42 protein-coding genes (2 of these 42 cut by a window edge) are annotated in these 57,671 nt (G+C 42.1%); 25 read left to right on the top strand and 17 right to left on the bottom strand.

The genetic code is table 11. The features are described from left to right. The 3 genes from AB3G73_RS07015 to AB3G73_RS07005 form a co-directional block, all read right to left on the bottom strand. A protein-coding gene (locus tag AB3G73_RS07015; protein ID WP_367744019.1) for an ATP-binding protein crosses the window boundary here: on the bottom strand, positions 1–1,629 show its 5' portion. Its footprint begins 1,527 nt before the window's first position; 1,629 of the gene's 3,156 nt are visible here — the first part of the coding sequence; it begins with the start codon at positions 1,627–1,629; its stop codon lies off the left edge, out of view. A 135-nt stretch (positions 1,630–1,764) separates the two neighbouring features. Continuing rightward, positions 1,765–3,363 carry a HAMP domain-containing sensor histidine kinase gene (locus AB3G73_RS07010; protein ID WP_195650480.1) on the bottom strand — a complete coding sequence of 533 codons (1,599 nt, stop codon included), beginning with the start codon at positions 3,361–3,363 and terminating at the stop codon, positions 1,765–1,767. 496 nt (positions 3,364–3,859) lie between these two features. Then, positions 3,860–4,387 (bottom strand): DJ-1/PfpI family protein, encoded by a 528-nt coding sequence (locus tag AB3G73_RS07005; protein ID WP_195649945.1) that lies wholly within the window; start codon positions 4,385–4,387, stop codon positions 3,860–3,862. A gap of 166 nt (positions 4,388–4,553) precedes the next feature. Here AB3G73_RS07005 and AB3G73_RS07000 point away from each other — a divergent pair, with 166 nt between their 5' ends. Together AB3G73_RS07000 and AB3G73_RS06995 are read left to right on the top strand one after the other, a co-directional pair. Further along, positions 4,554–4,910, top strand: a complete 357-nt coding sequence (locus AB3G73_RS07000) for a helix-turn-helix domain-containing protein (protein WP_148367606.1) — start codon at positions 4,554–4,556, stop codon at positions 4,908–4,910. A gap of 49 nt (positions 4,911–4,959) precedes the next feature. Further along, the gene (locus AB3G73_RS06995) at positions 4,960–5,403 is read left to right on the top strand and encodes a GNAT family N-acetyltransferase (protein WP_148367607.1); all 444 of its coding nucleotides are present in this window, start codon (positions 4,960–4,962) and stop codon (positions 5,401–5,403) included. 453 nt (positions 5,404–5,856) lie between these two features. Here AB3G73_RS06995 and creD read toward each other — a convergent pair whose 3' ends face one another. From creD to AB3G73_RS06980, 3 genes are read right to left on the bottom strand one after another with little or no spacing between them, the layout of a single operon-like run. After that, entirely contained in the window at positions 5,857–7,209 is a 1,353-nt protein-coding gene (gene creD, locus AB3G73_RS06990; protein ID WP_367744002.1) for a cell envelope integrity protein CreD, read from the bottom strand. Positions 7,210–7,235: 26 nt separating this feature from the next. After that, positions 7,236–7,532, bottom strand: coding sequence for a transcriptional regulator (locus AB3G73_RS06985; RefSeq protein WP_148367609.1), 297 nt, complete (start codon positions 7,530–7,532; stop codon positions 7,236–7,238). Beyond that, a complete protein-coding gene (locus AB3G73_RS06980; protein WP_367743999.1) occupies positions 7,533–8,132 on the bottom strand; it encodes a hypothetical protein in 600 nt (199 codons plus the stop codon). Positions 8,133–8,385: 253 nt separating this feature from the next. Between AB3G73_RS06980 and AB3G73_RS06975 the strand changes: the two genes are divergently transcribed. Genes AB3G73_RS06975 through AB3G73_RS06960 form a run of 4 tightly spaced genes read left to right on the top strand, consistent with a single transcriptional unit; the run spans position 8,386 to position 12,812 of the window. Next, on the top strand, positions 8,386–8,826 hold the full coding sequence (locus AB3G73_RS06975; RefSeq protein WP_148367610.1) for a MarR family winged helix-turn-helix transcriptional regulator: 441 nt from the start codon (positions 8,386–8,388) through the stop codon (positions 8,824–8,826). Then, on the top strand, positions 8,807–10,126 hold the full coding sequence (locus AB3G73_RS06970; RefSeq protein ID WP_367743996.1) for a TolC family protein: 1,320 nt from the start codon (positions 8,807–8,809) through the stop codon (positions 10,124–10,126). The genes AB3G73_RS06975 and AB3G73_RS06970 overlap by 20 nt, the downstream gene beginning before the upstream one ends. A gap of 14 nt (positions 10,127–10,140) precedes the next feature. After that, the gene (locus AB3G73_RS06965; RefSeq protein WP_367743993.1) at positions 10,141–11,211 is read left to right on the top strand and encodes an HlyD family secretion protein; all 1,071 of its coding nucleotides are present in this window, start codon (positions 10,141–10,143) and stop codon (positions 11,209–11,211) included. After that, the gene (locus AB3G73_RS06960; protein ID WP_367743988.1) at positions 11,208–12,812 is read left to right on the top strand and encodes an MFS transporter; all 1,605 of its coding nucleotides are present in this window, start codon (positions 11,208–11,210) and stop codon (positions 12,810–12,812) included. Before AB3G73_RS06965 ends, AB3G73_RS06960 begins: the two co-directional genes overlap by 4 nt. A gap of 116 nt (positions 12,813–12,928) precedes the next feature. On the opposite strand, the gene AB3G73_RS06955 is transcribed toward AB3G73_RS06960, so the two are convergent. Continuing rightward, complete coding sequence (locus AB3G73_RS06955; protein ID WP_367743986.1) at positions 12,929–14,419, bottom strand: UxaA family hydrolase; 1,491 nt, start codon at positions 14,417–14,419, stop codon at positions 12,929–12,931. A gap of 30 nt (positions 14,420–14,449) precedes the next feature. Further along, a complete protein-coding gene (locus AB3G73_RS06950) occupies positions 14,450–15,514 on the bottom strand; it encodes a LacI family DNA-binding transcriptional regulator (RefSeq protein WP_008999680.1) in 1,065 nt (354 codons plus the stop codon). A gap of 253 nt (positions 15,515–15,767) precedes the next feature. Between AB3G73_RS06950 and AB3G73_RS06945 the strand changes: the two genes are divergently transcribed. Genes AB3G73_RS06945 through AB3G73_RS06935 form a run of 3 tightly spaced genes read left to right on the top strand, consistent with a single transcriptional unit; the run spans position 15,768 to position 17,925 of the window. Next, a complete protein-coding gene (locus tag AB3G73_RS06945) occupies positions 15,768–16,793 on the top strand; it encodes a sugar kinase (protein WP_004313177.1) in 1,026 nt (341 codons plus the stop codon). Between the two features lie 51 nt (positions 16,794–16,844). Continuing rightward, entirely contained in the window at positions 16,845–17,207 is a 363-nt protein-coding gene (locus AB3G73_RS06940) for a four helix bundle protein (RefSeq protein WP_148367614.1), read from the top strand. A gap of 49 nt (positions 17,208–17,256) precedes the next feature. Continuing rightward, positions 17,257–17,925: a bifunctional 4-hydroxy-2-oxoglutarate aldolase/2-dehydro-3-deoxy-phosphogluconate aldolase gene (locus tag AB3G73_RS06935; RefSeq protein WP_004300153.1), complete on the top strand. Its 669-nt coding sequence runs from the start codon at positions 17,257–17,259 to the stop codon at positions 17,923–17,925. A gap of 584 nt (positions 17,926–18,509) precedes the next feature. On the opposite strand, the gene AB3G73_RS06930 is transcribed toward AB3G73_RS06935, so the two are convergent. From AB3G73_RS06930 to AB3G73_RS06900, 7 genes are read right to left on the bottom strand one after another with little or no spacing between them, the layout of a single operon-like run. Then, positions 18,510–18,848 carry a DUF2149 domain-containing protein gene (locus AB3G73_RS06930; protein WP_004300151.1) on the bottom strand — a complete coding sequence of 113 codons (339 nt, stop codon included), beginning with the start codon at positions 18,846–18,848 and terminating at the stop codon, positions 18,510–18,512. Then, positions 18,835–19,443, bottom strand: coding sequence for a MotA/TolQ/ExbB proton channel family protein (locus tag AB3G73_RS06925; protein WP_148367616.1), 609 nt, complete (start codon positions 19,441–19,443; stop codon positions 18,835–18,837). Before AB3G73_RS06925 ends, AB3G73_RS06930 begins: the two co-directional genes overlap by 14 nt. A 9-nt stretch (positions 19,444–19,452) precedes the next feature. Then, a complete protein-coding gene (locus AB3G73_RS06920; RefSeq protein WP_148367617.1) occupies positions 19,453–20,166 on the bottom strand; it encodes a hypothetical protein in 714 nt (237 codons plus the stop codon). Between the two features lie 6 nt (positions 20,167–20,172). Beyond that, on the bottom strand, positions 20,173–24,519 hold the full coding sequence (locus AB3G73_RS06915) for a cobaltochelatase subunit CobN (RefSeq protein ID WP_367743979.1): 4,347 nt from the start codon (positions 24,517–24,519) through the stop codon (positions 20,173–20,175). 38 nt (positions 24,520–24,557) lie between these two features. Next, positions 24,558–26,705, bottom strand: coding sequence for a TonB-dependent receptor (locus tag AB3G73_RS06910; protein WP_367743977.1), 2,148 nt, complete (start codon positions 26,703–26,705; stop codon positions 24,558–24,560). After that, positions 26,702–27,385, bottom strand: coding sequence for an HmuY family protein (locus tag AB3G73_RS06905; protein WP_148367620.1), 684 nt, complete (start codon positions 27,383–27,385; stop codon positions 26,702–26,704). Before AB3G73_RS06905 ends, AB3G73_RS06910 begins: the two co-directional genes overlap by 4 nt. A gap of 15 nt (positions 27,386–27,400) precedes the next feature. Continuing rightward, a complete protein-coding gene (locus AB3G73_RS06900; RefSeq protein WP_367745420.1) occupies positions 27,401–28,276 on the bottom strand; it encodes a calycin-like domain-containing protein in 876 nt (291 codons plus the stop codon). Positions 28,277–28,494: 218 nt separating this feature from the next. On the opposite strand from AB3G73_RS06900, the gene AB3G73_RS06895 reads away from it, so the two are divergent. The 12 genes from AB3G73_RS06895 (at position 28,495) to AB3G73_RS06840 (ending at position 47,505) form a co-directional block, all read left to right on the top strand. Further along, positions 28,495–29,376 carry a hypothetical protein gene (locus AB3G73_RS06895; protein WP_367743975.1) on the top strand — a complete coding sequence of 294 codons (882 nt, stop codon included), beginning with the start codon at positions 28,495–28,497 and terminating at the stop codon, positions 29,374–29,376. 189 nt (positions 29,377–29,565) lie between these two features. Beyond that, positions 29,566–30,465 carry a cation diffusion facilitator family transporter gene (locus tag AB3G73_RS06890; protein WP_148367623.1) on the top strand — a complete coding sequence of 300 codons (900 nt, stop codon included), beginning with the start codon at positions 29,566–29,568 and terminating at the stop codon, positions 30,463–30,465. 100 nt (positions 30,466–30,565) lie between these two features. Next, positions 30,566–33,631: a SusC/RagA family TonB-linked outer membrane protein gene (locus AB3G73_RS06885; RefSeq protein WP_234133657.1), complete on the top strand. Its 3,066-nt coding sequence runs from the start codon at positions 30,566–30,568 to the stop codon at positions 33,629–33,631. Positions 33,632–33,643: 12 nt separating this feature from the next. Beyond that, complete coding sequence (locus AB3G73_RS06880; protein ID WP_195649951.1) at positions 33,644–35,089, top strand: RagB/SusD family nutrient uptake outer membrane protein; 1,446 nt, start codon at positions 33,644–33,646, stop codon at positions 35,087–35,089. A gap of 28 nt (positions 35,090–35,117) precedes the next feature. After that, entirely contained in the window at positions 35,118–36,314 is a 1,197-nt protein-coding gene (locus tag AB3G73_RS06875; protein ID WP_148367626.1) for a DUF4929 family protein, read from the top strand. Continuing rightward, positions 36,301–39,165: a M16 family metallopeptidase gene (locus AB3G73_RS06870; RefSeq protein WP_367743965.1), complete on the top strand. Its 2,865-nt coding sequence runs from the start codon at positions 36,301–36,303 to the stop codon at positions 39,163–39,165. The genes AB3G73_RS06875 and AB3G73_RS06870 overlap by 14 nt, the downstream gene beginning before the upstream one ends. Before the next feature lie 40 nt (positions 39,166–39,205). Next, positions 39,206–40,045 carry a ChaN family lipoprotein gene (locus tag AB3G73_RS06865; RefSeq protein ID WP_367745419.1) on the top strand — a complete coding sequence of 280 codons (840 nt, stop codon included), beginning with the start codon at positions 39,206–39,208 and terminating at the stop codon, positions 40,043–40,045. A 108-nt stretch (positions 40,046–40,153) separates the two neighbouring features. After that, a complete protein-coding gene (locus AB3G73_RS06860) occupies positions 40,154–41,752 on the top strand; it encodes an aspartate:alanine exchanger family transporter (protein WP_148367629.1) in 1,599 nt (532 codons plus the stop codon). 46 nt (positions 41,753–41,798) lie between these two features. Further along, positions 41,799–42,179 (top strand): hypothetical protein, encoded by a 381-nt coding sequence (locus AB3G73_RS06855; RefSeq protein WP_148367630.1) that lies wholly within the window; start codon positions 41,799–41,801, stop codon positions 42,177–42,179. 84 nt (positions 42,180–42,263) lie between these two features. Next, complete coding sequence (locus AB3G73_RS06850) at positions 42,264–44,585, top strand: TonB-dependent receptor (RefSeq protein WP_148367631.1); 2,322 nt, start codon at positions 42,264–42,266, stop codon at positions 44,583–44,585. 124 nt (positions 44,586–44,709) lie between these two features. Further along, a complete protein-coding gene (locus AB3G73_RS06845) occupies positions 44,710–45,051 on the top strand; it encodes a hypothetical protein (RefSeq protein ID WP_148367632.1) in 342 nt (113 codons plus the stop codon). Positions 45,052–45,165: 114 nt separating this feature from the next. Further along, positions 45,166–47,505, top strand: coding sequence for a TonB-dependent receptor (locus tag AB3G73_RS06840; RefSeq protein ID WP_367743953.1), 2,340 nt, complete (start codon positions 45,166–45,168; stop codon positions 47,503–47,505). A 379-nt stretch (positions 47,506–47,884) separates the two neighbouring features. Here AB3G73_RS06840 and AB3G73_RS06835 read toward each other — a convergent pair whose 3' ends face one another. After that, complete coding sequence (locus AB3G73_RS06835; RefSeq protein WP_148367634.1) at positions 47,885–48,799, bottom strand: cation diffusion facilitator family transporter; 915 nt, start codon at positions 48,797–48,799, stop codon at positions 47,885–47,887. 186 nt (positions 48,800–48,985) lie between these two features. Here AB3G73_RS06835 and AB3G73_RS06830 point away from each other — a divergent pair, with 186 nt between their 5' ends. The 4 genes from AB3G73_RS06830 to AB3G73_RS06815 all read left to right on the top strand — a co-directional run bounded on the left by AB3G73_RS06830 (position 48,986) and on the right by AB3G73_RS06815 (position 55,732). Beyond that, positions 48,986–51,292: a family 20 glycosylhydrolase gene (locus AB3G73_RS06830; RefSeq protein WP_320974785.1), complete on the top strand. Its 2,307-nt coding sequence runs from the start codon at positions 48,986–48,988 to the stop codon at positions 51,290–51,292. A 312-nt stretch (positions 51,293–51,604) separates the two neighbouring features. Continuing rightward, a complete protein-coding gene (locus AB3G73_RS06825; protein ID WP_367743942.1) occupies positions 51,605–53,377 on the top strand; it encodes an ABC transporter ATP-binding protein in 1,773 nt (590 codons plus the stop codon). After that, on the top strand, positions 53,370–55,106 hold the full coding sequence (locus AB3G73_RS06820) for an ABC transporter ATP-binding protein (protein WP_004300132.1): 1,737 nt from the start codon (positions 53,370–53,372) through the stop codon (positions 55,104–55,106). Before AB3G73_RS06825 ends, AB3G73_RS06820 begins: the two co-directional genes overlap by 8 nt. Before the next feature lie 17 nt (positions 55,107–55,123). Next, positions 55,124–55,732 (top strand): TetR/AcrR family transcriptional regulator, encoded by a 609-nt coding sequence (locus AB3G73_RS06815; RefSeq protein ID WP_004300131.1) that lies wholly within the window; start codon positions 55,124–55,126, stop codon positions 55,730–55,732. A gap of 318 nt (positions 55,733–56,050) precedes the next feature. Here the strand turns inward: AB3G73_RS06815 and ccsA are convergent, their stop codons facing one another. Then, positions 56,051–57,671 carry the 3' portion of a cytochrome c biogenesis protein CcsA gene (ccsA, locus tag AB3G73_RS06810; protein ID WP_367743928.1) on the bottom strand. The gene runs 479 nt beyond the window's last position, so 1,621 of the gene's 2,100 nt are visible here — the last part of the coding sequence; its start codon lies beyond the right edge, outside the window; the stop codon is at positions 56,051–56,053.

Here is a 57,671-nt window from a genome sequence, read left to right as displayed (position 1 = left end):
GTTGTTGGTAGCACTCAATTTTTGTTGGGCTTTGTATAGTTCTGTACTGTCCAGACAGAAAATATCGACAATGTTATTGTGGTGAGTACCTTTCAGGACTATATCATAGAATGCATCTATCTGTTTAAAGTAATATGGGAAAGTGATGGCTTTGTTTTCAGTAAGTGATATTTTGGTGAAATGCAGAAACTCTGGCATGGATTCAGGGAATAACTCACTGGCCTTTTTGCCTATTACGTCTTCTTTGCGGAAGAAGTTTTTTTCAAAGTGAGAGTTTACATTCCGATATATTAATTCTATTGGCGTGCCTTCTTCGTTCATAATTAACTCTTCTTGCATATAAAGTATAGGCATATTGTTAATCAGATTCTTGTAGGAAGTCATCGTGTCAATCTCTTTCTGTTGTAACTTCTTTAATTTATTCAGATGATTGATACGGTATTGAAAGAGTAGAGCAAGCAGTATGAAACAAACGACTGATCCTAAAATGAAATATCCGTATTGTTCCCAAAAAGTAGGTGGCTTGTTAAAGAAAATTGTGTTGGAAGGACATAGATTCGGTGATAATCCTTTACGGAGCAATACACTGTAATTGATTGTAGGGGCGGCATTCGAAGGTTCGTAAAAAGGAATTTCGGCTGCTTGTTTCCCATCTAATATTGCTTGGATTGTTTCTACTATTTTTTTGTTGTATGTATCTTGGTCGTAGACGTATCCTCCTATCGTTCCTCCTGTATTGTCTTTGATTGTCAACATGCCAAGACTGAATAAAGGAGCGGATGTTGTGGGGATTAGCCGGTGAGAATTTATAACCAACGAAGTGTTACCGGCAAATGTGTGTTTGTAGAACCAGGAAGAAAAGAGTATTCCTGTTATTTGGGGGTCAATAGAATAAAGAGTGTCTAACAAATGGTTAATCCGCATCCTTCGAGGAGATATGAATTGATAATTGATATCCGGATGATCCTTTGCTAATTCTTGCTCAATAACTGTGTTGTAAGTCTGGTTGTTTTGCCGTTCATCACCGATAAATATGAAATTCTTTATATGGGGAGTCATTCGGCAAATTAGTTCTATATTCTCTTTAATATAGAAATTAGAATGTAAGAAAGTTAGATTATAAGGTTTGGCTAGGTCCGCTATTGGGATTCTTGCAGTTACGTCAATCGGTTTCTTTTGGAGATAAAACTCTTTCGGTCCGATATAATCTTCTTCGGCGCATAGTATAATCGGAACATTCCCCCACATCTTCCTGAAGTCATCCCGTAATATCATACTGGAATTTCCTATCAATATCAGCATTCGTGGAGAATGTTGTCTGTATTTTTCCAGGATCGTTTGTTTGAACTCTTTTAAAGTAGAGTCTGCATCCATCATTAGCATATTCATATGTTCGGTATAGAGTGCTAGTTGAGGAAGAGTTTGAGTGTATTCGGTTATCGCGGAAATCATTCTAAAACTCCAGGGAGCTGCTTCTGTATATGAATTAATAATTAGAAGATAATTGGAAGAGTTTACTGAATCTTTTTGAGCTAGACTCGGAGTGGTGAAAGAAAACAATAAACAGAACGACAAAAAAAGTTTTATAAGATAAGAGGTATTTGCTTTTATTTGATTGTGTGTTGTCATTAAATTTTAATGTTTTTTGATGGTTTATTAAGTTTATGTGATTACAAAGGTATTAATAATAAATGGATTAAACTAAACTTTGGTCATGAAAAGTAAATAAAAGAGAGAAATTTATACGCTTTTTAGACGGGCTTCTTATTTGACTTTATAAGGGTGCGTGAACCAGAAACGGGAACCGGTCCCTAACTTGGATTCAACACCGATAGTCCCCCCGAGGTGCTCGATAATACTTCTGCAAATAGACAGGCCTAACCCTGTGCCTTTTGAAAAAGAATTGAGTTTTACAAAACGTTCGAAGACCCGACTTGCTTTATCCGGAGCAATCCCCATACCCGTATCTGTGACGGAGAACTCTATTTCATCTGTTTCTTTTTTATGATGATATTCAAGGAGAATTTGGCCTTCTTTGGTAAATTTGAGAGCGTTATTTATGAAATTGGTGATTACCTGCATTAAACGCTTTTTATCTGTATAAATATAATATTGAGGTAAGTCCGGAGTCAGCAAAACGGGGACGGGCTTATCTTCTTTTATATCATAATTGCGCATTATATCTTCACAGAAGCTCTTGATGTCCAGATGATCCATGGTGAAGTCGAGTGTTCCGGCCTCTATTTTGGATAAATCGAGAATATCGGATATCAGTTGTAAGAGAAGTTCTGTGTTTTCCTGCATGATATCGACATAATCCTGGCGGTCCTTTTTGTCATCCGATTCGACCAGTAAACTGGCAAAGCCGACAATCGCATTTAACGGAGTGCGGATTTCATGACTCATATTGGCAAGAAAGGCCGATTTTAAACGATCCAGGTTTTCCGCTTTTTCTTTGGCTATTCTTAGTTCTTCCTCTATTGTTTTTTGATGGTTAATATCGACACTGGTGATTACGTGTGCCATCTGTCCGTCTATCCAGTCAAATGCGGCACTGAATACACGAAACCAACATTTGTCAAATGGACGTTGATAATCCCAGGAGTAAACTTTAGTTGGCAACCCGTTTTCATCTATCAAATGTTTCTTCGGGCAAAACTCACATTCTCCGGTTTTATCTTTATATAGAGCCTGCCAGCATTTTTTTCCTTCAAAATGTTCAATTCCTCCGTATGGAGCAGCCATGGATTCATTGGCATATAGCATATCATGAGAGTCGAAAGAGTTTACATAGATGTCAACTCCCATGTTGTTCATGATACTACTTAAAGTCTTGCTTGCCCGTACTTCCCTTTCTTTATATTCACGCACTGCTATTTCCTTGGAGAGTGATCCTAAAATGAGATGAATTATTTGCAGTTCCTCATCGGTGAAAGATATTGCATGCTCCCTGTCTGCAAATCCGATGAATCCGATGATTTTTCCTTCGGAGTCTTGAATTTGCCGGATCAGCAAAGAATTGACTCTATAAAAATCAATGATGTCTACATCATCCCAGGAAGCGTTTTGGGTTCTGCAGGCATAAAAAGGTTTGCTTTTGCCATTTGCGTGGGCAACGTGTTGATTGCTCATTTCACTGATTTCAAAACGCTGGCGCAGGATATTGTCGTTATTTCCAATTGTTTCCTTTAAATAAAAGTAGCGAAATCCGTCCGTTTGATAAATGAATGCTCTTTTAAAACCATAGTATTCGCAAATGTCCGTAAGTGATTCTGTGATTTTTTTCTCAATAGAGTCACAGCTATTCAGTCTTTCTAAGAAATGAAGTAAAAATGCATGGTAATTCTCTCTTTCTCTGATCATATTGTTTTAGGCATCTTGTTTGGTTATTTAAACTCGAAAGGAGTATGCTGTTTATCTCTTTCAAATCTTCAAGCTGCTAATATACGGACTTTAAAAAAATGATGAATGCTGTTTCAGATTTTTGTAATGTTCCGTTTTTCTTTTTCTTGGTGCGAAAAGAGAATGTAATGAATGATATTTCCCTTGGATTTTAGTTAACTAACAACGATCTTTTAAGAAATAAATAGGTGAACTTGTACGGATTTGTTGAATTAAACGCTGTTGGGGGGAGTTAGTCGGTATTTGAATTTTTCGAATCTGTAAGTGATTGATTATTAATGCGTAATAAATGTGCGTTTTTCCTTTAAAACCAACGGGTCGTTCCTTTAAAAGGAACGACCCGTTGCACACCGAGAAACACACCATTCCTTTTAAAGGAACGTGCTTTTTCATCTTTAGATGCGTAGATTGATATAATAATGTTTATATTTATTGTTTCATATCTGCGCTGCGAACATTATTTTAGTGCTTCGATTACCTGCGGCATCATTGTCCAAATGGTGTTTTCATCTTGAGCAGTGAAAAAGTTACCATCTATCTCTGATTTCTCATCAGTAGCTGTTCCGTTTTGAATGGCTGGTTTGGCTAATGGGTGAACTGCTAGTTTTTTCCCTTTGGTTATACCTGTAAAGTCAAACATCATTGCGCCGGCGCAATGTCCGATCATCATTTTCCCTTTATCTCCGAAAGTTTTAATGACTTGCATCAAATCTACATTATAGGGCTTATCGGCATTCTGCTGAAATACAGGCACTGCATCGCCACATGAGAAAACGAGTGCATCGAATTCATCTTCGTGTCCTTTCAAATTAGCGATCACGTCATCTACTGTCAGGCTGATTCCCGAATTTGTTTTAATATCCTTCGTATCCGATACGGCAAATACTTTATATGAAATACCATTTTCGAAAAATGCTTCCAAATATTGGAATAGTCCACAACCATTTACCGGATTCACTGCTAAAACTGCAACTTTCTTTGCCATAATCATAATTATTTAAATGAAACAATAGTTATTATTAGTAAGTTTATTACTTTTGTGATGCAAATGTATCTTTCTTGTTTGAAAAATGCAAGAACGTACTTGAAAATAAGGAAGTTACATGAAGGTAACTATTGCTGAATTTCAATAAAATACAAAACGTTAAAGAATGAAAAACTTTCATCCGACAGGAAATTGTCCGGTAAGAGATGTGCTTAGCCGCTTGGGAGACAAGTGGTCGATGCTGGTACTTATTACATTGAATGCCAATGGCACGATGCGTTTTAGTGATATTCATAAAACGATAGAAGATGTTTCTCAAAGAATGTTGACCGTTACCCTACGTACTTTAGAATCAGACGGATTGGTGGAACGGAAAGTGTACGCCGAAGTGCCTCCCCGTGTGGAGTATTGCCTGACAGATACGGGTGGCACTTTGATCCCTCATATTGAAGGGCTGGTAGGATGGGCCTTGGAGAATATGGATACCATTTTGGATCATAGGCAAATGAATCAGCAGCATTAATAAATGACAATGGTAGAAATGAATAAGGTAGAATTCAATATTTTAAAATATGGAGATAAAGTTAGTAGCTTCGGATAAAAAGGAATTCCTCGATTTATTACTTCTGGCTGATGAACAAGAAAGTATGATTGACCGGTATTTGGAGCGCGGCGATATGTTTGTTCTTTATGATAACGGATTGAAAGCTCTTTGTGTAGTGACTCGTGAAGGGGAAGGTATTTATGAAATCAAGAATATTGCTACCGTTCCTTTCTTTCAACGGCAGGGGTACGGAAAACGTTTAATCGAATTCTTATTTGAATATTATCGGGGAAAGTGTTCTGAAATGTTGGTGGGTACAGGCGATGTGCCTTCTTCCAGATCTTTCTATGAACACTGTGGTTTCACTGTTTCTCACCGGATAAAGAATTTTTTTACTGACAACTATGACCATCTGATCTATGAGGATGGCGAGCAACTGGTGGATATGATTTATTTGAAGAAAACTTTTTAGCGTGTAGTGATGGAAACTCAATCATTTGGATGAAATAAAGAGTTTTGTTCGTTTATGTTACTGCATGAGCAAACAGGCTATTTATATCCTTTGATTGTATGAAAGTGCATTTCTCTATTTTTACATTTGAAGAAGATATTCTTAATAAACGCGATTTCTGTTTATAATAAACTTTTGGGTAGTTTATTATAAACGGTATCAGAGTTTATTAAAAACTATTTTGGGCGTTTGGGAAGATTATACAAAAAGAAAAGTGTATAAATATAAACAAAATAGGGCAATGATCGTCAAATCATTGCCCTATGATATATCTTTGCTAATCCTAAATTAGATCAGTTTGAAAGCTTGTTATGTATCTATTTTTCTTATTATATTCATATCGTTTATAGATTCTGTTTTCTCAAAGATACAAAATAAAAAACCGTTTGTCAAGTGTTTCTGAAGAAAAGCCGGTTATTCATTGAACCAGTCTATTTTCTTTGAGAAATACATCACTATTGCCAGTATAATAAACAGTCCTAAGCTGCCTGCCAATAATGCGAAAGTCTCTAGCTGAATAAGAACAAATATATAAATATAGAGTATAGCCAACAATCCGGACATGATTAATGACGGTTTCTTTTTCCTGGTGATTCCGAACATATATCCGCCCACCAATATAATAGTTAGTGCAGAAGATAATAAATAGGCGGGATTGAATCCGATGTGTTCGGAGAAGGAGAGGAGCAAACTGTAAAATAGACAGAGTGCCAGTCCTACCAATAAATACTGCAAGGCATGAATACGGGTCTTATTCATAATTTCGGTGAAGAAAATCACTCCGAAAGTCAGTAAGATAATCAGGATTGCATATTTTGCAGAACGCATGGACTGTTGATACTGTTCCACCGGGATTTTGAAGTTAACACCGAAACTGGAGTTCTCAATGTCCTTGATGTTCGAGTGGTTGTAGTCAACCATCACCTGTGAGTAATTCCGGTTCAAATTTAAAACCTGCCATTGTGCGGAGAATTCTTTCTCCGTAATGTTGCGGTTATTGGGCAGATAGTTACCGGTGAAGCTAGGCGTATTCCAGTTGGCTTTCAGATCTACACGGGTTGTTTTACCCAATGGAATAAAGTTGAGTGACTGCGAACCTTTCAGTTTGATTTTTATTTCATAAGGCAGTTTTTTATTCTGTTTCAACTCCGATAAGTTTGCGATCGCATGAACTCCGGTGTTATCTATTCCTCTGTTGTCCATACCCGGTTCGAATATATAAACAGAATCTCCCAGAGTGATGCTGATTTGCTCGCTGATACCCCGCATATCGGTCAGATTCAGACAAATAGCCGCCCTGTCAAATTGCAACTGTTCCATATCTATTCTGCTCTTCTGCAGTTCTTCCGAACTGAATGAGCCTTTCAGTGTCAGTTCCGATTGATATACATTGACCTCGTAGATACTTCTTTTCAGAATTTCAGTCTTTAGTTGCCCGCTGACCATAAGCTCGTCGGGAAAAAGTATCAGGTCTTTCATAGAAACCTTCTTCTCGTCCTTATTTTCAGTGACGACCGGATACTGGAGATTCAGGTAGGGGCCTGTAATGGTCTGTGCCAGACTCCATTTTTCACTTACCTCGTCGATAGCTTCTTCCTGGGTTCGTCCCCGTTCGGAAATAAGATTTTCAATCATGAACATCGGTATCATCAGGAGAAGAATTAATAATCCGATGATGACAACCTTGATTGTTTTGGAGAAACGGTGGAGACATCCCATAGGTTGCTGCGCCTGTTGCTCATTTGAATTTTCATTGAAACCGTCCATAAGTCAGTAGTGTTTTGATGAATTATTTATTTTGATTTTAGAAATTTCTCTAAGGCTTCAATATGAGATTTGAAAGCTTCTCTGCCTTGCGGGGTTGCTTGAAAAACAGTTCGTGGCTTTCGTCCGACAAAACTTTTGTTGCATACGATATATCCCAGTTCTTCCAGGGCACGGGTGTGGCTGGCAAGATTGCCGTCTGTCAGAGAGAGCTGCTCTTTCAGAAAATTGAAGTCAGCTTCCTCATTTACCATCAGAACAGCCATGATACCGAGCCGGACCTTGCTTTCGAATGCTTTATTAATATATTGGAATGCTTCTATCATTTATGATCTCTTTCTTTCGTAGTGTAAATAGAACAATATGCCATAAAGAATATGGAAACCGCTGAAACCGATGGTCCAGAACAGCAGTGAATGACCTTCCCAAAAACAATCTGCGACGCCCAGGCAAATGAAAGCATATCCTAACCATACGATGCTGGAGTAAGTAAACTTGGATACGTTGACCAGTGCCAGTCCGTAAAATAAAAGCATGACGGAGGCCAGAATGTCATAATACTCATGCATTATGATGGAAATACATAAAACACCTCCGGTCAGCATCGGAAGAGAAAAGTTCCACAATGCCCGGTAGGTGAGGCGGCTGAAAAATTTCTGTCCTGTCTTCTTGGATTTATAATAGGACAGGATGCAGGCGGTGACCGCAGCTGCTACCAATACGAGCGAGGCTATGATAGCCATCAGTTCGAGAGCAACAATTAAATGTGTGCCCGGTGTAATAACTTGTGTGGCGATGTATGCGCCAGCTAATGCGTAAATGCCCGCCATGATTGCAGCGAGACCACTGAGAGAGATAAACTTGGAGGACTTTTCCATCAACTCTTTTATCTCATTTACCGATTCTAATGCTTTATCTTTATTCATATAAAAAGTACTTTGTGATGCAAAGTAAAATAAAAGATTTCAGATGAACAAACTTTTCGCCTGAATATTTTGATGATAAAGATTTGAATGGTATGATAAAACGTTAATATATAGTTGTTTAATGGATAAATGAACGGATAATCGGGAATTATATAAAGATAGTTTGAAAATGAAATTAGTCAAACGTTTGACTAATTCAGGGGAAATACCTAACTTTGCCGCCGAAACGAAACAAGTAAAAAGAGTATAGAAAATGAGAGAAGGAGCAGAGTTTAGAGAACTCATGTTGCAGATTGTTCGTACCCGTATGGCTTTCCGCCGGTCTATGCAACGGACATTGAGAAAAAATAATGCGGGTATTACGTTTGAGATGCTTCAGGTATTGAGTAGCTTATGGCATGAGCAGGGAATTAGTCAGCAGATATTGGCGGAACGCATAGCAAAAGATAAGGCATGTCTCACCAATTTGATGAATAATCTGGAAAAGAAAGGGTATGTTTACCGGAGAGAAGATCCTGCCGACCGTCGTAATAAACTGGTGTTCCTGACCCCCGAAGGGGAAGAATTTAAAGAACAGATTCGTCCGATTCTCGATCAGGTCTATGTATACGCAGAAAAGATTATTGGTATAGAAAGCATTGAGACTATGTTGTCTGAATTAAAGAGTGTATACGATGTACTTGAAAATGTATAAGAAGTATGGGGCTGTTTTATCTTGCCTGTTTTTGGCTACTCAATCCATAAATGCACAAACAGATTCTTTGTTTCTCACTATCGATCAGCTTTTTGAACGGGGAGTACGGCATAGTCTGCAACTTCAGGCGGATGTAATGAAAGAATCCATGGCACAGGAGCGGATACGGACCGCACGGTCTGCGCAGTTACCGGAACTGCAGATCGGGCTGAAAGGGGGATTTGTAGGGCAGCCTGTTGTTTGGGAACGGGGATTATCCGATCCTTCATATCCGGAAGCACCGGACTGGTCACAAAATTATGCGATTGATCTGGCACAGCCTCTCTATCAGGGTGGTAAAATCCGAAGTGCTATTCATAAGGCGGATATAGAAAAACAAGTTGCCGAACTACAAACGTTAACTGATGAGGCAGAAATAAAGTTACGGTTACTCAATCAGTATATGAACCTGTTTAGTCTATTCAAGCAGCATGAAATATTGATGCGGAATATTGAGGAGTCGGAACTCCGGTTACGCGATATCCGACGGATGAAAAAAGAGGGGCTGATAACCAATAATGATGTATTACGGAGCGAAATGCAGTTGACTAATGACCGCCTGTCTTTGGAGGAAGCGGAAAATAGCATTGCGCTTGTATCGCAGCAACTCAATATCTTGTTGGGGCAGGATGAGAACTTGTTATTACAACCGGATACAACCATTCTCTATCAGGCAGTTGCTTTGCAGTCCTATGATGACTATATTGTTCAGGCGTATGAGAATGATCCGGCGATGAGGCTGCTTCGCGCACAGACAGAATTGGCAAGGAATGAAATCCGTTCTGCCCAATCCTTTTCTCTTCCCAGTGTGTCACTGTATGCATCGAATACATTGGCACGTCCCGTTTCACGCACATTGGCGGATATGTATAACAATAACTGGAATGTGGGCGTATCGGTTTCCTATCCTTTATCCTCACTGTACAAGAACAATCATAAAGTAAAAGAGAGCAAACTGATGGTGTCTTTGCGGAAGAATGAAGAAGAACAGAAAATGCAGGGAATCCGCATGGATGTACGTTCTGCATTTCTACGCCACAGGGAAGCATTGCAGAGGGTAGAGGCTCTAAAACTGTCTGTCCGGCAAGCGGAAGAGAATTACCGTATTATGCAGAATCGTTATTTGAATCAACTGGCTATCCTGACTGATTTGCTTGATGCGAATTCCGTCCGTTTGAATGTGGAATTGCAGCTGGTCACTGCACGCACTCGTGTGATTTATACTTATTATCAACTTCAGAAGGCTAGTGGACGTCTTTAATAAACAGAACAGATATGGCAATTGAATGGAAAGAAAAACAGAGGAAACTGAAAAAAGTAAGAGTTCGTAATATCGTTTTAAATTTAGTATGTGTCTGTTTGGCTGTCTCCGGACTTTGGTGGACTGCTAATTACTTCTGGCGTTATGTGAATTACGAAGTGACTAATGATGCTTTTGTAGATCAATATGTAGCTCCTTTGAATGTCCGGGCTTCGGGTTATATCAAGGAGGTTCGTTTTAAGGAACATCAATATGTCCATCAGGGAGATACTCTGCTGGTGCTTGACAATCGTGAATATCAGATTAAGGTAAAGGAAGCGGAAGCTGCATTGTTGGATGCACATGGCTCGCAGGATGTTCTTCACTCGGGTATTGAAACTTCCCATACGAATATTGCCGTGCAGGATGCCAACATCGCCGAAGCGAAAGCGAAACTCTGGCAATTAGAACAGGATTATCATCGTTTTGAACGTTTGTTGAAAGAAGAATCTGTTCCGGAACAGCAGTATGAGCAAGCGAAAGCTGCTTATGAGGCAGCAAAGGCACGTTATCAGGCATTGGTTGCACAGAGACAGGCGGCATTATCGCAATATGCGGAAACAAGTAAGAAAACAACTGGCACAGAGGCTGCCATTTTGCGTAAAGAAGCAGACTTGGATTTGGCTAAGCTGAATCTGTCTTATACGGTTCTCGCTGCTCCTTATGATGGATATATGGGCAGGCGTACGCTTGAATCCGGTCAATATGTACAGACCGGACAGACTATTTCTTATCTGGTGCGCAATAAGGATAAGTGGATTACCGCTAATTATAAAGAAACGCAGATTGCTAATATTCATATTGGGCAGCAGGTACGTATTAAAGTAGATGCAGTGCCCGGAAAGATTTTTCACGGGGAAGTCACTGCAATTTCCGAGGCAACCGGGTCTAAATATTCCTTGGTTCCTACAGATAATTCGGCCGGCAATTTTGTAAAGGTGCAGCAGCGAATCCCTGTGCGTATCGACTTGGAAGATGTTTCTCCGGAAGAAATGGCACAGTTGAGAGCTGGGATGATGGTGGAAACAGAAGCTTTACGCAAATGATTACCATGAAGGAATTGGAGGCACCTGTTCGCCAATGGGTGCCCGATTGGCTTGGGCTTATCAGCATTTTCATCGTGATTCTTCCGGTCACTATGCTCAATGGCTCGTATACAGGCAGTATGCTGGAAGTGTCGAACACGCTGGGTACTAATTCGGAAGATATTACGATGGGGTATTACGCTGCTTCGGCGGGTATGGCTATCGCATACCCGATTATTCCTAAGGTGTTGGCAGCCTTTTCCGTGAAATCTCTGTTATTGATTGATTTAGTACTGCAATTCTTCTTGAGTTGGGTTTGTGCACGTACGCAAAACGCGGATATTTTGATTGTCTGTAGTTTTGCTGTCGGTTTCCTGAAAGGGTTTCTCATGTTGTGGTTTATTCGTTATGCCCAGAAGATTTTCAGTCCGAAGAATGTGCGTAGCGAGTTCTATTCTTATTTTTATCCGTTGGTTTACGGTGGGGGACAAGTTTCGATGCTGGTAACGGCTTTACTGGCGTATCATTATAACTGGAAGTATATGTACTACTTTATGATGGTATTGATCTTGATTTCCATTCTGTTTGTTATCATCTGTTTCCGGCACAACCGTCCCAACAAAGTTGTCGCATGGTCTGATCTGCATATCCGTGAGATGTTTGTTATTTCAGCCGGGTTGCTGATGTTGATGTACGTTATCAATTATGGAAAAGTGCTCGATTGGATGGCTTCCGGCAAGATATGTATTTATATTGTAATAGCACCTATGCTGATTGCACTGTTCATCTGGTATCAGAGCCATTCGGAGAATCCTTATGTAAGTCTGGCTCCTTTATTCCAGCCCAAAGCGATTGTGGGTTATTTTTATATGATGCTCGTGATGTTTTTCAGTACATCGACCACTTTGCTGACTAACTATCTAACTGTTATTCTGAAAGTAGATACTACGCATACCTATTCTCTTTATATTTATTTGCTTCCGGGATATGTAGTCGGTGCCTTTATCTGTTTTTGGTGGTTTCGCTGGCAACGGTGGCGTTTTCGTTTTCTGATAGCGGGAGGAATGAGTTGCTTTGTGATTTTCTTTGCCATTTTGTATTTTGGCATTTCTCCGGATAGTACGTATGAGATGCTCTACCTGCCTATCTTCTTTCGCGGTTTGGGTATGTTGACTTTGATTATTGCTTTTGCCCTGTTTGCCGTGGAAGACTTGAATCCGAAATACTTGTTGTCGAATGCTTTCTTCCTGATTATTTTCCGTTCCGTGTTGGCACCTATCATGGCAACTTCTTTTTATAGTAATGTACTGTACCGGCTGCAACAAAAATATATGTATTCGTTGTCGGAGACTGTAACTGCTGCTGATCCATTGTCGTCAGCACGCTATAGCCAGTCGCTGAACAGTGCGATGACCCAGGGACATCCGTATGATGAGGCTGCGCAGTTGGCAACCAACTCCTTATATAATACGCTACAACAACAAAGCCTGTTGCTGGCACTGAAAGAGATTCTGGGTTATTTGTTGGTTATATCTGTTGTCATAGCTGTGATTTCCCGTTTTATTCCTTTCCATAAAACAATCCGCGTTACGTTTAAGAAAACAGGCGATGATATGGTATAACAAAAAAAGAGTTGCTATTCTTCACTCAATGATAAGTTGAACGGGATAGCAACTCTATTGTTTTAACAATGTATCTTTTATCTTCGATATATTTGTTGTATCAGATAGCGACCTGTTTACAAGGTTACCCCTGTTTTAAAGATAGCAATTTCGCGATAGCCTTTCTTCTCGTTGTTTACGAATTCACCGCTTGCCACTTTGATGATATAGTCAATGAAGCGTTCACAAGTCTTTTCCATCGGTTCGTTTTCTACGATCACACCGGCGTTGAAGTCAATCCATCCCGGTTTGTTTTTAGCCAGGGTTGAATTGGTGGAAATCTTCATGGTCGGAACAAAAGTGCCGAAAGGAGTACCGCGTCCGGTGGTGAAAAGTACCATGTGGCATCCACTTGCTGCAAGAGTAGTGGCTGCAACCAGGTCATTGCCCGGAGCAGAAAGCAGGTTGAGTCCTTTTTTCTGTAAACGTTCGCCGTAAGGCATTACGCCGGATACATAACTCTTTCCACATTTTTGGGTGCATCCCAGTGCTTTTTCTTCCAGAGTAGAGATACCACCGGCTTTGTTGCCCGGAGAGGGATTTTCGCCGACAGGCTCTCCGTGTGACAGGAAGTATTCTTTGAAGTCATTAATCAGATGGACAGTCTGTTCAAACAGCTCCTCGTTTTTACAACGGTTCATCAGGATTGTTTCTGCACCGAACATTTCCGGAACTTCAGTCAATACGCTTGTGCCTCCCTGTGCAATCAGGAAATCGGAGAACATACCCAACAATGGGTTGGCCGTAATGCCGGAAAAACCGTCAGAACCACCGCACTTCAATCCCACACGAAGTTCGGACAAAGGCACATCGGTACGTTCGTCTTTAGAGGCTTTTGCATACAAATCACGCAGGATTTCCATTCCTTCTTCATATTCGTCGCCTACCTTTTGGGTAACCATGAATTTGACGCGGTCTTCATCAAATTCGCCCAGGAATTCACGGAATATATCCGGCTGGTTATTCTCACATCCCAAGCCTACTGCCAATACAGCGCCTGCATTGGGATGAAGCACCATGTCACGAAGAATCTTTTTCGTATTCTCATGGTCGTCACCAAGTTGCGAGCAACCGTAGTTGTGTGGGAAAGCGACAATGGCATCCACTCCCTTACCTTCGGTTTCGCGACGCAGTCCCTCGGCCAGTTGTCCGATGATACCGTTTACGCAACCTACAGTCGGGATAATCCATATCTCGTTTCTTACACCTACATCACCGTTTTTGCGACGGTAACCTTTGAAAGTAAGATCTTTATGAGGAATATCCAAAGAAACCTGAATCGGGTTGTACGTGTAGTCCAACAATCCGGCAAGGTTGGTTTTGATGTTCGTTTCGTTCATCCAGTCACCCTGTTTCTTTGCCATTCGTGCATGTCCGATCGGGTAACCGTACTTGATTACATTTTCACCTTCCGCAAAATTCTTTAGTGCGAATTTATGTCCGGCAGGAATATCCTCGTTCAATGTAATCTCAATGCCATCTATAGAAAGATGCTCTCCTGCCGGGAGGTTAACAATGGCAACGGCAACGTTGTCGGCAGGATTAATTCTTAAATACTTTGTTTCCATGTAATGTACTTGTAAAGTTGTACTTTGTTGTTATTTGCTATGGTAATAGTCTATTGTCTCTACTGTTAACAGATCAATGGGCATATAGTTGATACGAGTCACTTCTTTCTTGAAAATAAGATGATCGCATAGAGCTTTGATGCCATTGGCTCCTTGCAGTTCCGGCTGCTGGGCGATGAGGAAGGAGATACTTCCTTTTTTCAGGCAGGTGACATTCCGTTCCAGAAGGTCATAGCCTATCAGATTGAAGTCTTTCTTTCCACGGCTTTGCAGGTACTCGCCAACGATGTAGGCTTTAGAGTTGAAAGTGATTCCATTCTTAACCATCGGATAGGTACGGAAGAATTCGTCCAGCATCTCGTTGTCCTCGTCGTTGCGTTCGGCATGCAAGTCAAGTTCCAGTATAGTACAAGACGGATGATGTTCTTTCATGTACTGCCTAAAACCGATTTCTCTGTTCTCCTGCTGATTAGATCCTACAATTCCTTCATGTATTTTACGGAAAATCACAATTTCCTTTTCCTCCCGTGCCAGTAACATCATCATTCGAGCAGCGAAATATCCGCTTTGACGTGAATTCTGACCAAAGAAGGCGAGGGGAGGAACCTCTTTAATGTTGGAATCTATATATATATAAGGTATATCCAGTGCCTGCAACTGATCGGTGAATCCTTTCGTATATTGCGGAGCGGTAGGAGCTACCATCACTCCGTCCGGCTGCAGGGCCAGGATGGCTTCGCTGGCGTTGACGAATGAATGATAATCGTATGGATCGTAATAGTTGATTTTCACCGAAGTATTGAAATCCGAATAGGTTGCAATCGCTTCGTGAATACCGATTTCTACAGCCGTCCAGTATTCGCCTTCCAGATGTTCCGGCAGAAGGCAGATAAACGTATATTTCTTGTTGGAAGCCAGAGCGCTGGCGTACATATTGGGCTGGTAGTCAAGCTGCTTCAGAATTTCTTCTACGCGTTTTTTACTGGCCTCTGATACTCCACTACGTCCGTGAATAACGCGGTCTACTGTTCCCACTGATACATCTGCTAGACGGGCGATGTCTTTGATTCTGATCCTTTCGGGCAATTTATTCATACGATAACCTTTATTTATATAGGTTTTTGTGCTCGCACACAATAATAATCTTAATATTTTCGATACAAATATATAACAATTTTTGTAATTACGAAAATTGTTGTATCTTTGTGCCCGCACACGAAAGGTATGTGATGTTGGTTGTTTTATAGATTAATGCTCATGTAGTCAGTGTGTTAACCCCTAAAATAGGGCTGAAATGATAAATTGAAAGTTCATAATATTAATAACTTAGAATTTAAAACATAAGATTATGGGAAAGAAAGTCGTTACATTAGGCGAAATCATGCTTAGATTATCAACTCCGGGTAATACTCGTTTTGTTCAATCTGATTCTTTTGATGTAGTATATGGTGGTGGTGAAGCTAACGTTGCAGTAAGCTGTGCCAACTACGGACATGACGCTTATTTCGTAACCAAATTACCGAAACACGAAATCGGACAGTCTGCTGTTAACGCATTGCGTAAATATGGCGTAAAGACAGACTTTATTGCTCGTGGTGGCGACCGTGTAGGTATCTACTACTTGGAAACAGGTGCTTCTATGCGTCCTAGCAAGGTTATTTATGACCGTGCTCACTCTGCTATTGCTGAAGCTGACGCTGCTGATTTCGACTTTGATGCAATCATGGAAGGTGCTGACTGGTTCCACTGGTCTGGTATCACTCCGGCTATTTCTGACAAGGCTGCCGAGTTGACTCGTCTGGCTTGTGAAGCTGCAAAACGTCACGGTGTAACTGTTTCTGTTGACTTGAATTTCCGTAAGAAACTGTGGACTAAAGAAAAAGCACAGTCTATCATGAAACCGTTGATGCAGTTTGTAGACGTATGTATCGGTAACGAAGAAGATGCGGAACTTTGCCTGGGCTTCAAACCGGATGCTGACGTTGAAGCTGGTCACACAGATGCTGAAGGTTACAAAGGTATCTTCCAGCAAATGATGAAAGAATTCGGATTCAAATATGTAGTTTCTACTTTGCGCGAATCTTTCTCTGCTACTCACAACGGCTGGAAAGCTATGATCTACAACGGTGAAGAGTTCTATACTTCAAAACGTTATGATATTGATCCGATTATCGACCGTGTAGGTGGTGGCGACTCTTTCTCCGGTGGTATTATCCATGGTTTGATGACTAAACCTAATCAGGGTGCTGCCCTTGAATTTGCAGTTGCTGCATCTGCTTTGAAACATACTATCAATGGTGACTTCAACCTTGTTTCTATAGAAGAAGTAGAAGCATTGGCTGGTGGTGACGCAAGCGGTCGCGTACAGAGATAAGGATATTTACTATTGGACAATTTACTATTTACTATTTAATACTTTTGCCTGATGACAACGGTTGAACTTAAAAATAGGCTGAAGGTATTAGCAATACGTATTATTAGATTGGTAGATAAATTGCCCAATACTCCTGCCGGTAGAGCTATCGGCAATCAGATTATTCGTTCGGGTACATCTCCTGCTGCAAATTATAGGGCAGCGTGTTTGGGAAAGTCGGATAAGGATTTTCTTAATAAATTGAAGATGGTGGAAGAAGAACTGGATGAGACTTTATATTGGCTGGAATTATTAATGGAAGTTCAATTGGTTAAACCAGAATTGATGGCTGACCTATATAAAGAAAATGAGGAGCTTTTAAAAATAATTGTTAGTTCAATAACTACTATGAAAAGTAGGATAAATGATAAATAGCAAAAGTATCAAATAGTAAATTGTAAATAATAAAATAGTAAATAATAAGATGGCAAAATTCGATAAAATAGCCGTATTAAATAAGATCGGCTCTACAGGAATGGTTCCTGTATTCTATCACAAAGACGCAGAAGTTGCAAAGAAAGTAGTAAAGGCTTGTTATGACGGTGGTGTTCGTGCTTTCGAATTCACAAATCGTGGTGACTTTGCACAGGAAGTATTTGCTGAAATCGTTAAGTTCGCAGCAAAAGAATGTCCTGAAATGGCAATTGGTATCGGTTCTATCGTTGATCCGGCTACTGCTGCTATGTACTTGCAACTGGGTGCTAACTTCGTAGTAGGTCCGTTGTTCAACCCTGAAATAGCTAAGGTATGTAACCGTCGTTCGGTTGCTTACACTCCGGGATGCGGTTCTGTATCGGAAGTTGGTTTTGCACAGGAAGTCGGTTGCGATCTTTGCAAAGTATTCCCGGGTGATGTTTATGGAACTAACTTTGTAAAAGGCTTGATGGCTCCGATGCCATGGTCTAAGCTGATGGTAACAGGTGGGGTAGAACCTACTAAGGAAAACCTGACTGCATGGATCAAAGCCGGTGTATTCTGTGTAGGTATGGGCTCTAAACTGTTCCCGAAAGATAAGGTGGCAGCAGAAGACTGGGCTTATGTAACTGCCAAATGTGAAGAAGCTCTCGGTTATATCGCTGAAGCTCGTAAATAAGATTAGAGAGCGAAAGCTTATCTATGATAAAAAGAGGTTGATGCGACAGCCTCTTTAAAATATGCCTCGAGGGTTAGTTAGTTTAGTTAGTATATGAGGCATATTTTCATTTTGTTTAAAGGTGTTTAAAGGGGATAGGCCATCGGAATGAGTGACTCATTTCGGTGGCTTGTTTTTTTATTTCCTTTTTATATGCTGTCGATGTTCGAATATATAAATGGGCAGGAATATTAATAAGAAGCATAGAACACTGATGAGGGGCAGATAACGGTTGTAGAGATACTCTCCCTCTTGGGGAGGAGCACTTAACAAGCATCTTAAGCAATCGCAGTCCATATCCTGACTGTCGTGCTGGCAAAACAAAAAGCAGAAAGTAAAGAGGACGATGCCTAATAACAGGCAGATGATTAGTAGATTTCTGCGATAATATGCATGTCTTTTGTCGGGTTTTGATAAAGAAGAAACCATGTTTTGTTCTGATAGTTATCAATGTAAAATGAAAGAAATAAAGGGCAGACAATGCCTGAATAGGATTGTCCTGCCCGATACTATTGATTATTGGTAGGAAATATACTTATTAATGGTTATTCCGGAACATAAATAATCTCACCGTTATCCAGTTCGTAGGCTATCCCCACTTTTCTTCCTCTTTTTCCTGAATCCTCCTCTTTCTGACCGGAAGGCTTGTAAGTATTGATTTTCTTTCCTTCCTTGGAGATGATTTCCATATTTTCCTTACCAGGGTTCTTCACGATGGTGAAATCTTCCTGTCCGAAAACTTCCGTCATATTCATATGCATCACCATTGCTACCATCAATGCTACGGCAAATACCATCGCCACGTCGAACAGGTTTACTACTACACTTAGCGGGTCGGTATCCTCTTCTTTGAGGAATTTGCTGACTCTTCTATTTCTTTTCATTATTGGACTCTCCGGTTGTTTCGTTTAATACTCTTGATACATAATCGAGGTTGTTGACATCTTTGGCATACCAACGTTGTTTGAACTGCATGGATATCAATCCTACAGCACTAATAACCAAACCCACAACAGTCGTCGCAAATACTACCTGCATATTATATGCCATTCCGGAGATGTCTCCTGTAGAAAGTCCCACAAGTGCCGGACTCATGGAAATCAATGTTCCTATCAATCCGAGAACCGGACCTATCTTAGCCATCATTTTAGAAAGAGACACATCTTTCTCTGCTTCATTCTCGAATTTTGTTATCAGGAAGTCAGAGTAATCTGCACTGGCCGGATGGTAGAGCAGGTCGCGGAGATAGCCCATATATAGTGAATTGTCTTTGTCGGGTAAAGCTGCTTTCAAATCGTCTATCCGTGCATCTTTAATGAGTTGGTCCAGTGCTTTGTCATTTTTACGTTTGGTCATGTACATGTTGTAGGTGCCTCCGATCAAAATCAGTGAGCGAACGAACAGGCACAGCAAAATAATGATATCGGGTATAAGTAAACTGTTTGCTACCCAGAATAATAATTTAGAAATGAGTTCCATATATATTTTTTATTGATTGATTTTACTTCTTTTTTTAAATTCTCTACGTTGTAATAAAGGCCATTTCAGTTTGTTCCAGGCAAATCCGATAAGAAACAGGACAACGAACAGACCGATGGATAAGATAATAGCTTTCCAGTTGAGCGCCTCTTCGGTGGCAGCATAGGTCGTTTTCCCATTGACAGTGGTCAGTAGTCCGAGGATGCAGATGAATAAGCTGACAAGGAAATGAACTTCCAACCGGAGATCGTCTTCGGGTACAAGATACTTCATCAACCGGCTTAACAATGGGATGGCGATAACCACTGTCCCTGCTAGTGACCAGGCTGTCACTGAAAAGTCTACGCCAGGTAACCGGAAGATAGCTTCTGTGAGATAGTAGAATAATACGGGGAAAAGCAACAAGCTGGGATACCAGCGAAGTAATTCCGCCCACCATACATTTTTCTTGCCATAAAGTCCGCGCAGGAAAGCCACGCAATAGCCGAAGCAGAGTGCTGACTCAAGCGTTATGATAATAGCCATGTTTTGCAATGCTTCCGTGTTCTGCAGATAATCAGCAATCTGTGTCTTTGACTGGAGAATAGCATACTGCCAGGTGCCGGCCACAAAAAGACCGGCAATCAGGCTGTATATTACGGTTTGCCAAAGTTTCCAGAAACTGAGTTTGAAACTGCAGTTAATCACGATAAACAGCATTAATATGTGAATGATTAACTCCATATTACATTACTTTTTCCGTTTCTTTTTAAGTATTAGCAACATGACAACAAATGCTACCAGAACAATACCTGCGATAAGGCCTCCATTCAAAGAGTTTTGCTCTTCCTGTGCCCCTTGTACGGCATCGCTCGATTGTTTTTTCAATACCATGCCTCCTTTGGTCGCTTCTCCGTCCAGGGTGGCTTGTTTCATTTGTTTCAGTTCCTTGTTGTAGCTGGCTGCGGTTTGCGCATCTACTTGAGAGGCGATGAACTGCTGTAATTTGGCATTGTCTCCGGTAAATCCGCTGCCCGAAGGACCGAACTGTCTGACAAGGTCTGTATGCAGCTTGGCAATATTGGAGAGTTGCTCCGGAGAGGCTTTCCAATATCCTTTGCGGGCAGTTTCCATCATAACGGCGGTCACTTCCTGTAAAGCTGCGGGATTCTGTTTTTCAAAGAAGTCTTTTACATTCAGTTTGTATTCGTCTTTGACATATACATCATATATGTTATCCCAAAGTTCCTTGTCGATAGCAGTAGGTTTCATCACATTCCAGCCATACGTATTCGTTACAGTCTGGGCAACCTCGCTTGCAGCAGAAGAACCGCCTTTCATTTTCTCTTTGATATAGGTAGGATTCAGAATCGTTGTACGGCTTTCTACACCGACTGCTTCTTTAAGTTCCTGCATTTTCATGTTGTTGCGGTTCCGGTAGTCGCTAAGATAAGCGTCCGGGTCTTTACCCGTAACATTGCGTACGGCAAGATTCATACCTCCCATAAATTCATATACGTGGTCGAGGCTCAATGCTCCCCAAGTGTTGCTTTGGCGGGGCTGAACGACCACATCAGTACTGTTCAATGCTGCTTCAAAAGCAAATTTCTGAAAGACTTCCCAGTGTTTTTCGTCACCGTAGAAGGCTCCCATATTGTTGAGGTAAGTATCTGCAATTTCCGATTCACTTTCCCAACGGTCACCGGCTTCCACCATTCCCTGAATTCCTGTACCATACATGCCATTAGCACCTCCGAATACTCGGAAAGAAGCCATTTCGCGTGCATCTTTCGGACTGACACCTTTTTCGGTCAACACTCTTTCAGCTTCTACCACACTGGCGGCTACCTGATTTTCAAACTTGTCGTCTTTCGCTGCCGCAGCCATTTCTACTGCGCGGTTAATCAGGAAGAGGCGGGAAGCGGCGATATCACGGAGTTGTCCGGAAGTTTGGACTACTACGTCGATACGCGGACGTCCCAGTTCGGCTGAAGGAATCAGTTTTAGATCACTGACACGACCGAATGCGTCACGAACAGGTTCTACTCCCAGCATATACAGTACTTGAGCAATAGTAGCCCCACCGGTTTCTATAAATTCGGAAGACCAGAGAGTATAACTCACTTTACGTGGAATTGAATCATTGTGACGTTGCTTGTAAGTATCAATCGTTTGTTTGGCTAAAGCGATACCTTTTTCCCAAGCGGATTCTGTAGGAGTTGCTTCGGCATTGATAGCATACATATTACGTCCGGTTGGTAAAGCATTCGGATTAGCAATCGGATCACCTCCGGGAGTAGGAGCGGTGTATCCACCTTCCAATGCATTCATCAGACTGCTTAACTCTTCTTCGGGACTTGTCAGAAGTGCGTTCTTGTAGTTGCCTACATTCTTGATTGTACGTTCTACTTCAGTGATGGCAAGTGCCAGTTCGATTTCTTCTTTACTGTATTCTTTCGGAGCTTTTCCCATAGCGGCCATCATGGCAGCCATACCTTGGGGCTTTTCTTTATTAGCTTTCATTCCGGCTTCCATTTTCTTCAATGCTTCCGGACTTGCTCCCATAGACTTAGCCATTTTCATAGCTTTTTCAGGATCTATGTTGGCGCCCATTTTCTTCATAGCCTCTTTCATGCTTTCGGGCATTTGACCATGAGGAGAACCTCCTTTGGAGACAGATGCCGGATGTCCTTTAGCAGCTTTCTTTTCGTCGGATTGTTCACTCTTCGCCGATGCAGCCATCATCATTGCCATCATACCTTTCGGAGCATTGCGGTCTGCCTCTATTTGACGAGCCTTGACTAGTTCCTGTGCGGTGATACCGGCTGTACGACAAATCAGTTCATCTGTGGCTAGTGCAGGATTAGCGAGCAACTTTTCTACCAGATGGCGAGCAGGAGTCAAGTACTGTTGTGTAAAGAGGCTGCGATGCTTGCTAACGGCATCTGTCGCTTTACCACGTTGCTTGTCAAGAGCCAGCAGACTGTATGCGATAGGTTCCGTAGCCATTGCATAGACGGAAGAAGTGATCCGTTCTGCTTCATAAGGAACTCCCATAGTGTAGAGTTGTCCGGTGATTTTTTCGGTAGCCAGTTCTTCTGCGAAGTTTTCTACACGGGCGATTTCATCTTCCGTATATGGCTTGTTAGCAATGCTATCCAAACCTAAATCACGGTGAATTCCCATTTTCACAGTCAGCGTTTTGACAGCTAATGATTCCTGATCTTTATTCTCTTTGTGAGAGTTATTGTAAATCTTGATTTTTTCCATCAGCTCCCGATAAATGCCGCGTACACTGCTTTCAAGGAAAGGCGGAGTGAGGTATGACTGTATGGTGGCATACGAACGGCGTTTAGCCATCATTCCTTCACCAACATTACCAATAGAGTAGATATAGAAGTGCGGAACTGCTCCAACCAGGCGATCCGGCCAGTCGTTGCTGCACAATGCCACTTGTTTTCTGGGAGTAAATTCAAGACTTCCGTGTGTACCGAAATGGATCAGTGCGTCAGCCTTGAAACCATGTTGCATCCACAGATAGGAAGCAATATAAGTATGAGGAGGAGCCATATTAGTGCCATGAATCACTTGGAAGGAGTTGTCTCCGCTTCCGGCTGCATTTTGTGGCATTAAAACTACATTCCCGAATTGCAGACGGGCAATACCCAATTTACCGTCGTTGGTCGCCATATAGTTGCCGGGGAATTCGCCGAAAGCATCCACCACTTCCTGATATTTTTCAGGGCGGAGTGACCCTTTCACCCAACTTTCATATTGATCTTTGGTGATAAGTTCGGGATGCCCTTTTTGCATAAAGTCATTAAAGGCTCCCTCTGCGTAAGAGTTGAACACAGAGCCTTGAGCCTGTATCATTTTACCCAGTTCTTCAGCATTTGCAGGCAGGCCGGATATGTTGTAACCTTCCTGTTTCATGCGGACTAGAAGATTGTATAGGGAAGGAACCACCTCCATACCGGCAGCGGTCAATGCATTTTGCCCCGGACCTTTATAATAGTAGATAGCTACCTTCTTCTCGCTGTTCGGCTTAGTATTCAGATTCAAATAATTGTTGATTGTGGATACGAAAGTTTTCAAGCGTTCGGGTACTGCATACGAATGGCGCAATCCTTCTTCATCCTCATATTGTGCAAAGAGAGCGAAAGGACGGATGGCACCGTCAATTTCCGGAGTCACGATACTTTGTGACATAAATCCTCCTGCCATTCCCATCGGATCTTTCTCCCATTCATCTACCAGACTGTTAATGGTGAGTGGAGCAAACAAGAGGATGTTCTTAGTTTTCAGATAATCCACCATTTTGTCTCCCATGCGTCCGTGTGCCATGTTGATGATTGCGTCGGGCTGCACTTCGTCAATGAACGACATAAATTTCGTCATTGACTGAACCGGATAAACATTGTAACCTTCTTTTTCAAGAGCCTCAATAAGTCCGGTGGCATCAGCCATTTGTCCGGTTATCATGATTTTACGTGCCCCTTCTTTATAAAGACGGTTGTCCTTCATGAATTTCTCATAATCTGCTACGGTGAGGAACTCCAGTTCATCATCCGGGTTGGTGAGTCCGGCGTGATAGAGCATGTCGCTGGGTCTTTCTGCCGGGTCTTCCACTTCCGGTATGGAAGAGATTTTACCGTCAATAGCTTTACGGATATAATTCAGCATATTCCGGTAGTTGGTCTTTCCTCCGTTGGTCAGATAACCTCGTATCAGATTTTGTTGTACACTGTCCAGATTACAAATGTTGTTGGCCGGGTTGGTAGCCATGGAAGTATATACAGGAATACCTTTGTCGGCAGCCTGTTGTATCTGTTGACGTTGTTCCTCAACGATACGCAGACCCATTCCGTTGATGAATACCATGTCGTAACCGGTCAGGCGGTCGAGGTTGTCGAGCGATACTTCACTGAGTTTGATGGATGAATTGTCGTTGGCTTTCGATATACTTCCCTGCTGTATGGTCTGGAAGTTGATGAAAGCAATCTTTGTAGGACTGAACCAGGTATTCCATACGGATATCCCTATCAGAGCTACAGCAACGATGCATACACCTAAGATGATTTTACTTTTCTTTTTCATTTCTCTTATTTTTAGCTTTGTATGTAGTTTTATCTTTTTTATTTTTTGAAGAACCTGTCTACGTCTAATGCAAGTCCGATGGAGAAGTTAGTTCCCCGGGTATAAGGAGAGTTTGCGTCATAATAGCTCGGAACATAATTAAATATGTTGTTGACGGCCATATTCAGGCTGACTCCTTTCCAGATTCCTTGTGTCAGCGTCAGGTTCCACATCGTATATCCCGGATAAGTCACTCCGGTAGTCCCTTCATCCGGATTGTTGCCCACATATTTATTGGTTTCTACTTTGGATAACGCACGTCCGTTCAGGGAAAGATTGAATTGATAATTATCCCATGATTTGCCGTATTCGATACGTGCGGTCGCTGAATGTGGGCGGGTACTGGAGAATTTCATTTGTCCGTCGCGCATAAACTCGTGGAGGTATCCGTAAGAAACACGTATTCCCAGACCACAAGGATATTTGGCGGAGGCGTTGATATCTACACCGGCGATGTCTACTTTCTCTGTATTGATATATAGCTGTGCCCATCTTCCGTCAGTGTCGCGGAATGAAGTCAGGTCGATCCGGTCATTGACAAGGTTGTAATATCCCGAAACGGTAAAATTGTAACGGTTCTTGGTATATTCCGCCGAGAGCGAGAAGTTATGGCTCGTCTCCGATTTCAGGTCGGGATTACCATAAATCATCATGGCATTTGCCATGTCGAAGTTCATATACATTTCTTTAAGGGTAGGAGAGCGGAATCCCTGTGAGTATGAACCACGGAGGGAGCAGTTGGCTATTTTGTACATCAATCCGATGTGCGGAGATATATGACGCACGTTAGATTGTGAGAAATAGTCGAAACGTACCCCGCTGATTACGTTGAAATGTTCGGTCGGGTTCCAGTCGAACTGTCCGAATGCATCTGCCGAGTGCATGGTATAACTTCCATTGTTGGTGAATTGATAAGACAATAGATAGTCACGCATATAATCTCCTCCTACGGTCAGAATGTTTTTATCGTTGAAGGTGTAATTGTAGAGTGCGCGTACGCTATGTTGCACATTGCTGTAATCGCGGACATCGTATTTGTATGAGGTCAGATAATCACTCTTATCATATTGGTCGAATGTATAGGCAACTTCCAGATTACTCATGATGTTGAAATCATAGTTGGCTTTCAGACCTCCGCTGAAATCACGATAACGGTCTTTGCTGTCTCCGGTCTTATCCCGTTCGCGGAAATAATAACCTCCGCGTGCAGTCAGTTTCAACTGTTCAATCGGTCTGCAAACAAGACGTTCTTTCACATTCCATGTGCGGTTTCCGAAGATGGTTGTCACATCTCCTTCCGGTACGTCGTAAGAATCGGACATTGTGTGTTGCACATTCGTCTGGCTGTTGAATTTACCGGCTTTGAAACTGAAAGTTCCGCCATATCGTTGGTCGTTATGTTCACCGAAGCGGCTGTTTACATTTAAATTCCATGGGTCCTCGGAATCACGGGTGATGATGTTGATTACGCCACCTACTGCACTGGAACCATAGAGAGTAGAGGCAGCACCTTTTACAATCTCTACCCGTTCCACGTTGTCGAGGTTCAATCGGTTGTAGTCGACGTTGTTTAAAGTTTCCCCTGCCAGACGTTCACCATCTACCAGAAAGAGTACAGAGTTTCCTCCGAATCCCTGCATATTGATTGAAACCTGCTGATCCATTGAATAGGAAAATTCAATGCCCGGCAGTTCCGATTGTAATAATTGTCCTACGTTGGTTGCATCTACCTTCTTAATATCGTCTGCTGTGATTACACGAGTGATGATAGGAGCATCTTTCAGTAATTTGGGAGTACGTGTACCTGTGACAACCACTGTTCCCAGATCAAACTGATCTTCCGACAAGCGGAAACTTAGTCTTTTCTCTTTCCCTACAGTCAGTCTTTTTTCTTGTGGTTGATAGCCTACATACGAGGCGGTGATGAGGTATGTACCGGTTCCGGGGAGTTGTAATGTATATGTTCCGTCGACGGATGTGACGGTTCCGGTTCCTTTACCTTTGATGGAAATCGTTGCACCGGGGAGAGGTTCCCCTTCTGTATCAGTAACACGTCCGCTGATGTGATAAGTTGAGTGTTGTGCTAATGTGGTGCAAGTTGCTATAAATGAAAAAAGCAATAATGATATTATAAATGTAGGTTTCATTCTTGTTGATTGGTTTCATTGTTGTTGTCCTCGAACTCAAGCGGATACTGGAAATCGAAGTCAATATATCCTTTTATACCTCTGGCATTCATGTAGTTGGTAAAACGGATTGCTGCGTATGTATTGTCTTTCAAACGTATCAAAAAAACTTGGTTTGACATGGTGTATACCGGAGGCATCGTTGCGGTATTAACGTCCAGCCAGCCGGAAAGAACAGCATTACGGTAAGACTCTGTGTAGATAATGTTTCCGTCCATCATGCCCGACATGTCAATGGCTATTTTATCGGTTGTCCATTCATCTTCTACAAAATCTTCCGCTTTAGGCAGTTTACCTGTTGCTTTAAACTCGTCGATACTTGTGTAAGTTGTTTTGTAGGCAGCACCCTCGTTGGTTTTTATATCATAACGATGAATAGCGAAATCCCATTTTTCAGGAATTTGACTCTCATATTCCTCTCCGATTTTAACGGTGCTAACCGTACGCTCCGAAAGGTTAATGTAGGCCCATTCTGTATATTCAACAGTCTTGACTTGTGAAAAGCTATTCTCCTTGATTTCCATCTCCGTTTCGATGGGGGCATCATAAATATTTTCAAATATTCCATTACAAGCAGAGAGCGACATTGCCGCTCCCAGTACTATAGTATATTTGAAAATAGCGTTCCTGCTTCTTTTCATTGCTTATTTAATCGTTTATTGTGCGCTGTTAGTATTGCTTCCAGTAAAATCTGCTGTAATGTCCCATGGCATATTTCCCGGTTTAAAAACTATAGTAATAGTAGTTGTTCCGTCTGACTTAACAGTACCACTTAAACTCGTACCGGTGATTGCCAGAATTTCTCCTGTAGTCTTTTGGGTGTCTGCTTCAAAGCTATCGATATTGAGTGAGTAACTACCGTCGTTTGCTTTAGTAACATTTACTCCCTTTACGGTGAACTTTTCAAAATAATTCATAGAACCACTTGTGTTATTGAAGCCGCTAATTGTAACATCTACTGTACTGCCTGTTGGGTTTTCGATGATAACTTTGCAATCCTCAGTAGATTCAGTGGTATTTCCTCCTGGAATAGTGACTGAAAGAGATAAATTAGTTTGGTATTTATAAGTATCTTTTATATAATAACCAACAGGAGTTTCTCCTTGTATGAAATCAATCTCCATTTTTCCCATAGGTACAGGAATATCAACATTGGCTTTCAAACTTAACACTTTAGAACCATCTACACTACCTTCTAATGTGTAGTCGTAGCTACCGCCTGTGCTGCCGCCCATAGACATGGCAACTTCACCGGAACCGCTGAAAGATTTATTAGAAGAAAGTTTTAAATTATTCAGAGTGAAATCTCCGGATCCGGATTTATATACCAAATTGATGGTACCATCTTCGTTGGCAGTGATTGTTGCAGTGGATTCATCCCCCAACAAATAATCAGAGAACATATTGCATGCGCCGACTGAATAACCTTTATAAGCTCCTGCTATTTCTTTGGCAAGATTAGATTCATCGTCGTCGTTGTCGCTACAAGAAACGAAAGTAGAAGAAAGAGATAGTGCCATAAGGGCAACCATCCAAAAGTTTAAGATTTTCATACTTAATTTTGATAGATAATGATTAATTAAATTTCCAACTGCAAAGTTACAGGGATATATATACAGGGGAAATACCTAAAAGAAATGAAAAAGTGAAAGGGCTTTAATTATAAGTAGGTATTGGGAGGAGTGGTTTAACTCGTTATTTTTGCAGTCTTTTACTAAATTGATGATTAAAAACTCAAAATAAGAAGAAAATGAAAGGTGGTTACAGTAGAAAAAGTGTATTGACAGGGATTACTTCTTTCCTGATTGTATTGTTTACTATGCCGTTGGGGCATGCATTAATGATTTTTATGGAGCATGTGCTCTCATCCACAGCTCTTCACTATGCGGCTTTCACGATGGGAGCAGCAGGTCTGGTGATGGTGATTATTGGAGTGTTTGCAAAAGGAGATACACGACAGACGTTATGGGGATTATTCGGAGGACTACTCTTCTGGACCGGATGGATAGAGTTTATCTACGTATATTATGCACATCGTTATGAAGTGCGACCATTGCTGAACGCTGCCGGTGAAGTCGTGACAAAACCGGAATATTTAATCATGCCTTCCTCCTTCGGCTTTTGGGTGATGTTTATGCTGATTTACATTTTCAGTATAAAAAGCGGATGCGACTTCTTTACCTATCTTCAAAAAGTCTTTTTCCGTAAGAGTACCACCACGATTGTAGTACGGCCGATGACACGTCATACCTCGATTGTTACTTTTATGGAGTTAAATCTCATCATGTGGACGAGCTATCTCGTGCTACTCTTCTGTTATGATGAGAATTTTGTCGGCGAGCATAGTCCTGTTACTGCTATAGTTGCTTTCGGCTGTCTGGCAGGTTCGTTTTTTATGTTTAAACGCCTGTTGAAAATCACTCAATGGGGATATGCCATGCGCTTTTCTATTGCTACGGTAGTAGTGTTCTGGACTTTTGTAGAAGTATTGGGACGCTGGAATATCTTTCATGAAATATGGGTAGAACCAATGGCATATACGACAGAGATGATTACGATACTTTTGGCTTTCTTTGTTCTGTTGGCATTTCTGTTCTACCAGTCTGCTAAAAAGAAGAATAGTCATAACTAAAATATAGAATCAGAAATTATGTTAGAAAAACGATTGCTCGGAGAAGGAATACATATACGTTATATGGTAGACCGGAACAAATTTCTGGAAAAACTTGCCAGCCGTTAATACTGCCAAAAGCGGAAAGGGATGAACTAATCTCCTGATAAGATGTTTTTTATATAATTAGATATAATAACAATATATATAATGGAACCTCATCATCACGAACATAGTCATCGTTTGACATCGCTCAATAAAGCTTTTATCATAGGTATTGCTCTGAATATTACTTTTGTCATAGTAGAATTCGGAGTAGGATTTTATTATAATTCTTTGGGGTTACTTTCCGATGCCGGGCATAATTTGGGTGATGTAGCCAGTCTGGTGCTTGCCATGTTAGCTTTCCGGTTGGAGAAAGTTCACCCTAATAGTCGTTACACGTATGGATATAAGAAGAGTACGATACTTGTTTCTTTATTAAATGCAGTTATACTGTTGGTTGCTGTTGGCATTATTATTGCCGAGAGCATAGACAAATTATTTCATCCGGTTTCGGTTGATGGTTCCGCTATCGCATGGACAGCTGGGGTGGGAGTGGTCATCAATGCGCTTACTGCATGGCTTTTCATGAAAGATAAAGATAAGGACCTGAATGTGAAAGGAGCCTACTTGCACATGGCAGCAGATACACTGGTATCTGTCGGTGTAGTTGCTTCCGGTATTATTATTACGTATACGGGATGGAGTATCATTGACCCGATTATCGGACTTGGCATTGCTGTTATTATTATTGTCTCTACCTGGGGATTGCTTCACGATAGCCTCCGGTTGTCATTGGATGGAGTGCCGGTGGGGATAGATGCTCAAAAGATACAGCAACTTATCATGGAACAGCCCGGTGTGGAGAATTGTCATCATCTACATATCTGGGCATTGAGCACAACGGAAACTGCCCTGACAGCCCATGTTGTCATTGATGACGTAGAGAGAATGGAAGAGATAAAATGTTCAATTAAAAATAAGTTGGAAGAAGCGGATATTCATCATGTGACACTCGAATTTGAAGATAAAAGTATCTCTTGTGAAACTAAAAATAACTGTTATTAGGTATTACTAAGAAATAATATAGCAATTTGTTGCGATTGTCCGGGCCGCATTAAGTATTTAATTTTGCGGTCCGGATAATTGTTTATAACAAAACGCTAAAATGAGAGCATTTATTATTTCTTTTTTTGTAGTTATTTTCATTTCTGCCATTAGTTTTCAAGCTACCTATGCCCAACAAAAAGACATTGTGCTGACCGGTATGGTCACAGATCATCAGGGAGAACCGCTTCCTGGCGCTACGGTTCGTATTGGAAATACTCAATTTGGTACGGTGACTGATGCTAACGGACGCTATCAGTTGCGTGGAAGATGGAAAAAAGGAGACATGATTATCTTCTCCTTTATCGGAATGAAAGATGTCCGTGAAAAGTATACGGGACAGAATATACAGGATGCAGCTATGCAGCAGGATGCCAAATCATTGGATGAGGTGGTCGTGGTGGCACGGCAGAATATCAATGAGTTGGATATTCGTGCAAAATCCGGTGTAGTGCAGAATGTAGATATGGGACGTCTGAATAGCAAACCTATGATTGATATGTCGTTAGCATTGCAAGGAAGTGTTCCCGGACTGATTGTTACCAATACAGGTGATTTGGGCTCGAAGCCGGAAATTCGTATTCGTGGAAACTCGTCTTTTCGCGAAGGGGATGCTGCGAATGAACCACTATATGTAATGGACGGACAGGTAATCTCATCCGATGCCTTTATGACCCTTAACCCGGCGGACATTAAAGAAATAAAGGTGTTGAAAGATGCTGTGGCATGTGCCTTGTATGGTATCAAAGCCGCCAATGGAGTAATAGAAATCACTTCCTTGCGCGGGAATCCCGATGGACGTACAACTACCAGTTACAGTTTCAATATGGGTATTACTACTCGTGGACGCAGGGGAGTCGAGATGATGGATACGGACGAGAAACTGGAACTGGAGCGCCGATTACAAAATCGTTCTACTCCCGGTTATCGGTACAGTGAGGATTACTATAGGAAGTATTTCGCCAATGATCCGAATTTGAACCAAATGATAGCCGAAGGGCAGGGAATACTCGATTCTTTGCGCACCATTCATACTGACTGGTTCGACGAACTGATTCATTTAAATACCTATCAACGTCATAATCTGAGTGTCAGAGGCGGATCGGAAAAAACGTCTTATTATGTATCTGCCAATTATGCCCAGCAAGGAGGACGTGTGCCGGGGAATGATACACATCGTTTTACTGCCACTATGAGCCTTGACCAGCAACTGGGTAGGGTGGGATATTTATCATTAAGTGCCAATGCGGGATATTCTGAAACAGATACGCCGAATGGAAGTTCATATTCTCCTACCGATTTGATCTATCAACTCAATCCTTATGAAACAAAGACGGGAAAATTAGTTTCTTTTTCTAATGAAACTTCAGATTACACTTATAATGATTTGCTAAGTCAGTACAACAGTAAATCGACAGACAAACGCGGTGGAGTAAGTGGGAGTTTGAATTTGGAACCTCTGAAAGGATTGAGTATCGATGCTGTAGCAGGTATTGATATGCTTTTGAATGAAGGCATGACGCTGGTGCCTTCTACTTCTATCAGCGAACGAAACAGCGGGGTGGATGAAGCAGAGCGTGGAAAGCTCTCCAAAGAGAAAAACGTGACAACGAATGTTTCATCGAATGTCCGCATCACTTATAACAAGATATTTGCGGAGAAACATGATTTTACTATTGGCGGGAATATGGATTATTATATGACGGATGCGGATAATGTTTCTATTACAGGATATGGAGTGGGTACGCAAATGTCACCATCCGCTATCAACCAGTCTATTTCCGGTAATAGAAAACCTGTGGTCGGTTCTTATAAGGAAAAGACTGCCCAACTGGGAGTGGGGCTGGTGATGGGATATAGTTTTGATAATACTTACGATCTTTTCGCAACCTACAAAGCGGACGCTTCTTCTATCCTTCCTGAATCCAAACGTTGGAATGCCGCATGGGCTATCGGTTTGGGATGGACGATCAGCCAGTATCCTTTTCTGAAAGATAATAATGTAATCTCCCGCTTGAACTTGAAGGCTTCTTACGGGCGAATGGCTAATTTGGCGGGAGTGTCTGCTTCATCAACGATTGGTACTTTTTCTTATTCGACTGATTATTATGGAAATGCACGTCTCCTGCAGTTACTCGCACTTTATAATACCGATCTGAAAGCGGAGCAGACAGCATCTACGGATATTAGTTTGTCGGTTGAACTATTCAAACGTCTGACTTTGGACGCCAACATTTACCGGCGTGAGACAAGCGATGCTTTGCTTGATGTTCCGGTTCCGTTGTCTAATGGATTCAGCACGATGAAACGCAATATTGGCGTGCTGCGCAATGAAGGCTACGAATTGAGCGCTTCCCTGAAAGTACTTGATACTTCTGATTGGCGTCTTTCGCTACGCGGATCACTGGCGTACAATCGTAATAAGGTAGTCGATTTATATTATGCCGATCGCTTATATGCAAGTGAAGAAGCTATTATTCCTGATTATGAGATAGGAAAATCGTATGATATGATTTATGGATTGAAGTCGTTGGGGATTAACCCGATTACAGGCCTTCCCGTATTTCAGGGAGCAGACGGGCGCGAAATACCAGCCACGGAAAATCCGTCGAAAGAGAACATTGTAGCTTTGGGTCATGCGACCCCTCCTTACAGTGGTATATTCAATTTAAGTTTTTCTTATCGTGATTTTGATTTGGATATGGATTTCTATTATGTATTTGGCGGAGTTAAATCTTATAGTTATTCATACGTCCGCTCTTCCGATGACGCTAATAAAAATGCCATAAAAGGGCAATTGCGGAATATGTGGTTTGAGAAAGGAGATGAAGGAAAGACGTACCATTCTCCTTTTTACAGTTCTTCGGCTATCGCCTCACTGGATTATCCGAATACGGAAACTGTTGGAAAGAGTGATTATCTGAAACTGTCAATGGTGTCATTGCGTTATCGTGTTCCGCACACATTTCTGGAGAAGAACTGTAATTTCATTAAATATGCCAACGTTGCTTTCCAGGCATCCAATCTGTTTATGATTACTCCTTATAAGGAATCTGATCCGGAAACAGGTTCGTTGGCGGGTACGATGCAGCCAGTGTTAACCATTAATTTGAGTTTGACTTTCTAAACATGGATGGATATGATGATTGTAAAAATGATAAATAAAAGTCGGATCAAAACTGTGATAGGCAGTCTTTTCCTGACACTTTGTTTCACTGCCTGCTCATTGAATATTCCGTATGAAAATCAGTTTTCGGATCCGGATGCCATAACAACGCCGAATACTGCCCGTGAGTTGTTGGCTACTGCTTACAAGCAGTTGCCAAGTCCGGAATTTGACTTATCGGTATTAGGCGATGATTTTGAAACAACTTCCTGGATTTCCCGGGATGCGAGTTTGAATAATCTTTATAAATGGCAGACGCAACCCATAGAAGATCTCGCCGTTTCCATCTGGTCTGACTATTATGCGGCGGTAGCTATAGCGAATGCAGTGTTGGAACGTGTAGATGGCATATCGGTATCTACAACTGAAGAGACGAAAGAACTGCAAGCAGTGGTGAGCGAAGCGAAATTGTTGAAAGCTTATTGCTACTTCAATCTTCTCCGGCTTTTTGCACCGGATTATGAAGACGGGCCGGAAAAGGATGGAATCATATTGAAGGATCAGCTGGAATTGGAATTTCTGTATCGGTCGAGCATTGAGGAATGTGTGACTGCCATTCGTGAGTTGCTCAAGGAGGCCTTGACGGTGGAGAACAATCCTTCGGATGTTTATTGGTTTTCACAGTATAGCGGTTATTATATGTGGGCGGAATTGGAACTGTATGCTCATAATTATGAGCAGGCGGCAGAGTATGCACAAAAGGTGATCGATGAAAAAGGCGGCTATGATGTGCTTGGTGAAACGGTGTATGCTACATTGTGGAGCAATTCGTCCTGTGCAGAACGGGTGTTTTCTTTGTTTACAAACAGCAGCTATTATACCGGTATAAATTATGATACACATAAAGGGGATTACATGACAGTGAATAGTTCCCTGATAACCTTGTATGCTGATGGAGATATTCGTTCGGGAGCATCTGTATTTACCAAAGAAATGACGGATGATGCATTGGGCAACACGACGATGGAGAATTGTTTGGGTAAATATAATAAAATGAACTGGGAGAAGATAGAGCCGCAATATATCAATAAATATCGTGTGGCTGGTGCCTGTTTTATTCTGGCGGAAGCATACTGTCGTGACGGAAAGGGGCACGATGGACAAGCTGTCGGGGTGATGAACCGGTATTTGGAACAGCGTAATGCCACTTTGTTGGATACGCAGTTGTCCGGCGAGCCTCTTCTAAAGGCTATCTTTCAAGAAAAATGGAAAGAGTTTGTAGGAGAGGGGGAACGCTATTTTGATTTGAAGCGATGTCGTAAGGGAGTACTGTCCGATTGGAATACTTCCGGTACGATGGCAACAGACAAACGTGTTCAGGCGGATGATTACCGTTGGACTTTCCCCATTCCGAGAGGAGAATATCTGTATAATGAGAATGTATCACAGAATGAAGGTTGGACAAAAATAGAGAACTGATAATTTTAATTATAAACGAATCAATAAAATGAAAAAAGAAATGAAGAAACTGTTTGTTTATACAATGGGAATGTTCCTGTTGTCTCTTGTCACATCGTGTGGAGATGATAAAGAAGATACTGGGTATACAGGCGTTAATAAGATTTATTTATCTGCAGAAAATCCGGTGATTGAAGAAGCGGAAGCAACTCCCCTGACGGTAAATGTCGATCTTACTACAGCTTGTGAGCAGGATGTTACACTTAATTTTGAGGTATTGGATGACGAAGCCGGTATTTTAAAACTGGTAAATAATCCGGTGACTATTCAGGCCGGTCAGAAGAAAGCGACTTTTCAAGTTGTATCCAATCAGAAAAATCTGTTGGCTGTAGATACTTATTTTCAGATTGGCATTTCTACTATTCCTGTAGAGAATATGGCTTTGAATGCAGTGTTAAGTGTGCGTGTGAAACCCGATCCGCAAATACCGGAACTTTCCGAGGAACAATTGGCATTGATTGAAGGCTATAAAACTAAATATAACATTGATTTGACAGACTGGCTGGGAATCGTTTCTTGTCACACAGTGGTAAATAGTCCTGCAGATGGATATTTAACTCCTTTTGTTCAAGCGTTCACAAAAGAATACGACGGGAAAACAATTATTACTTTGAGTGAGGAGGCTACGGCTGAAATGCCTGTGTTGAAAATGGTGGACAACCCGATGGGATTAACCGAATATCTATATTGGGTATTTCGTGCCGAAACGGTCGAAGACTCCGAGTATTGGACAGAGTCACCGGCATCACAGACCTTGATGGAACAGATTAATTGGAATAAAGATACCAATGAAAGCTTCTCCGCATCATTGAACGGTATAAAACTTAAAGATATTACTTCTTCTACTGCCACTGTAGACTATATAGGAGAAGGAACAGACTCTTATGGTGATCCGATAAAAGCAGTTCCGTTCTCATATACTTTTAGTGCATGGACCCGGCAACAAGAATTGATGAAAACAGATCCAACTGCTCAAGAAATCTATGAACAGGGGGGAAGGGCAGAACCCGATTATTATTTGTGCAATACAGGTATTGACGAAGATGGTTGGGAAGATCCGGAAAATTTTGAAGAGTCTACCGGTAGTATTGATTTTACTGCTAAAAAGATGACCTTTAAATTTTTGATAGACCACATGAATGCCGGTGGATATACCCATGTAACAGTGACCTATGAGAAGAAATAATAAGAACTTGTATAAGTATGTTTCCATAGCAGCTATTTTAATAGCTGCTATGTGTGTGTATATACCTGGGTATGCGCAATCTGCTCCGATTTCTCTTCCAAAAGGAACTGTAGAGGGGTATTTGCCTAACGGACTGCATTATTTAATATTGAAAAACGCTGTTCCTGCTTCAAGGGTAGAGTTCCGTTTGATTATGCGTGTCGGTTCTGTTCAGGAAACGGAGAATCAGAAAGGATGTGCTCATTTCCTCGAACACATGGCATTTGGTGGAACCAGGCATTTTCCCAAACGTTCATTGGTGAGTTATCTGGAATCTAAGGGAGTGAAATACGGAATTGATATCAATGCTTTCACAGGCTACGATCGTACCATTTATATGTTTGCTGTCCCCACAGATCATGGGCAGGAGGCTGTTGTTGACAGTTCGTTGTTGATTATACGTGACTGGCTCGACGGAATATCTTTTCTTCCGGAGAAAGTGGAGAATGAGAAAGGAATCATTCTGGAGGAATTGAGAAGTTATGATCTCAATGATGAATTCTATCAGTTGAAGATTGGACAGGGTGTTTTTGGAAACCATATCCCTTTGGGTACTGCCGATGATATTTGTAAAGTGACCCCTCAAGTACTCAAAGAATATTATAATAAATGGTATACTCCTTCACTGGCTACATTAGTGGTAGTGGGAGATATTTCTCCCAATGAGATAGAGGCTAAGATAAAAGCAGGTTTCTCTTCATTAAAGAAACGTGTGGCTAAAGATTTTCGCATTTATCCGTTGGAGTATGCAAAAGGTATTCAAATATCGGAAGTCAGAGATTCGTTGCGTAACCATACGAAAGTGGAGTTGATGATTCCTCATCCTTGTGTGGTTGAACGCACTATAAACGATGCTGTCAAGAAAGAAACCGGACGTCTACTGCTTCGGGCAATAACACAACGTTTTCGGGGACGTCACATCAAAGCGGATCTATCTGATTCCTGGTATTTGAGCGATAAGAATCATTTGGTATTGGCAGTAGAGGGAAACGACAGGAGCGAAATACTAAGTACTATAACTACTGCCGTAGCCGAATTAAACTGTTTGATTCGTGAAGGATGGGACAAGGAGGAACTGGCAGATGTCCGTACACAATTCTGCAATCAGCTAGCTGAAGGCAATCCTGACGATGCGCGTTCTTCTATTTATTTCTGTGATGATTTTACTGATTATGTAATATCAGGTGATCGTTATATGACTGCCCCGGCGGAGCGGAAGCAATTGAAAGAAGCCATGTTGCATGTGCAAAATAACGATTTGCAATTACTGCTGAAAGAATGGCTTACTTATCAGAAGCAAGCTATGCTTGTTGCCTGTAATTCTCATCCGGGGTTGGGGATGCCATTGACAAAACAGGAAATAGCAGAAGCGTGGGCAGAAGGTGAACGGGCAGAATGTATACCTTATACTTATGTTCGCCAGGAAGAAAAAGAGGAAGTGCCGGTAGAAACACCCGCTTGTTTGGCTATCCGTCCTCCTTTTGATGCTACGATGATTGCTCATATCAATGTCTATAATGAAATGGGGGTTAGGGAAGTAAAGCTGAAAAATGGTATTCGTTTAATAATGAAGCCCACACAGGATTCTGACAGCACCTTGTATCTGACTTCTTTCGCTCCCCTCGGCACTTCTTCCTTGTCCGACGAAGAATATCCTTTGTTAGAAGGTGTTGGAGGATATATCGATATGGGAGGTCTTGCGAAAGTAGATGGTCAAATTCTTTCAGAATATCTTTTTCAGAAAGAAATGTCAATCACTGTAGCCATGGAAAATCATTGGCATGGTTTTATGGGAATGTCTTCCACTGCTAATGCGCCGGAATTCTTCAACTTGATTTATGAGAAGATTTTTGATCCTGAACTGAAATACGAAGATTTTGAAGAGATACGTCAGGGATTGATGCAGAATGAAGGGAAAGAAACCATGTTGGAGAAAATGCTGAAAAGGGATTCAGGGCGTCAGTTGTCTGCCCGCATCAATGAATTGATGGGAGCATCTATTATGCGTCCATCTATTCGCTCTTTTGCAGAACGGTTGAACCTCGATTCCATAGCCGGATTTTATAAGAAATTGTATACACGTCCCGAAGGAACTACGTATGTTGTATGTGGTAGTTTCAATCCGGATTCGCTCATGCGCCAGTTTGTGTCTGTATTCGGAAGAATTCCGGTTTCAGGAAATACGGTGCAATACTCTTATCCTAGTTTTGAACTACCGGATAAAACCCTTATAGAGGGATTTCCTAATGATAACGAGACACAGACCTTGTTTGATTATTTACTTTACGGTCATTACCAGCCTTGCCAAAAGAACACACTCATGTTGAAATTGATGCGAGATGTAATTCGTAACCGCCTGATTTCAGTCTTGCGTGAGCGGGAGTCATTGGTCTATTCTCCTTATATTTCATTGTTTTATGAGGGAATCCCGTGGGGTACATTCTACTTTGACATAAATGCTTCTGCCGATAACCGGAATATGGGGCAGATAGACCGTTTGTTGAAAGAAATTCTTCAGAGGCTGGAGGAAGAAGAAGTAGATATACAGGAATTACAAACCATCAAGCGCTCTTTCCTCTTGGCAAAACGTGAAGCATTGAATGAAAAATCACCGGTGGCATGGCGTACCACGCTGGTCGGATTACTTAAAAATGGGGAATCATTAGCTGATTTTGAACAATACGAACAATGTCTTGATGAGATAACTCCGGTTGAGTTGCGTAAAGCTTTCAAAGAATGGATTGACTTGGATAATTATGTGCTATTATATTTGAGTAATAATAAATTAAAGAATGAAACAACAAATGATTAAGCGTTTATTAGTTGTATTTTGGGGGTGTTTTTGCCTGCAAATGGTTACCTGTGCACAGGTAGGAGTGGACAAGCCTGCCTACGTGTTATATGATAATGCGGGGAAAGCAATTACTTACAGCCAGTTGATAAAGCAACTGGAGAAGTATGATGTCGTTTTCTTAGGAGAGATGCATAATTGTCCTATCACTCACTGGCTGGAGTTTGAAATAACCCGTTCCCTTTACCATATTCATAAGGACAAACTGATGTTGGGAGAAGAAATGATGGAGAGCGATAACCAACTGATCCTGAATGAATATTTGCAGCGTAAAATTTCTTACGATCGTTTTGAAGAAGAGGCTCGTTTGTGGCCTAATTATAGTACGGATTATTCTCCGGTAGTCTATTTTGCTAAAGAGAATAAGATTCCGTTTATCGCCACAAATGTACCCCGCCGTTATGCCAATGCAGTGAAAAACGGGGGACTTGAAGTGCTGGATTCACTGTCAGATGAGGCTAAAAGATACATTGCCCCTTTGCCCATTTCTTTCAATTATGATGAAAAGGAGAGTGAGGCAGCTTTTAGCATGATGAATATGATGGGAGGACAAAAATCCGGAGATAATTATAAGTTGGCACAGGCACAGGCTGTAAAGGATGCTACAATGGGGTGGTTTATAGCTCACAATATGAAAGACAAATTTCTGCATATTAATGGAAGCTATCATTCCGACTGGAAAGGTGGGATTATTCCCTATCTGCTTCAATATCGTCCCGGGACAAGCGTTGTGACGGTTACTTCCGTACGTCAGGAAAACACGGATAAACTGGATGAAGAAAATAAAGGTCGTGCGGATTTCTATATCTGTGTCTCGGAAGATATGGTAACCAGTTATTAAGAAAGTAAAAGAATCAGGTTAGTAAAACTCATAAAAGTCTCCATGATGCTGTGCGTCTGGAGACTTTTTTGTACCTTCGCGCCCTTAAACTAACTAACCTTTATTTTTATGTTTACTGACTTATTGCATTCCTCTTATTTTTCCCTTTTCCTGATTGTCGCATTGGGGTTTATGCTGGGAAGAATAAAAATCAGAGGATTATCTCTCGATGTGTCGGCAGTTATTTTCATTGCCCTTCTTTTCGGGCATTTTGGTGTTATCATTCCTAAAGAATTAGGAAACTTCGGTTTGGTGCTCTTCATTTTTACCATCGGTATTCAGGCTGGGCCCGGATTCTTCGATTCTTTCCGCAGTAAAGGAAAGACGCTCATTCTCATTACTATGCTTATTATTTGTTCCGCCTGCCTGACCGCAGTCGGATTGAAGTACGCATTTGATATTGACACACCGAGTATTGTCGGTCTGATTGCCGGTGCGTTGACCAGTACGCCGGGTCTGGCGGTTGCTATCGACAGTACCAATTCTCCTTTGGCATCCATTGCTTACGGTATCGCATATCCGTTTGGAGTGATCGGTGTGATTCTGTTTGTCAAGCTGTTACCTAAAATTATGCGGGTGGATTTAGATAAAGAAGCCCGTCGTTTGGAAATAGAACGTCGCGGACAATTCCCGGAATTGACTACTTGTATTTATCGTGTTACCAATTCGAATGTGTTTGATCGCAGCCTGATGCAAATTAATGCGCGTGGTATGACGGGTGCCGTTATTTCCCGTCTGAAACACAATGATGAGATATCCATTCCTACAGCTCATACAGTGTTGCGTGAAGGAGACTATATACAAGCCGTAGGTAGCGAAGAAGCGCTGGATCAGCTTGCTGTACTGGTAGGTAAGAGAGAAGAAGGTGAACTGCCTTTGGATAAAACGCAGGAAATAGAATCTTTGCTGTTGACCAAAAAGGATATGATAAATAAACAACTGGGGGATTTGAACTTACAGAAGAACTTTGGCTGCACGGTTACCCGCATTCGTCGAAGCGGTATTGATTTGTCTCCGTCTCCCGATCTTGCTTTAAAATTTGGTGATAAGTTGATGGTGGTCGGTGAGAAAGAGGGGATTAGAGGAGTAGCCCGCCTGTTGGGGAACAATGCGAAGAAACTGTCCGATACGGACTTCTTCCCTATTGCGATGGGGATTGTATTGGGAGTGCTGTTCGGCAAAATAAATATATCTTTCTCTGATAGTCTGTCATTCTCTCCGGGATTGACCGGCGGAGTGCTGATGGTAGCTCTTGTGTTAAGTGCGATTGGCAAGACAGGACCTATTATCTGGTCTATGTCCGGACCTGCTAATCAGTTGTTGCGCCAGTTGGGTCTGCTTCTTTTTCTTGCCGAAGTAGGAACTTCTGCCGGTAAGAATCTGGTAGCCACTTTTCAGGAAAGCGGATTGCTGATGTTCGGAGTGGGGGCTGCCATCACATTAGTGCCGATGCTTGTTGCAGCCGTTGTAGGACGTCTGGTATTTAAAATCAGCCTGCTCGATTTGTTGGGGACTATTACGGGCGGTATGACGAGTACTCCGGGACTTGCTGCTGCCGATTCAATGGTAGACAGTAACATACCGAGCGTAGCTTATGCAACAGTTTATCCGATTGCTATGGTATTCCTGATTCTGTTTATTCAAATCATAGCTTCGGCGGTATATTAACAAAATTTTGTATAATCATTGATTGTTAAATAAATAGTTCGTATCTTTGCCGCCTCAAAGAAAAAATGAGGTGAAACGATTGTTATTGAATATTACACGCTACTTCTTACCGATACTGTTTGTGTCGTATCTGGTAAGCTTTACATTCTTTGCCCACGTGCATGTGGTCAATGGCGTGACAATCGTCCATTCACACCCGTTTAAGAAAGGGGCGGCACATAAACACTCTACAGTCGAACTGCTGCAGATTCATTTTCTGTCTCACTTGACGGCAGACGGTGCAGCTATTGTTTTTGCTCTTTCCCTTTTTATTCCTTTCTTATTGTGTTTTCTGCTCGGACGTTCGCAATATGCTCACTATCACTGTCCGTATCATGGGGTAGTGGGACTTAGAGCACCTCCGGTTATTCGTTTCTCCGTTCTTTGAATGATGATACCGTACCTTGCATGAGGTAGGGCATTGTCTGTCTATCCATGTGAATACTTATCGAAAATGAATAACAAACGAAAAATGAAGAAATATATCTTTTCGCTTGTCTGCCTGTGCTGCGCATTGTTGCCTGCCCTTGAAGGACAAGCTCATGAATATCCGGATCATCCCGAATTACGTAAGTCAGATGCCAATATCATTGGTCATATTCTTGATAAAAACACAAAAGAGCACTTGCCCTATATTACAGTCGCCCTGAAAGGTACTACCATCGGAACAGTGACCGATGCTACCGGGCACTATTTCTTGAAAAATCTTCCCGAAGGCAATTTTGTGCTTGAGGTTAGTTCGGTGGGCTATAAAACTGTCAGACGAAATGTGACGCTGAAGAAAGGACGTACATTGGAAGAAGATTTTGAAATAGAAGAAGACGCAGTTGCTTTGGATGGCGTAGTAGTATCTGCCAATCGTAATGAAACCACCCGCCGGCTGGCTCCGACACTGGTGAATGTAGTAGATTTGAAAATTTTTGAGAATACCAACTCTACGACTTTGGCGCAGGGGTTGAGCTTTCAGCCAGGCGTCCGTGTAGAGTCCAATTGTCAGAATTGCGGTTTCCAGCAGGTGCGTATCAATGGACTGGATGGTCCTTATACGCAAATCCTGCTCGATTCCCGTCCCATTTTTAGTGCACTCTCCGGTGTATATGGTATCGAACAGATTCCTGCCAGCATGATAGAACGTGTGGAAGTGATGCGTGGAGGCGGTTCGGCCTTATTCGGTTCATCTGCCATTGCCGGTACAATAAATATCATTACTAAAGAGCCGATACGCAACTCCGGTATGTTATCCCATACAATTACGGGAATTGGCGATGGAGACGCTTTTGATAACAGTACGGCATTAAACGCATCTCTTGTGACGGATAATCAACGTGCCGGTTTGTATATCTTCGGTCAGAACCGCCATCGCTCTGCGTATGACTATGATGGAGACGGATATTCCGAGATTCCTAAGTTGCATGGTCAGACAATCGGTTTCCGTTCATTCCTGAAAACAACGACTTATTCGAAACTGACTTTTGAATATCACCATATGGAAGAATTTCGTAGGGGAGGAGACTTGTTGAACCGCCCGCCCCACGAAGCGAATGTGGCGGAGCAGACCGAACACTCGATCAATGGCGGAGGACTGAAGTTTGATTATTTCTCACCTGACGAGAAACATCGTTTCAATGTGTTTGCATCCGCGCAGCATATCAATCGTGACAGCTATTATGGTGGCGGACAAGATCTGAATGCTTACGGAAACACCACCGACCTGAACTGGATGGCAGGATCGCAATATGTTTATAGTTTCGCAAAATGTATCTTCATGCCTTCCGACCTGACTGCCGGAATAGAATTCAATCAGGATAAACTGGAAGATAATATGTGGGGATATAATCGTACGGTAGACCAAAAAGTGAATATCGGTAGTGCCTTTCTTCAGAATGAATGGAAGAATGAGCACTGGGGATTCCTTATTGGCGGTCGTTTGGACAAGCATAATCTGATTGACCATGTGATATTCAGTCCGCGTGCCAATCTGCGTTATAATCCGACAGAGAATATCAATCTTCGTTTCAGTTACTCATCCGGTTTCCGTGCTCCGCAGGCCTTCGACGAAGATTTGCACGTGGAGAATGTAGGCGGTAATGTGGCGATGGTTGAACTGGCGGACAATCTGAAAGAAGAAAGATCACAGAGCTTGAGTGCTTCGGCAGATATTTATCACCGTTTTGGCGCGTTTCAGGTTAACTTTCTGGTAGAAGGATTCTATACAAAGCTGTCAGATGTATTTGCCCTTACCGACGGAGAGACAGTGGACGGAATCCTGACACGTACACGCTACAATGCACCGGGAGCCCGTGTGATGGGATTGACATTAGAAGGAAAGATGGCATATCTGACTAAATTCCAGCTTCAGGCAGGAGTCACTTTGCAGCAGAGCCATTACAGCGAACCGCACGTATGGAACCCAGACGCTCCAGCTGTGAAGAAAATGATGCGTACACCGAATACTTACGGTTACTTTACAGCAACCTATACCCCGATAAAACCATTATCTATCGCTCTTTCCGGTACATATACCGGTTCGATGCTGGTTCCCCACGAACCTGTGCCGGGATTCCTTGAAAACCCGATAACGGTGAATACCAAAGACTTCTTTGACATCGGTTTGAAGGCTGCCTATGATTTCAAACTTTACAAGTCGATGAACTTGCAGGTGAATGCCGGTATACAGAATATTTTCAATGCTTACCAGAATGACTTCGATAAAGGAGCCGACCGTGACTCCGGTTATATCTATGGTCCGTCGTTGCCGAGAAGTTTCTTTGCAGGGGTGAAGATAAGTTATTAAGATTCGGTTAAGATTTAAAATCGTTATAAATAGGGATTGTTTTGTATAGAGACAATCCCTATCTTTGCAAAAAACAAACTGAACTCTGACTTTACTGCACGGAATAGATGTGCAAAATTACCGGATGAAACAATTGTACCTACATATAATGAAGTATTTTCTGCCTGTACTGTTTATTTCGTACATGGCAGGAATCACTTTGTTTACTCACTCACATGTGGTAAACGGGGTTACGATTGTCCATTCGCATCCATTCAAGAAGGGGAGTGAGCATAGTCATACGACGGTTGAATTCCAGCTACTTCATTTCCTGAATCACATATTGGTGACAGATAGCGGACTATTACCCGCGTTTATTGTTGCCGTTTTCTCTTTCTTGTGTATTCTGCTTGCCCGTCCGCAAGGTATGCGGTATTGTCGTACTTGTCCGGGCGTAATATCTCTTAGGGCGCCTCCTGTCGCTTAGTCTATACTTTTCGGGAATGGCATTTATTATTAGTTAGGAACAACGATTTATGATTGTTGCTTCCCTTTCCCTCTATTATTTTTTTTGAATTAAAACATTAAAAGACTAACGACAATGAAGAAATATCTTTTAGTCCTGGTCGGCCTGTGTTGTGTTCTGTCACACGCATTGGCTGAACATCCGGACTACCCTGAACTGAAGAAATCCGATGCGAATATAATAGGTCATGTACTGGATAAAAAAACGAAAGAACATCTTCCGTACATCACCATTGCACTGAAAGGAACGACCATAGGAACGGTGACCGATGCTACCGGGCATTATTTTTTGAAGAATTTGCCGGAAGGAAATTTTATACTGGAAGTTAGTTCAGTAGGTTACAAGACAGTGACCCGCAACGTAACTCTGAAAAAAGGAAAGACACTGGAAGAAGATTTTGAAATAGAAGAGGATGCGATTGCTCTCGACGGAGTAGTGGTTTCCGCCAACCGGAGTGAAACGACACGCCGTATGGCTCCTACTTTAGTGAATGTCGTCGACCTGAAACTTTTTGAAACCACTAACTCTTCTACTTTATCACAAGGACTGAACTTCCAGCCCGGAGTGCGTGTGGAGACAAATTGCCAGAATTGTGGTTTCCAGCAAGTCCGCATCAATGGTCTGGACGGACCATATACGCAAATTCTGATCGATTCGCGTCCTGTATTCAGTGCCCTTTCCGGAGTGTATGGGCTGGAACAGATTCCTGCCAGTATGATTGAACGTGTAGAAGTGATGCGTGGGGGAGGCTCCGCCTTGTTCGGTTCTTCGGCTATTGCAGGAACAATTAATATAATCACTAAAGAGCCTTTACGCAATTCCGGTCAGCTATCGCACACCATTACTGCTTTGGGAGGAAGCTCCTCATTCGATAACAACACCTCGCTGAATGCCTCATTGGTGACGGACGATCATCGTGCCGGATTGTATATCTTTGGACAGAACCGCCACCGGTCAGGATATGATTATGACGGAGACGGATTTACCGAACTGCCCAAGTTGAAGAATCAGACAGTGGGTTTCCGCTCTTATCTGAAAACGAGTACTTACTCCAAACTGACCTTTGAATATCACCATATGCAGGAATTTCGTCGTGGAGGGGATATGTTGAACCGTCCTCCTCACGAAGCGCATATTGCAGAGCAGTTGCAACATTCTATTGATGGTGGAAGTTTGAAATTCGATTATTTCTCTCCGGATGAAAAGAACCGTCTAAGTGTCTTTGCATCGGCTGCCAATACAGACCGGGACAGTTATTACGGACCGGGCAACGATCCTCTGAAAGCCTATGGAAAGACGACGGATTTAACCGCTATGGGGGGCGCACAATACGTACATACGTTTGGCAAGTGCCTTTTTATGCCTTCTGATCTCACAGCAGGGCTTGAATATAACCGTGACCGCCTGAAAGATAACATGTGGGGATATGACCGTCACACGGATCAGACGGTGAATATTTACAGTGCTTTTCTGCAGAACGAATGGAAGAACGACCGTTGGGGAATTCTGATTGGCGGTCGTCTGGATAAGCATAATATGGTGGATAATGTGATCTTTAGTCCCCGTGCCAACTTGCGTTTTAATCCTACCCGGAATATTAACCTGCGTTTGAGCTATTCTTCCGGATTTCGTGCTCCGCAGGCTTTTGATGAGGATATGCATATTGAAAATGTGGGCGGAACAGTGGCTATGATCGAGCGTGCAAAGGATTTGAAAGAAGAGAAATCCCAAAGTTTCAGTGCTTCTGCAGATATGTATCATCGTTTCGGAGCATTCCAGACGAACTTGTTGATTGAGGGTTTTTATACAAGACTGACCGATGTTTTTGTATTGGGCGAACCTTACGACCGTGGTGATGGTATATTAGTGAAAACACGTAGCAATGGCCCCGGTGCTAAAGTGATGGGATTGACACTGGAAGGTAAAGTGGCTTATCTGTCTATCCTGCAAATACAAGCGGGATTGACTTTACAGCGTAGCCGATACGATGAACCACATAAGTGGCATGATGATGCACCGGCAGAAAAGAAGATTTTCCGTACTCCCGATACATACGGTTATTTTACTGCCACATATACTCCCGTCAAACCTTTGTCTATCGCCCTGTCAGGAACATATACCGGCAAAATGTTAGTGCAACGTATGGATATCACTGCCGAGAATGCCAAACTGGGTGAAATGCCTGAAAGAAAAGCGGAAGCAATCAGAACACCTCGTTTCTTTGATTTGGGAGTGAAACTGGCTTATGACTTCAAGCTATACAAAACAGTTGATTTGCAATTAAACGGCGGAGTTCAGAATATTTTCGAGTCTTATCAGAAGGACTTTGACAGAGGAGCTAACCGGGATTCCGGTTACATTTACGGTCCTTCTTTGCCGAGAAGTTTCTTTGCCGGGGTGAAGATTAGTTATTAACCGGTCATAAAAATAGTTTCCCGGCACGGTACTTTTAGTTTCATGCGTTGAAACTATTTGTTCCCCTATGGGAAACTGTAGTTTCCCCGTAGAGAAACCATAGTTCCCCCATAGGGGAAACAACAGTTCCCTTGCGGGGAAAACATTGTATTCTTTGGAGAAACTAAAGTTTCAAGCGGCTGAAACCAATGTATCGTATAGAGATTCATTCTTTTTCCTTATTGATCATTGATTGATCAGGCAGGGTGATAGGTGATAGATGTGGTGATAGGTTGCAAACAACCTGTCACCATCCCTGAAAGTACCATGAATAAAGGTTTTTAGAAGTGCTGGTGATAGGTGATAGAGGAAAGTGAAAAAATCTCTGTGTAGAGATGGATTAAACCATATCTTTATCGACCCCGAATTTTTCTCCTGTCTGGCATTTACCGGCGGGTTCCACATGTACCAGAATGTCATATACGTTATCTATCGAATTGATAATGCTTTTCTCCACCGAATCGGCAATCTCATGAGCTTGCGTGATCGTGATTTCCGGATTCACTTCTATATCAAGGGTAATCATATAGAGATTTCCTATCATTCGTGATCTGACGCGATGCGGATTACTGGCACCGGGCACTTTCTCTACAGCCTCGAATATCTTGTTGTATACATTGACATCTTTCACTCCGTCCATCAGTTCCACATTCGAATCAATGAAAATACTGATGGAAGATTTGATGATGAAGAGGCTGATTATCAATCCTGTTATTGAATCGAGTATCGGTAATTTGAAGATGAAAGTAAATATCAATCCTAATAAGACACCTGTTGAGATGACAACATCATTCCGCATATTGATGGCATTTGCAGTCAGCATGGAGCTGTCGATCTTCTTTCCCTGTTTGTACTGGTATGAAGCCAGTAAGAGTTTACCGATAATAGAAAATACAGTGACATAGATGGCGATAGCCGATGGTATTTCTTTCACTTCATCCGAAAAGATACTTTTAGTGGACGATAGCAGCATTTGTGCGCCGGCATAGAATATCACGAGTGATAGAATCTTTGTTGCGATCCCTTCCGCTTTCTCATAGCCGAATACATACTTCTTTGAAGGAGGGCGGTTGATGAGGCGTGCCGTAAAAATCATAACGATAGAGATAACAACATCGGTTGCCGAGTCGATACCGTCGCCGACTACGGCTAAACTACCGGCAAACAAACCGATGATGATTTTGGATGCGGACAGGATTGCATTGCCAATTGTACTGATCCATGAGGTTTTGATTAATATTTGTTCTCTTGACATTGAAGTGATTCTTTAGATTTGTTTGTAATGGGATTGGGCAGCAAAGATAAACATTAATAGGAGTTTGTGACATGAAGTCGCAAAAAAAACTTTTTCCGCCTTTTTAGTACTTTATGCCTTTTAGTTGTATTATATATAGATGGTCAATTAAAAACAGGACAAATCATTTATTAAATAGTTAACCGCATGTTCAAAAAATTAAGTAGTTCTTTACTCATTGTGTCAGTTTGTGTTTTTTCTTCTTGTACGTCTACCGTCAAGCAAGAAATTGCAATCTTGCCTACCCCCGTTAGTCTGACCGAGCAGTCGGGCTCGTTTGTTTTAAAAGATGGCATGAAAATCGGAGTTTCCGATCAGTCGTTGTTTCCCGCTGCCGGATACCTGCAGGAAATTCTTCGGAATGTCATATCGTCTTCTGTTGAAGTCACTACCGATAAGAGTCAGGTAGATATGTATTTTCAGTTGAAAGATACTATTGGAAAGCCCGGTTCTTATAAGCTTGAGTCTGCACCGGAGTATATTCGAGTAGAGGCAACTGACTATTCAGGCATTATTTCTGCTATTACTACTATTCGCCAGTTGCTTCCTGCAACGATAGAAGTGCAGGGAGAGAAACAGAATTATTCTATCCCTGTCGTGCAAATAGAAGATGCGCCACGGTTTGAATGGCGTGGGTTTATGTTGGACGCTTCCCGTCATTTCTGGGATAAGGAAGAAGTGAAGCATGTGTTAGACCTGATGTCTTTGTATAAACTTAATAAGTTCCATTGGCATCTGTCCGACGATCAAGGTTGGCGTATAGAAATCGAGAAATATCCGTTACTTACGGAAAAAGGGGCTTGGCGTAAATTCAATACGCAGGATCGTACCTGTATGGCACGTGCGAAAGAAGAAGATAATGCCGATTTCCTGATTCCGGAAGATAAGATACGTATTGTGGAAGGAGATACACTGTATGGAGGTTATTACACTCACGATGATATAAAAGAAATAGTAGCCTATGCTGCGCAAAGAGGAATTGATGTCATTCCTGAGATTGATATGCCGGGACATTTCCTGGCAGCTATCGGTCAATATCCGGAATTGGCGTGCGACGGATTAATCGGGTGGGGGGAGACATTCTCTTCTCCTATCTGTCCGGGCAAAGACGCAACACTGGAGTTCTGCCGGAATGTGTTCAAAGAAGTTTTTGAACTTTTCCCTTATGAATATGTGCACATGGGTGGTGATGAAGTGGAAAAAGCCAACTGGAAGAAATGTCCTCTTTGTCAGAAACGGATTCGTACGGAGAAACTGGGGTCGGTAGAAGAACTTCAGGCATGGTTTGTACGTGACATGGAGAAATTCTTCCTTGCCAACGGAAAGAAACTCATAGGTTGGGATGAAGTGGTATCCGACGGATTATCTTCCGATGCTGCTATTACCTGGTGGAGAAGTTGGGCGAAAGATGCATTGCCTACGGCAACTGCACAAAAGCAGAAAGTGATTGCTTGTCCGAATGAATATTTCTATTTCGATTATGCGCAGGATCAGAATTCAGTAAAGAAAATACTTGCGTATGATCCGTGTGCAGACGAGCGGTTATCGCCGGAACAGAAGAAATATATCTGGGGGGTGCAGGCGAATCTCTGGGCTGAATGGATTCCGACCATGAAGCGCATTGAATATTTGATTGTTCCCCGTATGATAGCATTGAGTGAGATAGCTTGGGCGGAGCCGGCAGCTAAACCGGGTCTCGAAGAGTTCTATCGTCAGCTTGTTCCGCAATTTAAGCGGATGGATGTGATGAGGGTAAATTATCGGGTGCCTGATTTGCAGGGATTCTATAAAGTGAATGCATTTATTGATGAAACAACTGTGGAATTGACTTGCCCGTTACCCGGTACTGAAATACGTTATACAACAGACGGTAGTATGCCTACCAAAGAATCAGCTCTTTATAACGGTGCTTTGGAAGTTGGGAAGACTACGGATTTCGCTTTCCGCACTTTCCGTCCGGATGGTTCTCCTTCGGATGTGGTGCGTACCAAGTATGTAAAGGCTCCTTATGCGGAGGCGGTGACTGCTCCGGCTGCTTTGCAGCCCGGCTTGAAAGCAGTATGGCACGATTTCCGTGGTAACCTTTGTGCGGATATGGATGCAGCTCCTGTCAAAGGGGAGTATGTGGTGGAATCGGTATCCATTCCCGAAGAGGTGAAAGGAAATATCGGTCTGGTATTGACCGGCTATCTGGAAGTTCCTGCCGATGGTATCTATACATTTGCCCTTCTCTCGGACGACGGTAGCACATTAATGCTTGACGGTGAATTGTTGGGAGATAATGATGGAGCACATTCGCCGGTAGAGATTATTGTGCAGAAGGCTTTGAAAGCCGGGCTTCATCCGATAGAGGTGCGTTACTTCGATTGTAACGGAGGCGTATTGCAGATGGAACTGGTAAATGAAAAAGGTGAAAAAGAAGTATTACCAAGTATGTGGCTGAAACATGAATAACTATTCTGTTGTTTCAATCATTACTTATTCGTTATAGTCTGAATAGTAAATTTCATTATTTTTAGGTATTGTCCGTCTTGCCGGCGAGCCGTACCTTTGCAGAAAATAATTGAAAACTTATGCGAATCAGTGAGAGACGAGTCGAGATTAATCATATATCAAAGGTGCACATGCACCGGATTGAATGGGATGAAGAGAGCTTATAGAAATATAAGCTCTCTTTTTTTTTGAACGATTTCGAATATTGTTCTTTTTTGAAAACAAGCGATAAGTTAAATGATTGTCGAACTTAATATAGATTGAACGTACGTTATGAGTACATTGAAAAAACTTCAGAACTACATGGGTAAACGGAAAGTGCTTTTGCCTGCGGCAATGCTGCTGTCTGCCCTAAGTGCCCTGGCGGGCATGTTGCCTTATATCCTTATTGGGCTGATTGTGAGAGAACTGCTTGAACACGGAGAGATAACCTCTTCCGGTAATGTGGTGACGTATGCCTGGTGGGCGGCAGGCATGGCCGTGGCGAGCATCGTCCTTTATTTTGCCGCATTGATGTCTTCGCATCTTGCAGCTTTTCGGGTTGAATCGAATTTGCGCAAAGAAGCCATGCGCCAGATAGTGCGTATGCCTCTCGGCTTCTTTGACATTAATACGAGCGGACGTATTCGCAAGATTATAGATGACAATGCAGGGATTACCCATAGTTTTCTGGCACATCAGTTGCCTGATCTTGCGGCTACTTTTCTAGTGCCGTTGGTAGCTGCCATACTGATTTTTGTGTTCGATTGGATACTCGGTCTGGCATGTATCGTCCCTGTAATTATTGCCATGCTGGTTATGGGTTTTATGATGAATGCGGAGGGACGGCAGTTTATGAAAAGCTATATGACCTCTCTGGAGGAAATGAATACCGAAGCTGTAGAGTATGTGAGAGGAATTCCCGTAGTGAAGGTTTTCCAGCAGACTATTTACTCTTTCAAAAACTTTCACCGCTGTATCATGAATTATAATAAAATGGTATTCGGCTATACACGAATGTGGGAGAAGCCGATGTCGCTCTATACCGTAATAATCAATGGTTTTGTGTTTTTCCTTGCTCCGTTGGCTATTTTGCTGATTGGTTATTCAGGTAATTATGCATCGGTATTACTTAATTTCTTCCTGTTTGTTCTCATTACTCCTGTATTCTCCCAAAGTATCATGAAGAGTATGTATCTCAATCAGGCTTTGGGGCAGGCGAGTGAAGCTATCGGACGTCTTGAGAATCTGGTTGCTTATGAGCACCTGACTGTTGTAGAGCATCCACAACCGGTAAAGGAATTCAGTATTCAGTTCGAAAAAGTTTCCTTCAGCTATCCGGGAGCTAATCAAAAGGCGGTGGATGATGTTAGTTTCACTATTCCGCAAGGAAACACAGTAGCTCTTGTCGGAGCTTCGGGCGGAGGGAAAACAACGATTGCCCGTCTAGTTCCCCGTTTCTGGGAGGCAACGGAAGGGAAAGTTTTAATAGGTGGCATCAATGTAAGAGAAATCGCTCCCGAAGAACTGATGAAATATATTTCTTTCGTGTTCCAGAATACAAAGCTGTTCAAGACTTCTCTGCTCGAAAATATCAAATATGGTAATCCCGACGCGACAATGGAGGAAGTGGAACGGGCAGTAGATATGGCACAATGCCGGGAAATTATCAATAAACTTCCGCTCGGACTGAATACGAAGATTGGTACGGAGGGAACATATCTCTCCGGCGGGGAACAGCAACGGATCGTACTGGCACGTGCAATCCTGAAAAATGCTCCCATCATTGTACTGGATGAGGCGACTGCTTTTGCCGACCCCGAAAATGAGCATCTCATCCAGCAAGCCTTGAAAGAACTGACAAAAGGAAAAACCGTATTGATGATTGCTCATCGTCTTTCAAGCATCACTGATGCCGACAATATCCTCGTCATTGACAAGGGGAAGATTGCGGAACAAGGTACACATGCCAACCTGCTTGGAAAACAAGGCATCTATTATCGTATGTGGAATGAATACCAGCAATCCGTTCGCTGGACAATAGGAAAGGAGGTTTCTAATGATTGAAGTAATAAAAAGACGTTTTGCCCTTTCAACTAAAGGAGCGAAAGATTTCTGTAAAGGTGTGTTTTTCACTACACTGCTCGATATCGTATTGATGTTGCCGGCGGTATTTGTTTTTCTCTTTCTTGAGGAATATCTTCGTCCTGTGTTTCAGCCTTCGGCTTCGGTGACGCATGGTATTCTCTATTATAGCATACTCGGTATTGTCTTTATGATAGTCATGTATATATTTGCGGTATTGCAATATCGTAGTACCTATACCACCGTTTATGATGAGAGTGCAAACCGGCGTATCTCATTGGCGGAAAAACTTCGCAAGTTGCCTCTGGCTTTCTTTGGCGAAAAGAATCTTTCCGACCTCACCGCCACGATTATGGATGACTGCACTGATCTCGAGCATACTTTCTCGCATGCAGTTCCCCAGTTGTTTGCTTCCATTATCAGTATTCTGCTTATTACCGTCGGTATGGCATTTTATAACTGGCAGTTGACGATTGCTTTGTTCTGGGTAGTGCCGCTTGCCGCCGCAATCCTTCTTTTCTCGAAGAAGGAAATACAGAAAAGCAATGAAAGTAATTATCTGAACAAGCGGATGGTGACCGAACATATCCAGGAAGGACTCGATACCATTCAGGAGATAAAATCCTACAATCAGGAGAGAGACTATCTGGAAAAACTGGATGCGAGCATTGATACCTATGAAAAGGTATTGACTCGTAATGAACTGGTGCTCGGCATGTTGGTAAACGGTTCCCAAAGTGTATTGAAACTCGGACTGGCAAGCGTTATTATCGTTGGTGCCAATCTCTTGGCTTCGGGTACGGTTGATTTGTTTACCTATCTTATATTTATGGTTATCGGGTCGCGTGTGTATGCTCCGGTCAGTGAGGTGATGAATAATATTGCCGCTTTGTTCTATTTGGATGTGCGTATCAATAGAATGAATGAGATGGAAGCATTGCCGGTACAAAACGGGACTACCGAATTCACTCCTCAAGGTTATGATATCGAATTCAGACAGGTAGACTTTGCTTATGAGCAGGGAAAACAAATTCTGAATAACTTGTCTTTTATTGCCCGGCAAGGTGAAAAAACGGCTTTGGTTGGTCCTTCGGGTAGTGGCAAGAGTACGGCGGCCAGGTTGGCGGCACGTTTCTGGGATATCCAGTCGGGAAAGATTACCCTCGGCGGGCAGGATATCAGTCGGATTGATCCTGAAACTTTGTTGAAAAACTATTCCGTTGTCTTTCAGGATGTAGTTCTTTTCAATGCTTCCATTATGGATAATATCCGTATTGGCAAACGGGATGCTACGGATGAGGAAGTCCGGAGAGTTGCCCGCTTGGCACAATGTGATGAGTTTGTCACTAAAATGCCGCAGGGATACCAGACGATTATCGGTGAGAATGGAGAAACATTATCCGGCGGTGAGCGTCAGCGTATTTCCATTGCCCGCGCTTTGTTGAAGGATGCTCCGATTGTTCTGTTGGATGAGGCTACGGCTTCGCTTGATGTTGAGAATGAAACCAAGATACAGGCAGGTATATCTGAATTGGTACGTAACAAAACGGTGCTGATTATTGCGCACCGTATGCGAACCGTTGCCAATGCCGACAAAATTGTAGTATTGGAGAATGGAAGTGTTGCTGAAATGGGAACACCGGAGGAATTGAAAAAGAAAAATGGTATATTTGCCCGGATGGTGAACAGACAGGTTACAAATATGAATTGATAAATAGCAGCGATACTATGCAATTTTTGAAAGGAGATATACAAGAGGGAATCTTGAAGGCAGCCGAAGAAGTGTTTCTGGAAAAGGGATACAAGGATGCCTCTATGCGTGAAATAGCTTCGAGGGCAGGGGTGACGGTGAGTAATATCTATCATTATTTCACCAATAAGGATGAGATATTCCGTACGATTCTGAAACCGGTATTGAATGATCTGTATGCTATGATTTATAATCACGATGCAGATCAGATGACGATAGACGTCTTTATGGATTCGGATTATCAGAAAATGTCTGTACGGGAATATATCAGATTGGTCTCTGAACATCGTGACCGTTTGCGGTTGCTGCTTTTTCAGGCACAAGGTTCTGTTTTGGAGAACTTCCGTTCTGAATATACAGATTTGATGACGCGTACGATTTCTGTTTTTTTTCAAGGGATGAAACAGAAATATCCGCATATCAATATAGCAATAACTAACTTCTTTATTCACCTGAATACGGTATGGTTGTTTGCCCTGCTCGAAGAGCTGGTGTTGCATCCTGTGAAGAAAGAAGAGATGGAGAAGTTTATAGCGGAGTATATCGCTTTTGAAACGGCTGGTTGGAAAGAGCTCATGAATGCATGAGCTCTTTCACTTTATTCTCTTACTGATATAAAAAAACGTCCGGCTTTCACAAGCCGGACGTCCTTGCCTCTTTTAGAATATGTCATCTATTCATATTCCAAAATGAATACATTATATGGTTTTTTCAACTTAACAACCAAATAAAAGAAATGCGGGTGAATCACTTCGGCCGATTTCTATGTATTTTTAATGTGGCTACGTAATATAATTATGACTAATTAATTTAATTCTGATACTGCAAAGATAGGGGCTTTCCGCTTTTCCCGCAATCCCCTAAAATGGGTATTCTTCTATCAATTACTAGCTATATATAGTGGTTCAGGCGTTTGCATAACTATGCATCCCCCCAAGAACATAATTCACCCCGAAATAGGTCATTAAGACAGTCAGGAAAGCAAGAATCATATAGATATGGAAGAATAGAGGCTTGCGGAAAATGCGCAGGCTTTGTGAATGGAAGGCTACTCCATATACCAGAAAAGTAATCAGTGCCCATACTTCTTTCGGGTCCCACGCCCAGTATCGTCCCCAGGAAACGTTTGCCCAAACTGCTCCCAGAAAGATGCCTGCTCCTAAAAAGAAGGTGGCAGGGTAGAGCAGCAAACGGCTGACTAGCGTCAACTGTTCTATCCGGTTGTCTTGTATAGCGTCGTTTCCGGAGACATTGTTTTCCGATTCTTTTTTCCGGAGGCATAATGCCAGTATTCCGTTTAGCATGATGAATGCCAATAGGGCATAAGACATCATAATCAATGAAACATGAATACTTAGCCACGGAGAGACGAGCACCGGCATTAATGGGGTTATCTGGGGATTCATTTGTCCCAGATAGGAAACCAACAAAGCAAAGCCGGAGAGGAGGAATCCGAATGGAAGTATAAATGAGAATCTTCGATGGAGCAGACAGGCTATCAAAAGAATACAAAGAGCCATAAACTGCATGGTTTCGTAACCGTTGCTAAGTGGAATACGACCGCCAATGTACCAGCGCAGGCAATATCCTGCTAAATGGAATATGAAAGCAAGATAGAGTGCAACGGAAAAGAAAGTTCCTGCCATGCGGGAAATCGTTTTGGCTTTGGGCGAGAGGGTATTTCTTTGCAGGCTGTTATGAAGTAGAAGTAGGAAAGACAACATTCCCAATGACAGGTTAATCATAAAAAGAATCTTGCTGAACGGAATCCGGTTGTAGAGTAATTCTGCTTTTACTTCCATTTCGGAGAGAGGTTGCACGCTGCCATCAGTAGGTAATGGATGGATGAATGTTCCTTTTTCCAACATCAGGATCAGGCCTACTTTTTCATCTGTTTCCTGGATCGCTTTGGCGAGTTTGCTGTCTTTTCCCTGTTCTTGTTGCCAAGTTTTCTGAAGACGGTAGACCGGACCGTCAAACAAATCGGTCAAGCGTGCATAAGAGGTTTTCAAACCGAGTAAATGGTGTAGTTCGGGACTTTTTATATATATCATTGGTTCATTTTTCCATGATTCCGGGTAAAGAATCCAGCCACTTATTACTTGTTCGGGAGTGAATCCTTTATAGTAGGTTTTTCCTGTCAGTTTCTTGACAAAGTCTCTTGCCAGTGTATTGAACGGCACTACACGGTCATGGTAGATAACCTGTTGTTGTGCCAGACTGTCTGCCTGTATTTTGTTTAATACGCGAAGAGGCGTTTCCTGCGCTTGCGTTGTTTCTGTCAGGTAGAAAAGGAATAGAATGAATAATCCTCCTTTTTTCAATAAGGGATGATTTAATAACTGACGAAACTCCCCCCGGCGATAGAAAAGTAGTAAAATCATGGAGATGCCCAGTAGGATGTATCCGCTATAGGCTACTCTGGTACCCCATGGATCATAGTTTACTGTTAGCCAACTTCCTTCACCATCTTCATCAAATGATGACTGGTAAAAGCGGAATCCTTGCATGGCAAATATACGGTTC

Source organism: Bacteroides sp. L008 (assembly GCF_040812255.1).
GTDB lineage: Bacteria > Bacteroidota > Bacteroidia > Bacteroidales > Bacteroidaceae > Bacteroides > Bacteroides vicugnae.
The sequence above is the reverse complement of the archived record's forward strand: the minus strand, read 5'-3'. Positions and strand labels throughout refer to the sequence as shown.

Bases quoted from the DNA above. Each gene is read 5' to 3' on its own strand.
- AB3G73_RS07010 (WP_195650480.1), bottom strand. From the start codon at position 3,363: ATGATCAGAGAAAGAGAGAATTACCATGCATTTTTACTTCATTTCTTA.
- AB3G73_RS07005 (WP_195649945.1), bottom strand. From the start codon at position 4,387: ATGGCAAAGAAAGTTGCAGTTTTAGCAGTGAATCCGGTAAATGGTTGT.
- AB3G73_RS07000 (WP_148367606.1), top strand. From the start codon at position 4,554: ATGAAAAACTTTCATCCGACAGGAAATTGTCCGGTAAGAGATGTGCTT.
- AB3G73_RS06995 (WP_148367607.1), top strand. From the start codon at position 4,960: ATGGAGATAAAGTTAGTAGCTTCGGATAAAAAGGAATTCCTCGATTTA.
- creD (WP_367744002.1), bottom strand. From the start codon at position 7,209: ATGGACGGTTTCAATGAAAATTCAAATGAGCAACAGGCGCAGCAACCT.
- AB3G73_RS06985 (WP_148367609.1), bottom strand. From the start codon at position 7,532: ATGATAGAAGCATTCCAATATATTAATAAAGCATTCGAAAGCAAGGTC.
- AB3G73_RS06980 (WP_367743999.1), bottom strand. From the start codon at position 8,132: ATGAATAAAGATAAAGCATTAGAATCGGTAAATGAGATAAAAGAGTTG.
- AB3G73_RS06975 (WP_148367610.1), top strand. From the start codon at position 8,386: ATGAGAGAAGGAGCAGAGTTTAGAGAACTCATGTTGCAGATTGTTCGT.
- AB3G73_RS06970 (WP_367743996.1), top strand. From the start codon at position 8,807: ATGTACTTGAAAATGTATAAGAAGTATGGGGCTGTTTTATCTTGCCTG.
- AB3G73_RS06965 (WP_367743993.1), top strand. From the start codon at position 10,141: ATGGCAATTGAATGGAAAGAAAAACAGAGGAAACTGAAAAAAGTAAGA.
- AB3G73_RS06960 (WP_367743988.1), top strand. From the start codon at position 11,208: ATGATTACCATGAAGGAATTGGAGGCACCTGTTCGCCAATGGGTGCCC.
- AB3G73_RS06955 (WP_367743986.1), bottom strand. From the start codon at position 14,419: ATGGAAACAAAGTATTTAAGAATTAATCCTGCCGACAACGTTGCCGTT.
- AB3G73_RS06950 (WP_008999680.1), bottom strand. From the start codon at position 15,514: ATGAATAAATTGCCCGAAAGGATCAGAATCAAAGACATCGCCCGTCTA.
- AB3G73_RS06945 (WP_004313177.1), top strand. From the start codon at position 15,768: ATGGGAAAGAAAGTCGTTACATTAGGCGAAATCATGCTTAGATTATCA.
- AB3G73_RS06940 (WP_148367614.1), top strand. From the start codon at position 16,845: ATGACAACGGTTGAACTTAAAAATAGGCTGAAGGTATTAGCAATACGT.
- AB3G73_RS06935 (WP_004300153.1), top strand. From the start codon at position 17,257: ATGGCAAAATTCGATAAAATAGCCGTATTAAATAAGATCGGCTCTACA.
- AB3G73_RS06930 (WP_004300151.1), bottom strand. From the start codon at position 18,848: ATGAAAAGAAATAGAAGAGTCAGCAAATTCCTCAAAGAAGAGGATACC.
- AB3G73_RS06925 (WP_148367616.1), bottom strand. From the start codon at position 19,443: ATGGAACTCATTTCTAAATTATTATTCTGGGTAGCAAACAGTTTACTT.
- AB3G73_RS06920 (WP_148367617.1), bottom strand. From the start codon at position 20,166: ATGGAGTTAATCATTCACATATTAATGCTGTTTATCGTGATTAACTGC.
- AB3G73_RS06915 (WP_367743979.1), bottom strand. From the start codon at position 24,519: ATGAAAAAGAAAAGTAAAATCATCTTAGGTGTATGCATCGTTGCTGTA.
- AB3G73_RS06910 (WP_367743977.1), bottom strand. From the start codon at position 26,705: ATGAAACCTACATTTATAATATCATTATTGCTTTTTTCATTTATAGCA.
- AB3G73_RS06905 (WP_148367620.1), bottom strand. From the start codon at position 27,385: ATGAAAAGAAGCAGGAACGCTATTTTCAAATATACTATAGTACTGGGA.
- AB3G73_RS06900 (WP_367745420.1), bottom strand. From the start codon at position 28,276: ATGGTTGCCCTTATGGCACTATCTCTTTCTTCTACTTTCGTTTCTTGT.
- AB3G73_RS06895 (WP_367743975.1), top strand. From the start codon at position 28,495: ATGAAAGGTGGTTACAGTAGAAAAAGTGTATTGACAGGGATTACTTCT.
- AB3G73_RS06890 (WP_148367623.1), top strand. From the start codon at position 29,566: ATGGAACCTCATCATCACGAACATAGTCATCGTTTGACATCGCTCAAT.
- AB3G73_RS06885 (WP_234133657.1), top strand. From the start codon at position 30,566: ATGAGAGCATTTATTATTTCTTTTTTTGTAGTTATTTTCATTTCTGCC.
- AB3G73_RS06880 (WP_195649951.1), top strand. From the start codon at position 33,644: ATGATGATTGTAAAAATGATAAATAAAAGTCGGATCAAAACTGTGATA.
- AB3G73_RS06875 (WP_148367626.1), top strand. From the start codon at position 35,118: ATGAAAAAAGAAATGAAGAAACTGTTTGTTTATACAATGGGAATGTTC.
- AB3G73_RS06870 (WP_367743965.1), top strand. From the start codon at position 36,301: ATGAGAAGAAATAATAAGAACTTGTATAAGTATGTTTCCATAGCAGCT.
- AB3G73_RS06865 (WP_367745419.1), top strand. From the start codon at position 39,206: ATGGTTACCTGTGCACAGGTAGGAGTGGACAAGCCTGCCTACGTGTTA.
- AB3G73_RS06860 (WP_148367629.1), top strand. From the start codon at position 40,154: ATGTTTACTGACTTATTGCATTCCTCTTATTTTTCCCTTTTCCTGATT.
- AB3G73_RS06850 (WP_148367631.1), top strand. From the start codon at position 42,264: ATGAAGAAATATATCTTTTCGCTTGTCTGCCTGTGCTGCGCATTGTTG.
- AB3G73_RS06845 (WP_148367632.1), top strand. From the start codon at position 44,710: ATGAAACAATTGTACCTACATATAATGAAGTATTTTCTGCCTGTACTG.
- AB3G73_RS06840 (WP_367743953.1), top strand. From the start codon at position 45,166: ATGAAGAAATATCTTTTAGTCCTGGTCGGCCTGTGTTGTGTTCTGTCA.
- AB3G73_RS06835 (WP_148367634.1), bottom strand. From the start codon at position 48,799: ATGTCAAGAGAACAAATATTAATCAAAACCTCATGGATCAGTACAATT.
- AB3G73_RS06830 (WP_320974785.1), top strand. From the start codon at position 48,986: ATGTTCAAAAAATTAAGTAGTTCTTTACTCATTGTGTCAGTTTGTGTT.
- AB3G73_RS06825 (WP_367743942.1), top strand. From the start codon at position 51,605: ATGAGTACATTGAAAAAACTTCAGAACTACATGGGTAAACGGAAAGTG.
- AB3G73_RS06820 (WP_004300132.1), top strand. From the start codon at position 53,370: ATGATTGAAGTAATAAAAAGACGTTTTGCCCTTTCAACTAAAGGAGCG.
- AB3G73_RS06815 (WP_004300131.1), top strand. From the start codon at position 55,124: ATGCAATTTTTGAAAGGAGATATACAAGAGGGAATCTTGAAGGCAGCC.